We start from the raw sequence: 57470 nt of genomic DNA, 5'->3' as shown, positions 1-57470 counted from the left end.
CTGACTTCGACCTCAACGAAATCGACGAGCCGATCAGCCTTTATTGCCGGCCCTCGGACGATATCCTGCCGCACCCGGCGGCCTGCCTGGTAACCGGCATCACCCCGCAGTTGCTGGCTGAGCAGGGCCTGTGCGAAGCCGAGTTCATGACCCAGGTGCACGCACAACTGGCGCAGCCGGGTACCTGTGGCGCGGGCTACAACACGCTGCGCTTCGACGATGAAGTGACCCGCTACAGTTTGTACCGCAATTTTTTCGACCCCTATGCCCGTGAGTGGCAGGGCGGTAACAGCCGCTGGGACCTGATCGACATCGTGCGCACCGCCTATGCCCTGCGCCCGGATGGCATCCAATGGCCGCAGCAGGACGGGCGCACCAGCCTGCGCCTGGAACTGCTGAGCAAGGCCAATGGCATTGACCACGGGCATGCCCACGAAGCGCTTTCCGACGTGCGGGCAACCATTGCCCTGGCCCGCCTGATTCGGCAGAAACAGCCCAAGTTGTATGACTGGCTGTTCCAGTTGCGCAGCAAGCATAAAGTGATGGAGCAAATTCGTTTGTTGCAGCCCCTGGTGCATATATCCGGGCGTTTTTCTGCGGCGCGTAATTACCTGGGTGTCGTATTGCCACTGGCCTGGCACCCGCGTAATCGCAATGCGCTGATTGTCTGCGACCTGCACCATGAAACCCTACCGTTACTACGGGAAAATGCTGAAGTTCTGCGTCAGCGCTTGTACACCCGTCATGATGAATTGGCCGAAGGTGAATTACCGGTACCGCTCAAATTGGTGCAGATCAATCGCTGCCCGGTACTGGCGCCGCTGTCGGTATTGCGCCCGGCCGATCAACAACGGTTGGGTCTGGACTTGACGTTGTTACAATCGCGCGGTGAACAGTTGGCCAATCAACAGGCGCAATGGCAAGACAAGCTGGAACACATCTATGGCAAGGATGAGTTCGCCCCGAGTGAAGACCCGGAACAGCAGTTGTATGAGGGATTTATCGGTGACCGCGACCGGCGTTTATGCGAGCAAGTTCGTGCGCTGGAACCGGCGCAGTTGAGCCGTGGCCACTGGATGTTCGATGACCCGCGTTTGCCGGAGCTGTTGTTCCGTTATCGGGCTCGTAACTTCCCTGAAACCTTGACCAGCGAAGAGCGGCATCGGTGGTACGGCTTCTGCCAGCAACGCCTGAGCGACCCGCAGTGGGGCGCACCCAATACCCTGGGCGACTTTGAACAGGCGCGCCAGCAAGCCTGGCAGGGGGCCGACGAGGCGGGCCGGCGAGTGCTCGAGGCCTGGCAAGTGCATGCCCGTCAATTGCAGGCACAATTTGCAATTGGCTGATGGTAGGTAAACAAAAACGCCGGCAATGTGCCGGCGTTTTTGTTGTGTGAAGCAAACGGTGTATGCGGACTATCAGTCCAGCAGGGTTGCCCAGCTTTCAACCACATCGCCGCCCCAAGTGGCTTTCCACTCTTTCAGGGTTTTGTGGTTGCCGCCTTTGGTTTCGATCACTTCACCGTTGTGCGGGTTTTTGTATTGCTTGACCTTACGTGCACGCTTGGTGGCGGTAGTCTTGACCGCGCCACGCGGTGCTTTGCTCAGTTTCGACTCTGGGTCGAGCAGGGCAATCACGTCGCGCAGCGACTTGGAGTACTCGCCCATCAGTGTGCGCAGTTTGCCTTCGAACTCCAGTTCTTTCTTCAGCTTGTCATCCTGCGACAGGTTGGCCAGGCGGGCCTGAAGTTCCTTGATGGCTTCTTCGGTAGCGCGGTACTCGTTGATCAGGGACATGGAGTGTTCCTTAATGCGTGTTCAGAAATGTGTGGGGCAATAATAGACAGGCGATACTCGCAAGTAAACATAAGATTGGACCATTAACTGTTAATTAAGCTGTGACAACATTTCTCAACGTGAACAAAATTTTACATAAAGCCCATGTCTGCCAGACGCTGCCCGTGCATCGATTTGGGCCTGCATATGCCATCGTGGCTGCGATCAATACTGCGCTTTTGCTGGCGTGCCGCTAGAATGGGCGCCTTTGCGAAGTTCTGGAGTCTCATTCATGCGCACCTATCGTCTGGTGATCGCCTGCCCCGACCGTGTAGGCATCGTGGCGAAAGTCAGTAATTTCCTGGCCTTGTACAATGGCTGGATCAACGAAGCCAGCCACCACTCCGATGAGCAGAGCGGTTGGTTCTTCATGCGCCATGAAATCCGCGCTGAATCTCTGCCGTTCGGTATCGAAGCTTTCCGTGAGGCGTTTGCGCCAATCGCCGAAGAGTTCTCCATGGCCTGGCGCATTACCGACTCGGCGCAGAAAAAACGCGTGGTACTGATGGCCAGCCGTGAGTCTCACTGCCTGGCAGACTTGCTGCACCGCTGGCACACCGATGAGCTGGACTGCGAGATCCCTTGCGTGATCTCCAACCATAATGATTTGCGCAGCATGGTCGAGTGGCACGGTATTCCGTTCTTCCATGTGCCGGTCGATCCCAAGGACAAGGCCCCGGCCTTCGCCGAGGTGTCGCGCCTGGTGCAGGAGCACGCCGCCGACGTGGTGGTACTGGCCCGCTATATGCAAATCCTGCCGCCGCAACTGTGCCGGGACTATGCAGAGAAGGTCATCAACATTCACCACAGCTTCCTGCCTTCGTTCGTCGGCGCCAAGCCGTACCACCAGGCCGCCCTGCGTGGCGTGAAGCTGATCGGTGCGACCTGCCACTACGTCACCGAAGAGCTGGACGCCGGTCCGATCATCGAGCAGGACGTGGTGCGTGTCAGCCATGCCGACAGCATCGAGGACATGGTCCGCTTTGGCCGTGATGTGGAGAAGATGGTGCTGGCCCGTGGCCTGCGCTATCACCTGGAAGACCGCGTGCTGGTGCATGGCAACAAGACTGTCGTGTTTGACTGAAACAGCAGGTTGCCTGTGGGATTTTTGGGCCGCAAAGCGGCCCCAAAAATCTTGAAAGGATCGCTAATGGCCAAGCAGCGCAATGCCCCAACCGCTTCACCCCCACCCACCCTTGGCGAAGGGTGCCTGGCCCGTTACGACCCCGAAGCCCTGGACGAAACCGACGGCACCGACTTCCCAGGCGCCGCCGAACTCTGGCAACAGCTCAACCCGCCTGCCGCCGCCAGCGCTCCAGCAAAGGACGCGCCAGCAGGCACACGAACACAGGCCCGCCTGCCAGCAGATAAAAGTAGTAAGTAACCCCTCGCCATATCAGGATCGCCGCCGCTGCGGTCGAGCTGCCCACCAAGGGTGTCAGCAAGGTGGCCGAAGTCAGCTCGGCGGCCCCGGCCCCGCCAGGCAGCAGGCTGAACTGGCCGGCACTGAGCGACAGCATCTGCACCAGGAAGCTGGGGATCCACGCCAGCTCTACCCCCAGCCCCCGCAACACCAGGAACAGCACGCTGTAGCGCAGCCCCCAGTGGACGCAGGTGAGGGTGAAAACCAGGCTCAAGGTGCGCTTGGGCAGGCGCCAGGTCTGTGCCAGGGCAGCGATGAAGTGCAGCAGTTTGCGCGCCCAGCGGCGTTTGCGCGGCGGCCCCATGCCCAGGCGCTGCAACAGCCTGCCGTTCATGCGCATTACCGTGCGTCGGTAGCGCAACAGCGCGACCACACCGGCCAGCGTTGTGCACAGCAGTAATGCACTGCCAAGCAGCATGCTTTCCTGGCTGCGGCCCAGGCTGTGGAACAGTGCGTAGCCGGCGATCGTCAGCATCGCGCAGAAGAAGAACACCAGGTCGTTCAGCTGGTCCATGGCGAATACCGCAGCGCTGCGCGCCGGGCCGATGCGATTGCGCGCCAGTAGGGCCATCAGGGTCAACGGGCCGCCACTGCCGCCGGGGGTGGTGCAGATGGCGAACTCGGTGGCCATCACCACGCCCAGGCTGCGTGCAGGGCTCAACTGCTTTGCCTGCTCGCCGAGCAACAAGCGCAGGCGCAAGGCGTTGATGAGCCAGCACGACAAAATCATGCCAAGCAATATCAGCATCAGTTGTGGGTCGAACCGGCTTAGCCTTGGCAGCAGCTCGCTACCACCCAGCAGCACGGGCACCAGCGCTGCACCCAGCAATGCCAGCGCCAGCCAGGCCCAGCGGTTCATGCTGGCACCTGGCGCTCCAGCCAGGCAGATTTGGTCAGCGGCTCGCGGCCGTCCTTCAACAGGCTTTCGAGTGTTCGCAGCCAATAGTCACGGGATGAGCGGTGGCGCATGTCCACAGGGTGCAGCCCGAGGCGCAATGTGCTCGCGTCCTGCCAGCGTTGACATTGCCAGTTGCACACTGCGCGGGACAAAGTACGACGCCATGCGCTCCGGGCACTCCAGACCAGGCCTGGCGCATCGATGGCTGTGAAGTCCGGCAAACGGTAAAGGTGTTGCGGTGTGCTGGTGTACTTCAGCGGCAGGCGGCGCAAGGCTTGCCGAGTGCCCTGGCTCATGAGCCAGGCGGGTGCGACAAAGCCTGCTACGGGCCAGCCTTGGTCCTCGAACAGCGCCAGGCCATCCTGCAGCCGGGTAAGCGCGGCGTGCTCATCGAGGCTATAGAACTCACCTTCATGCGTGTAGATGCGCCGCATGAAGTAGTCGATGGGGCTGCGCGGTGCCGGTCCTTCGTCGGCATGGGCGTAACCGTGCAGCGCCAGCTCGTCGCCGTTGGCCAGGCGTTCGTCCAGCACGCGGCAGAACGAGGGTGCCTGGTGCAGCGGATTACGCCGATGGAAGTCAGGGACCACCAGCCATGTCATGGGCACGTTGCCCAGCGCATCCACGGCGTGTACGAACGGCGCATAGTCCGGCCAGGTTTCTGGGGCCACATCATGCAATACCAGCAGGAGGCTGCGTTGCCTGGAGGAGGGCTCAAGCATGGGCACGCACCTGCGGCTGATGGCCGAGCACGGCTTGGTAGTGCTGTAGCAGGCCCGCCACCACCTTATCCCATGAATAATGTTGCTCTACATGACGACGGGCCTGCATGCCGAGCTTGCGGACCCCCGCCTCGAACGCCTCGCGCACTGCCATCGCCATCGCCCGACCCTCGTTGGGCGTGCACAGGCGGCCACACTGCTCGTTGATGATTTCAGTGAACGCACCTGCGCGTACGGCCACCACGGGTGTGGCGCTGGCCATGGCTTCGAGGATGACCAGGCCGAAGGTTTCCTGGTCGCCAGCATGCACCAGCAGGTCGGCACTGGCCATCAGCCGGGCCACCTCTGCAGCAGGGCAGAAGTGGTCGATGACGCTGACGTTGTGCGGCACGCTGGCCGGCATGTTCGAGCCCACCAGCAGCAGGTGGTAGGGGTGGCCGAGTTGCTGCATGCAGTCGAGCAGCACCGGCAGGTTCTTTTCCCGCGAGCCGCGGCCGGCGTAGATCAACAGGCGGCTGGTGTCGGCTATGCCCAGTTCGGCGCGCAGGTGCGGGTCGCGCTGGGCGGGATGGAACGTGGCAAGGTCAACGCCCAGCGGCTGCACGTGTACATCGCGCACGCCCAGGCGGCGCAATTTGTCGGCCATGACCTGGCTGGGCGCCAGTACCCGGTCGAAATTGCCGTACAGCTTGCTGACATAGGCTTCGACATTGGGCGTGAACCAGTTGCCCATGCGGTTGCTCACCAGCAACGGCAAGTCGGAATGGTAGAAACCGATTACCGGCACGTCGAGTTGGCGCCGGGCCTCCAGCGCGGCCCATGCGGTGAGGTAGGGGTCGCCGACTTCTATCAGGTCGGGTTTGAGCGTGCGCAGCGTATTGCACCATGGGGCCAGGCGTACAGGAAAACGATAGCCCTTGCCAAACGGCAAGGGTGGAGCGGGAACCTGGTAGATGCCATCGGCTTGGTGGGCGCTGGCGCCGGGGATCAACAGGCTGTGGCGTACGCCGTGGATGGCGTCGAGACGGTGATGTTTGGCATCAAGATAGGTACGTACGCCACCGCTGGCCGGGGCGTAGAACATGGTGATGTCGGCGATATGCACGATCAGCATCCCTCCGGGATCGTCTTCGGGTCTGTCATCCGGCGGTGGCTTGCCGGCGATGACGCGCCTAAAGGTTGACCTGTGTGAAGGATAGTTTGTTCGATCGGGGTTGGGTGGGGCAGGCTCGTCGAGTGGTGTTGGTTGTTTCGCGGGCTCGCCCGCCCCCACAGGTAGGGCGCAACCCTTCGGGGTTGTGCTGTCCTTGTGGGGGCGGGCGGTGCGGTCTGTATTTAGATGCGGAAGCTGCCCACCAGGTGCTTCAGGCGGCCAGCCTGCTGCTCAAGGTCGGAGCACGCGCGCAGGGTCGCCTGCAGGTTTTCCACGCCTTCCTGGTTGAGCATGTTGATCTCGTTGATGTCCATGTTGATCGCCTCGACCACGGCGGTCTGTTCTTCGGTGGCAGTGGCCACCGATTGGTTCATGCCATCGATCTCGCCAATGCGCACGGTCACGCTGTCCAGCCGCTCACCGGCCTGGTTGGCGATCTGCATGCTGTCCTGGCTGTGGCGCTGGCTCTGGTCCATGGTGTCGACCGACTCGCGGGCACCGACCTGCAGCTCTTCGATCATGGTCTGCACCTGCTGCGCCGATTCCTGGGTGCGGTGCGCCAGGTTGCGCACTTCGTCGGCAACCACGGCAAAACCACGCCCGGCTTCACCGGCGCGGGCTGCTTCGATGGCGGCGTTCAGCGCCAGCAGGTTGGTCTGCTGGGAGATGCTGGTGATCACTTCGAGGATCTGGCCGATATTCACGGTCTTGCTGTTCAGCGTTTCGATGTGCTCGCTGGACGTGACGATCAGGTCGGACAGGCGGTTCATCGCAGCAATGTTGCGCTCGACCACTTGCTGGCCCTCTTCGGCCAGCAGGCGCGCGGAACTGGCGTGCTGCGAGGCTTGAGCGGCATTGCCGGCAATTTCCTGAGCGGCGGCGCCCAACTCGTTGATGGCGGCGGCGACACTGTTGGTGCGGTTGGACTGCTCGTCGGAGTTGGTCATCGATGAATTCGAAGCACTGATGACCCGCAGGGCCACTTCGTTGACCTGCTCGGTGGCCGAAGACACTTCGCGGATGCTGCTGTGAATACGCTCGACGAACCGGTTGAAGGCGTTGCCGAGGATGCCGAATTCGTCGTGGTTGTGGATGCGCAGGCGCTTGGTCAGGTCGCCTTCACCTTCGGCAATGTCTTCCATGGCGCGCGTCATGGTGTGCAGCGGCTGCATCAACACGCGAATCAGCAAACCGAGCAGGCCGATGATGATCACCACCGCCACTACCGTGGCGATCACCGCCGAGGTGCGGAAGGTGCTGAGCATCGAGAAGGCCTTGTCCTTGTCCACCGACAAACCGATGTACCAGTTGGCCGACGGCAAGCCGGTGATCGGGGTGAAGGTCAGCAGGCGGGCCTGGCCATCGCTCTGCACTTCGGTCAGCTCGCCTGTCAGTTTTGGCGTGTGCTGCGGGAACAGGTCTGACAGTGACTTCATCACCAGGTCTTTGTCCGGGTGCACCAGGATCTTGCCCTGGTCGTTGACCAGGAAGGCATAGCCCATGCCGCCGAAGTTCAGCGAGTTGATGATCTGCACCAGGCCGTCCAGGGCCAGGTCGCCACCAACCACGCCAACGCTGCTGGAGACCTTGCTGAGGATACCGATGACCATCTTGTTGGTGGTCATGTCGATGTACGGTTCGGTCAGGGTTGCGCCGCTGGCGCTCATGCCGTCCTTGTACCAGGGACGGGTACGTGGGTCATAGCCGTCGGGCATCTTTGCGTCGGGGCGCACGCTGAAACCGCCGTCGACCTTGCCCAGGTACACGGTAAGGAAGCTGGATATCAGCGCATTCTGGCCCATCAGGGTTTCGGCGTTGGTCGGGTCCTGGGCAATGTTCTGTGCCAGGTTCTCCACCAGTTTGATGCGGCCTTCGAACAGGTTGCGGATGTTGGTCGAAGTGGAGGTGCCCATTTCAGCCAGATAGTTTTCCAGGTCCTCGCGGATCGCATTACGCTGGAGGTAATCGTTGTAGAGGGTGAAAAGGCTGAAGGCAAGTATCACGATCAGTGATGCTGCCAAAAGAATCTTGTGGCTGAAACGAAGGCTTTTGTTCATGGCGTAATCGGTTCCGCTAAGGTTTTATATCAGGCGTTCGCACGAGTGGAGCGGTAGGCAGTGCAACATCCAGAAAAGTCCCTTTTCGGTTGTTCCTCTCTATTAAGGCGAATATCACCCACAGGTATCGGCCGAATTAAGCTAAAGCTTGAGCAGAGGATTAAAGAGATGTCGGAATTTTCGACCATCGTTGTAGGTGCTGGCCCGGATGGCCAGCCTGTCGGGCAAGCAATGCGCCTGGCCAACCGCCACGGTCTGGTGGCGGGCGCAACCGGTACAGGCAAGACCGTGACCCTGCAGCACCTGGCGGAAGTGTTCAGCGACGCCGGGGTGGCGGTGTTCGCCGCTGATGTCAAAGGTGACCTCTGCGGCCTGGGCGCAGCCGGTGCACCCCAGGGCAAGGTGGCCGAGCGCATCGCCGGCATGCCGTGGCTGGGGCATACGCCTCGGGCTTACCCGGTGAGCTTGTGGGACATTGCCGGGCAGTCCGGCCACCCGCTGCGCACCACCCTCAGTGAAATGGGGCCGCTGCTGCTGGGCAACTTGCTGGAGCTGACCGACAGCCAGCAGGCGGCGCTGTATGCAGCCTTCAAGGTGGCTGACCGCGAAGGCCTGCTGCTGCTGGACCTCAAGGACCTCAAGGCTCTGCTTGCGCACCTGAAAGACAACCCGCAACTGCTCGGCGAAGACAGTGCGCTGATGACCACGGCCTCCACTCAGGCCTTGCTGCGCCGGCTCGCAACCCTTGAGCAGCAGGGAGCGGAGGCGCTGTTTGGTGAGCCGGCATTGCAGTTGGAGGACTTGCTGCGCCCGGACCCGGATGGCCGTGGCCGCATCCACTTGCTCGATGCCAGCCGGCTGGTGCACGAAGCACCCAAAGTGTATGCGACGTTCCTGTTGTGGCTGCTGGCCGAGTTGTTCGAGCAGTTGCCCGAGCGCGGCGATGCCGACAAGCCGGTGCTGGCACTGTTCTTCGATGAGGCGCACTTGCTGTTCAACGGCACGCCCAAGGCATTGCAGGACCGTCTTGAGCAAGTGGTGCGGCTCATCCGCTCCAAGGGCGTGGGGGTGTATTTCGTCACCCAGTCGCCAGGAGACTTGCCCGACGCGGTGCTGGCCCAGCTAGGTTTGCGCATACAACATGGTCTGCGGGCGTTTACTGCCAAGGAGCAGAAGGCGCTGCGGGCTGTGGCCGATGGCTTCCGCCCCAATCCTGCGTTCGACACCCTGGCGGTGTTGACTGAGTTGGGGATTGGCGAGGCGCTGGTGGGCACGCTGGAAGAAAAGGGCACGCCGGCCATGGTGCAGCGGGTACTGGTTGCACCGCCGCAGTCACGTATAGGGCCGCTGAGTGCAGTTGAGCGCAGTGCGTTGGTTGCGGCCTCGCCGTTGGCGGGGCGCTATGACAAGCCTGTGGACCGTGAGTCGGCCTATGAGATGCTGACCCAGCGCAAGGGCGAGGCGGTGGAACCGGCGCCGCAACCGAAGGCGGATGAGGAGAGCTTTTCCGACAAGGCCGGTGAGTTCTTGCAGAGTGCGGCGGGGCAGGCGATCAAGTCGGCGGTACGCCAGGCGGCCAACCAGTTGGGGCGGCAGTTGGTACGCGGGTTGATGGGGTCGTTGCTCGGCGGCAAGAAAAAGTGATGACCTGCACCTGGCAGGCGACCTGCTCCTACTAAGTGCAGGAAAATAGCCATAGAAAAGGCGCCCTTGGGCGCCTTTTTCTATTGCGGTGTCCGTCAGCCAATGGCTTTGGACGCCAGCCAGAACAGGCCGGCCGCCAAGCCCATCGAGGCAGGCAGGGTCAGGATCCAGGCCAGCAGGATGGTCTTCACGGTGCCGCCTTGCAGGCCACTTTTGTTGGCGACCATGGTGCCGGCCACACCGGACGACAGCACATGGGTGGTCGATACCGGCAGGGCGAACACGTTGGCCATGCCGATGGCGCAGGCTGCGGTGATCTGTGCCGACATACCTTGGGCGTATGTCATGCCCTGTTTGCCGATCTTCTCGCCAACGGTCAACACCACACGCTTCCAGCCAACCATGGTGCCAAGGCCCAGGGCCAGGGCGACGGCCACGATTACCCAGAATGGGGCGTATTCGGTGGTGGCGGTGAGGTCTTTGCGCAGTTTCTCAAGGTCGGCCTTTTCACGGGCTTCCAGGCCTGGCAGTTTGCCAACCTTCTTCGCCGTGTCATCCAGGCACAGCAGGTAGCGACGCACTTCGACGCGCTTCTCGGCGTCCAGGCTGTGGTAGTCGGTCACGCCTTGCAACGAGGACTGCAGTGCGGCGATGGTCGGTTCGGTCTGCTGTGGGTTGCAGCTGAACTGCTCCGGCAGGTCGCTGGCCTTGGCCTTGCCCAGTGCCAGGAATTCGCCCAGGGTCGCGGCATTGCGCTGGTAGAACTGGCTCATGTGCAGGGTAGCGTCGCGGGTACGCTCGATCTGGTACGTGGTGCTGTTCAGGTCGAGGACGAACTTGGCCGGGACGATACCGATCAGTACCAGCATGATCAGGCCGATGCCTTTCTGGCCGTCGTTGGAGCCGTGCACGAAGCTTACACCCATGGCGGAAACCACCAGGACCAGGCGGTTCCAGAACGGCGGGTGCTTCTTGTCGTCGAGCTTGCGGCGCTGCTCGGGGGTTTTGTGCATCTTCGACAGCGGGCGCCACCATTTCAGGCCGATCAGCACCAGGGCGGCAACGGCGAAGCCGGCCATGGGCGAGACCACCAGCGACATGGCGATGTCGATCGCCTTTTGCCAGTTGACGCCGTCGCCCAGCGGGATGTCGTTGATCAGGGCGTTGGCCAAGCCGACACCGAGAATGGAGCCGATCAGCGTGTGCGAGCTGGAGGCCGGGATGCCGAAGTACCAAGTGCCCAGGTTCCAGGTGATGGCCGCAGCCAGCAGCGAGAAGACCATGGCCAGGCCGTGTCCGGTGTTCACATTGATCAGCAGCTCTACCGGCAGCAGGTGCACGATGGCATAGGCCACCCCAACACCACCGAGCAGAACGCCAAGGAAGTTGAACACGCCGGAGAAGAACACGGCGAGGTGCGGCGGCATGGCTTTGGTATAGATGACAGTAGCTACCGCGTTGGCGGTGTCATGAAAGCCATTGATGAACTCGAAGGCGAGTACGAAGGTCAAGGCGAGCAGCAGGCTCACCAACACCCAGGCATCCAGTCCGCTGAATAAATCGATCATGAAGGTTGTCTGGCGGGTCATAGGGGGGCGGGATTATGCCAGAAAACCTTGGCAATCGATGCACCTGCTGCAGACCGATGGCAATCTTCATGGCGCACGCGAGCCGTGCTTGACGGGGACTATGGGTAGGTGAAAATCGGCTAAAAAGCACAAACGCTGGCGAAAAAAGACATAAAAGCGAAGAAAAATCCGCTTCGCCATTATTCAAACGGCCGTATGAAATTTGTGTAATTCCATTTCATCATCAGCCGGACAGTAAAAATCGACCGCGCCCGGGCTGGCCGGGCGACGACGCGCGGGCGTGGCTCCGAGCCTCAGGGATTGTCGCTGCGCAGTTCCTTTTCCATGCGTTCCAGTTCCTGGCTGAAGGACTGGTCACGCACGCTGGCACGTTTGCGCCAAGGTTTGCGTTCTGGATCCGGTTGTGCGGCGTAAGTGGTGACTTCGCCACCGTAAACATCCTTGTAACGTTCAGCCTGGCGCTCGAGTTCTGCGCGCAGTTCATCTTTCGTCACATGCAGTACCTGAATGAAGAGTAATGACTGTTGTTATGCATGGTGCACATGCACATGCCTTGCTGGCCGCAACGGCTTGATACAGCGGAAGGTTCCATTACCACGGTAGCGTGGGGGCCTGCGTAATCGATTATAGCAATCGATAATTTGCCGAACATCGTTATTTACCAAACCTGACATCAGCTGATGCAAGTACTGGGATGTGTTCGGAATCAGTTTGGACCTTTCGTACAAGTTTGAAAGGCGTCACCGATAAAAGTTCGCTGCATTGCCGGAGCGCGGCTGTAATGAAAAACGGCCTCGCCGGAAGGCGAGGCCGTTGCCTGGGGACTTCTACGGTGGGTACCTGACCAGTCTCTCCAAAGAAGCCACAAGTGGCATGAGAAAGGTATAAGCAAAAGTGTCGGCGGTCAATTGCGATTATCGGCCGTTTGTTCGATAATCGCACGAACCGGCGTTTTTTTTGAGGTGTGCGATGAGTGACGAAACCCTGGGCAACGATTCCGGCAATCCGGAGGCAGCACGACCTGCTTCGGCTGCCATGGCGCCGCCGATCGTGGCCTCCCCGGCCAAGCGCATCCAGGCCTTTACCGGTGATCCGGACTTCATGACCTCCCTGGCGCGTGGCCTGGCCGTGATCCAGGCGTTCCAGGAGCGCAAACGCCACCTGACCATCGCCCAGATCAGCCACCGCACCGAAATCCCCCGCGCAGCGGTGCGCCGTTGCCTGCACACGTTGATCAAGCTCGGTTACGCCACCACAGACGGGCGTACCTATTCGCTGCTGCCCAAAGTGCTGACCCTGGGGCATGCGTACCTGTCGTCGACGCCGCTGGCGATTTCTGCCCAACCCTACCTGGACCGCATCAGCGATCAGTTGCATGAGGCGGCCAACATGGCCACCCTCGAAGGTGACGACATCCTTTATATAGCGCGTTCGGCCACGGTGGAGCGGCTGATTTCGGTCGACCTGTCGGTGGGCGGTCGCTTGCCGGCGTATTGCACGTCGATGGGGCGCATTCTGCTGGCGGCCATGGACGACACCAGCCTGCGTGAGTACCTGGACCGTGCCGACCTGAAGGCGCGCACCAGTCGGACGCTGAATGACCCAGAGTCATTGTTTGCCTGCATCCAGCAGGTACGCGCCCAAGGGTGGTGCGTGGTGGACCAGGAGCTGGAGCAGGGGTTGCGCTCGATTGCAGTGCCGGTTTACGACGCTTCGGGGCAAGTGTTGGCGGCATTGAACGTGAGCACCCATGTTGGCCGGGTGACGCGCAGCGAGCTGGAGCAGCGGTTCTTGCCGATTCTGCTGGCGGCCAGCCGCGACCTTTGCCATCAGTTGTTCGGGTGAGGCCGCAGGGGCCGCAAAGCGGCCCCAAAATAGAACAGGCAAAACCGTTTCTTGTGCGATAAACGCACAGTGTCGTTCCGGGTGAATTGCTTCACCTACGCCCGCTGATTAATGTTTCTCGCAGCGGTCGGCTTGCCGACCGAACAAGAAAAACATAAGAGGCACTTACCCATGAATACTGTCACCTCGCTGCTGCGGCCGCACCCGCACGCAGTACCGTTGTATCCAGGCTGACGCAGCCCCTATTTCCAATCATCGCCCTCTTGCACCGGTTATTCGCGTGCAGTGGCCTTGCTGTGCCCCACATTCTGGATAACAACAATGAACCAAGCACAAACCAACGTCGGCAAAAGCCTCGACGTTCAGTCGTTCATCAATCAGCAGCCGCTGTCCCGCTATCAGTGGCGGGTCGTGCTGTTGTGCTTCCTGATCGTTTTTCTCGATGGCCTGGACACCGCCGCCATGGGTTTCATTGCCCCGGCCCTGTCGCAGGAGTGGGGGATCGATCGCGCCAGCCTCGGCCCGGTGATGAGTGCCGCATTGATCGGGATGGTGTTCGGCGCCTTGGGCTCCGGGCCGCTGGCTGACCGTTTCGGCCGCAAAGGCGTGCTGGTGGGTGCTGTGCTGGTGTTCGGTGGCTTCAGCCTGGCCTCGGCCTATGCCACCAACGTCGACCAACTGCTGGTGTTGCGCTTCCTGACAGGGCTGGGCCTGGGGGCAGGTATGCCCAATGCCACCACGTTGCTGTCCGAATACACCCCTGAACGCCTCAAGTCGTTGCTGGTGACCAGCATGTTCTGCGGTTTCAACCTGGGCATGGCGGGTGGTGGCTTCATCTCCGCCAAGCTGATCCCGGCCTACGGCTGGCACAGCCTGCTGGTGATCGGTGGCGTGTTGCCGTTGCTGCTGGCACTGGTGTTGATGCTCTGGCTGCCGGAGTCGGCGCGGTTCCTGGTAGTACGCAACCGAGGCACCGACAAGGTGCGCAAGACTTTGTCGCCGATTGCGCCGCACGTAGTGGCCGAGGCCGGCAGCTTCAGCGTGCCGGAACAAAAGGCGGTGGCTGCACGCAACGTGTTTGCGGTGATCTTCTCTGGCACCTATGGGCTGGGCACCGTGCTGCTGTGGCTGACCTATTTCATGGGCCTGGTGATCGTCTACCTGCTGACCAGTTGGCTACCCACCCTGATGCGTGACAGCGGCGCGAGCATGGAACAGGCCGCGTTCATCGGCGCGCTGTTCCAGTTCGGTGGCGTGCTCAGTGCAGTTGGCGTGGGTTGGGCCATGGACCGTTTCAACCCACACAAGGTGATCGGCATTTTCTACCTGCTGGCCGGGGTGTTCGCCTACGCCGTGGGGCAGAGCCTGGGCAACATCACCTTGCTGGCCACGCTGGTGCTGATCGCCGGCATGTGCGTGAACGGTGCACAGTCGGCGATGCCATCTTTGGCGGCACGCTTCTACCCCACCCAGGGCCGGGCCACCGGTGTATCGTGGATGCTGGGTATCGGCCGCTTTGGCGCGATTCTGGGGGCCTGGAGCGGCGCGACGCTGCTGGGCCTGGGCTGGAACTTCGAGCAAGTGCTGACCGCACTGTTGGTGCCGGCGGCGCTGGCGGCCGTGGGTGTGATCGTGAAGGGCCTGGTGAGTCACGCGGACGCGACGTGATCAGCGGTGGGCCGCTATGCGGCCCATTCGCAGCAACGGCTCGATGCTTAGGCAAGCAACAAATGGTTCGATAATCGCACATATAGTCGATTATCGAATTGAAAGCTACCTGCCAGTCTCCTTAATCTGGGGCCACCGAAGCACCCTGACCAGGAGCCTCCAAATGCCACGTGCAGACCATTACCGAATCCACCCAAGTCGAGCTGTCCACCCTGTGTGACCTCGAAGCCCGTACCGCCGCAGCCCATGGCCAAGTGGCAGGAGAAAGCCTGATGCACGACGTATTCATCTGTGACGCCATCCGCACCCCGATCGGCCGCTTCGGCGGCGCCCTGGCCAGCGTGCGGGCCGATGACCTGGCCGCCGTGCCGCTGAAGGCGCTGATCGAGCGCAACCCCGGCGTGCAGTGGGACCAGGTGGACGAGGTGTTCTTCGGCTGCGCCAACCAGGCCGGTGAAGACAACCGCAACGTGGCACGCATGGCGCTGCTGCTGGCCGGCCTGCCGGACAGCATCCCCGGCGTCACCCTGAACCGCCTGTGCGCATCGGGCATGGATGCCATCGGCACCGCCTTCCGCGCCATTGCCAGTGGCGAAATGGAGCTGGTGATTGCCGGTGGTGTCGAGTCGATGTCGCGCGCCCCGTTCGTCATGGGCAAAGCCGAAAGCGGTTATTCGCGCAACATGAAGCTGGAAGACACCACCATCGGCTGGCGCTTCATCAACCCACTGATGAAGCACCAGTACGGCGTGGATTCCATGCCGGAGACCGCCGACAACGTGGCCGACGACTATCAGGTTTCGCGTGCTGACCAGGACGCTTTCGCCCTGCGCAGCCAGCAGAAAGCTGCAGCCGCCCAAGCGGCGGGCTACTTCGCCGAAGAGATCGTGCCGGTGCGCATTGCGCACAAGAAGGGCGAAACCATCGTTGAGCGTGACGAGCACCTGCGCCCGGAAACCACGCTGGAAGCGCTGACCAAGCTCAAGCCGGTCAATGGCCCTGACAAGACGGTCACCGCTGGCAACGCCTCGGGTGTGAACGATGGTGCGGCGGCGCTGATCCTGGCGTCGGCCGCAGCGGTGAAGAAACACGGCCTGACCCCACGTGCCCGCGTGTTGGGCATGGCCAGTGGCGGCGTTGCGCCACGTGTCATGGGCATTGGCCCGGTGCCGGCGGTGCGCAAGTTGACCGAGCGCCTGGGTGTGGCGGTCAGTGATTTCGATGTGATCGAGCTTAACGAAGCGTTTGCCAGCCAAGGCCTGGCGGTGTTGCGTGAGCTGGGTGTGGCCGACGACGCGCCGCAGGTGAACCCTAACGGCGGCGCGATCGCCCTGGGTCACCCGCTGGGCATGAGCGGTGCGCGCCTGGTGCTGACTGCACTGCATCAGTTGGAGAGGAGTGGTGGGCGCAAGGGCCTGGCAACCATGTGTGTGGGTGTCGGTCAGGGCCTGGCACTGGCCATCGAGCGGGTTTGACCTGTACCGGCCTCTTCGCGGGCAAGCCCGCTCCCACAGGTGGAACCACGCCTCCTACTGTGGGAGCGGGCTTGCCCGCGAAGAGGCCGGACCTGTTAGACACAAGGCCAATTGCCAGCCTGATAGCGGAACGAGTGTGTTACCAGGTATGTCTAGACTTACCTAGGACCCTCCAGGAGTAAAACCGTCATGACCTCAACCTATTACACCGGCGAAGAACGCAGCAAGCGCATCTTCGCCATTGTCGGTGCCTCATCAGGCAACCTGGTGGAATGGTTCGACTTCTACGTCTACGCCTTTTGCGCGATCTACTTCGCCCCGGCCTTCTTCCCCTCCGATGACCCTACCGTGCAGCTGTTGAACACGGCAGGCGTGTTCGCTGCAGGCTTTTTGATGCGCCCCATCGGTGGCTGGATCTTCGGCCGTCTCGCTGACCGCCACGGTCGCAAGAATTCCTTGATGATCTCGGTGCTGATGATGTGTTTCGGCTCCTTGATGATCGCTTGCCTGCCTACCTATGCCAGCATCGGCACCTGGGCCCCGGCGCTGCTGTTGCTGGCCCGCCTGATCCAGGGCCTGTCGGTGGGTGGCGAATACGGCACCACCGCCACCTACATGAGTGAAGTGGCCCTGCGCGGCCAGCGCGGTTTCTTTGCTTCGTTCCAGTACGTCACCCTGATTGGCGGCCAGTTGCTGGCGGTGCTGGTGGTGGTGATCCTGCAACAACTGCTGACTGAAGATGAACTGCGGGCCTGGGGCTGGCGCATCCCATTCGTGGTGGGCGCCATCGCCGCGCTGATCTCGCTGATGCTGCGCCGCTCGCTGCACGAGACCAGCAGCGCCGAAACCCGTAATGACAAGGATGCAGGTTCGATTGGTGGCCTGTTCCGCAACCACGCAGCGGCGTTCATCACGGTGCTGGGTTACACCGCTGGCGGCTCGTTGATCTTCTACACCTTCACCACCTACATGCAGAAGTACCTGGTCAACACTGCAGGCATGACGGCGAAAAACGCCAGCTACGTGATGACCGGTGCGCTGTTCCTGTTCATGGTGCTGCAGCCGTTCTTCGGCATGTTGTCGGACCGCATCGGTCGGCGCAACTCGATGCTGCTGTTCGGCGCTTTGGGTACCCTGTTCACCGTGCCATTGCTGATGGCGCTGAAAACCGTGACCAGCCCGTTCATGGCCTTCGTTCTGATCAGCCTGGCCTTGTGTATCGTCAGTTTCTACACCTCCATCAGCGGCCTGGTGAAGGCCGAGATGTTCCCGCCGCAAGTACGCGCGCTGGGTGTGGGCCTGGCCTATGCGGTGGCCAACGCGGCATTCGGCGGTTCGGCCGAGTACGTGGCCTTGGGCCTGAAAACCCTGGGCATGGAAAACACCTTCTACTGGTACGTGACGGCGATGATGGCGATTGCCTTCCTGTTCAGCCTGCGCCTGCCGAAGCAGGCGGCGTACCTGCACCATGATGATTAAGGACGCTGCATGAGCAACCAACTGTTCGACGCCTACTTCACCGCGCCGGCCATGCGCGAGGTTTTTTCCGACCGTGGCCGGCTGCAGGGCATGCTCGATTTCGAAGCCGCGCTGGCCCATGCCGAGGCCGCTGCCGGGCTGGTCCCGCACAGCGCTGTGGCGGCCATCGAGGCGGCGTGCCAGGCCGAGCGCTATGACGTTGGCGCGCTGGCCAATGCCATCGCCACCGCTGGTAACTCGGCGATCCCGCTGGTGAAGGCGTTGGGCAAGGTGATTGCCACGGGCGTGCCTGAAGCCGAGCGCTATGTGCACCTGGGGGCTACCAGCCAGGACGCGATGGACACCGGTCTTGTGTTGCAGTTGCGCGATGCCCTCGATTTGATCGAGGCCGACCTTGGCAAACTGGCCGACACCCTGTCGCAGCAGGCCTTGAAGCATGCCGATACGCCATTGGTGGGCCGCACCTGGCTGCAGCACGCCACCCCTGTGACCCTGGGCATGAAACTGGCCGGTGTGTTGGGCGCCTTGACCCGCCACCGTCAGCGCCTGCGGGAACTTCGTCCGCGCCTGCTGGTGCTGCAGTTCGGCGGTGCCTCGGGCAGCCTGGCGGCACTGGGCAGCAAGGCGATGCCGGTGGCTGAAGCGCTGGCCGAGCAACTCAAGCTGACCCTGCCCGAGCAACCCTGGCACACCCAGCGCGACCGCCTGGTGGAATTTGCCTCGGTACTGGGCCTGGTTGCCGGCAGCCTGGGCAAGTTCGGCCGCGATATCAGCCTGCTGATGCAAACCGAGGCGGGGGAGGTGTTCGAACCTTCCGCACCAGGCAAGGGCGGTTCTTCGACCATGCCGCACAAGCGCAACCCGGTCGGTGCCGCGGTGTTGATCGGTGCTGCCACTCGCGTGCCGGGCCTGCTGTCGACGCTGTTCGCCGCCATGCCCCAGGAGCACGAGCGCAGCCTCGGCCTGTGGCACGCCGAATGGGAAACCCTGCCGGATATCTGCTGCCTGGTCTCTGGCGCCCTGCGCCAGGCCCAGGTGATTGCCGAGGGCATGGAGGTGGATGCCGTGCGCATGCGCCACAACCTCGATCTGACCCAAGGCCTGGTGCTGGCCGAAGCGGTGAGCATCGTCCTCGCCCAACGCCTGGGCCGTGACCGTGCTCACCACCTGTTGGAACAATGCTGCCAGCGCGCGGTGGCTGAACAGCGCCACCTGCGTGCTGTGCTGGGTGACGAGCCGCAGGTCAGCGCCGAGCTGTCTGGCGAAGAACTCGATCGCCTGCTCGACCCTGCCCATTACCTGGGCCAGGCCCGCGTCTGGGTGGCGCGCGCCGTATCCGAACATCAACATTTCACTGCCTGAAGGAGACTGCTGTGGCGCATTTGCAACTGGCCGATGGCGTTTTGAACTACCACATCGATGGCCCGGACAACGCCCCGGTGCTGGTATTGTCCAACTCGCTGGGTACCGACCTGGGCATGTGGGACACCCAGATTCCGCTGTGGAGCCAGCACTTCCGTGTGCTGCGCTACGACACCCGTGGCCATGGCGCATCGCTGGTCACCGAAGGCCCTTACAGCATCGAACAGCTGGGCCTTGACGTGCTGGCCCTGCTCGATGGCCTGGACATCCAGAAAGCGCACTTCGTCGGCCTGTCGATGGGGGGGCTGATCGGCCAGTGGCTGGGCATCAACGCCGGCGAGCGCCTGCACAGCCTGACCCTGTGCAACACCGCCGCCAAGATCGCCAATGACGAGGTGTGGAACACCCGTATCGACACCGTGCTCAAAGGTGGCCAGCAGGCCATGGTCGATCTGCGCGATGGTTCCATCGCCCGTTGGTTCACCCCAGGCTTTGCCCAGGCCCAGCCAGAGCAAGCCCAGCGCATTTGCCAGATGCTGGCGCAAACCAGCCCGCAGGGCTATGCCGGTAACTGCGCAGCAGTGCGTGACGCCGATTACCGTGAGCAACTGGGCCGCATCCAGGTGCCTGCACTGATCGTTGCCGGCACCGAAGACGTGGTCACCACCCCTGAACATGGCCGCTTCATGCAGGCCGGTATCCAAGGTGCCGAGTACGTCGACTTCCCGGCAGCGCACCTGTCCAACGTCGAAATTGGCGAGGCGTTCAGCCGCCGCGTGCTCGACTTCCTGCTGGCTCACTGAGGGCAACGCCATGGATGAAAAACAACGTTACGACGCCGGCATGCAAGTGCGCCGAGCGGTGCTTGGCGATGCCCATGTGGACCGCAGCCTGGAGAAGCTCAACGACTTCAACGGCGAATTCCAGGAAATGATCACCCGCCACGCCTGGGGTGATATCTGGACCCGCCCAGGCCTGCCGCGCCATACCCGTAGCCTGATCACCATCGCCATGCTGATCGGCATGAACCGCAACGACGAGCTGAAGCTGCACCTGCGGGCGGCGGCCAACAACGGCGTGACCCGCGACGAGATCAAGGAAGTGCTGATGCAGAGCGCGATTTACTGCGGCATTCCGGCAGCCAATGCCACCTTCCACATGGCTGAGTCGGTGTGGGACGAGCTGGGTGTAGAGTCGCGTAGCTGAGTGCTACGCGGTCGCTCCTACACAGACCGCATCACAACAGGGCCTGCGTTGTTTTCTACGGCCTGTTTCAGGGCCGGGCACAGGCCCAGCATGAACGCGGCTTCTGCCACCACGAACAGCGGCCCGATGATCAAGCCGCTGACATCGTCGACGAAGGCCGGTTTGCGGCCTTCATAGTAGTGGCCGACGAACTGGATGATCCAACCCACCACGAATGCCCCTAGCCCGGCGCTGAGCCACAGTGCAGTCGTTTGCACTGCCAGCACCTGCCCGACCCACAGACATAGCCCCAGCAATGCACCCATCACCAGGCCGAAGCGCAGGTCCAGGCGCAGGTAGAACCATACCGATGCCGCCGCTGCCAGCAGGGCAGGGGAAAGCCACATGCCGGCAAATTCCCAGCCTGGGCGTGAAAGCAGGATGGTGACCGCCAGCACGATCAAAGGGATACCGATGAAGTGAGTGATGATGTTGCGTGGGTCGCGATGGTAGCTGGCGTACTGGCTCAGGTGGTCGACGAGGGTTTTCATTGTTATGCCTCCCTGGTTTGCCTGATCGGGGTGTATTGCCTGTACCCGCGAAGAGGCCGGTACAGGCAACCGATATAGCTCAGGATAGCCTGCGGCTACCACCATCATCAGCTCAGCGAATGGCAGCAGCCCGTACAGGCGTATCCAGCCCCACCAGTGTCTCGATCATCGCCCGCGCCGCTGGCGACAGACGGTAGCCACTGCGGCTGACCACGCCACAGCGAACGCTCAACACTTCCAGCGCCGGCGGCAGGTTGCGCCAGTGCAGGCGCACCAGGCTTCCGTTGGCCAGGTCATCGGCCACGGCCTCTTCACTGGCAGTGCCGATAGCATCGCTGGCCTGCACCACGCTGCGCAGTATGGCCAGGTGCTCGGTTTGCAGGTGCGGCGTGAAGTCGCTTCGCCCACTGAGGTTGGCCAGGCGTTTGCGTACACCGGGGTCAAGCAAAGCGCTGGCCAGCGGGTAGCTGAACAGGTCGTTGGTCGACAGGCTGTCCTTGGCCAGCAACGGGTGGCCAGGGCGGCAGAAGAAAAGGCCGGGGCGGGGTGACAAGGCTTCGGTGTGGAAGTTGGGGTCGGCTTCGAACGGGCGGATATCGTCGACGAAAAACTCGATCTGTTCACGGCGCAGGGCCTGACCCAGGCGTTCGGTATTGTCCACCAGCAGCGAGGTGCGGATGCCTGGGTGGCGTTCGATGAAGTGGCGCAAGGCATCGGGCACCAGGCGCACGGCCAGCGCCGGGCCACTGCCGAAGTGCAGTTCGCCGGCGTCGAGCTTGGTCATTTGCAGCACTTCGTTGCTCAACTGCGCAGCCCCCTGTACCAGGCGCCGGGCATGTTGCAGCACCACAAGGCCTTCTGGGGTGGGCGGCAGGGCTTTGCTGGCGCGGTCGACCAGTGGGCAGCCGAACGTGTGTTCCAGGCCCTGGATGGCGCGGCTGAAGGCGGGTTGGGTGATGCCCATGGCCTCGGCGGCCCGAACGAAACTGCGGTATTCGGTGAGGGCAATGAAGTAGCGCAGCTGGCGGAGGTCCATGTCACGGCTCTGGGGCGGGGATCAGGGCTCTATTCAAGCGGTTACAGCTTATATCGTCAAAGAAGCTTTAAGGATTTGTTTATTTCTTTTGGTTATTTTGTTGTATCTCTGGCCTCTTCGCGAGTTCCTCGCGAAGAGGCCAGCAGATTCAAAGCAGATTCAGCGGGTAACTCACGATCAGGCGGTTCTCATCGAACGCATTGGTGCTGAAGTCCCGGCGCATGGTGGAGTTGCGCCATTTCACCGACAGGTCCTTTAAGCTGCCCGACTGCACCACATAGGCCAGCTCGGTTTCCCGTGCCCATTCCTTGCCATCGTCCACGTTGCCAACGGTCACGTTGTCACCCTTGATGTAGCGGTTCATCAGGGTCAGGCCGGGTACGCCGACGGTGGCGAAGTTGAAGTCATGGCGAACCTGCCAGGAGCGCTCCTTGGCATTGTCGAAGCTCGAGTTGTAGCTGTCGTTGGCCAGGGTGCCGCCACTGGTGCCATTGACCCGCATCCAGGCATCGTCGCCGCTCACCTTCTGCAGCCCGACATAGAAGGTGTGGCCTTGGTAGCGCGCCGAAAGCAGGGCGGAAGCGGTGCGGTTGTCCAGCTTGCCGGCACGTTCGCCGCCGTCTTCCTTGCCGATGAAGTAGCCCAGGTTGGCGCCCAGGGTCCAGTCGCCCAGCGGCTGGCTGTGCGTCAGGTTGAGGTACTGCTGGCGGTAGATGTCCTTGAGCTGGGCGTCCCACAGGCCAATCATGGTGCGCTTGTCGTTGAAGGTGTACTCACCGCCGCCGAAGTTGAATCGGTCGGAGGTGAACGCGGCTTTGCCGTTCAGCGACATGTCTTCCATGCTGGCGTCATTGCGCGGGCTGTTGCCGCGGAACTGGCCGGCGTACAGGGTCAGGCCGGCGATTTCCTTGGAGGTCAGCTGGCCACCGCGGAAGGTTTGCGGCAGCGAACGGCCATCGTCCGAGCGCAGGATCGGTAGTACCGGCATCCATTCGCCGACTTTCAGTTCGGTTTCGGACAGCTTGGCTTTCAGTGCTACACCCAACCGGCCAAAGTCATCGGCAGGGCGGCCGTCGTCATGCACGGGCAGCAGGTGAGTGTTGGTGGTGCCTTTGCCACCGTCGAGCTTGACCGAATACAGGCCCAGGACGTCCACGCCGAAACCGACGGTGCCCTGGGTAAACCCGGAACGGGCGTCGAGGATGAAGCTTTGCGTCCATTCCTCGGCCTTGCCCTGCGGATGGGCCGGGTCGACGAAGTTGCGGTTGATGTAGAAGTTGCGCAGGTTGAGGGTGGCCTTGGCATCCTCCATGAATCCACCTTCGTTGGCGGCGAACACGGGGAGGGCGCAGGACATGGCCAACAGGCCGGGCAGCAGCTGGCGTGCGGGTTGCAAAGTGCTCATCTGTCGTGGATCTCTTGTTTTTATGGGGCGAGCCGGTGCACTGCTGGATCGAGCCGGCAGGTGCGGGTCTTTAGTGATGAACTTGGGCAACGTTGCGTGGGGGGATGGTGCGGGGTTGGGCGGGGGTGAGGCAATTCGCCGCAAACGGAACGGGGCGATAATCGAACGGAATGTTCCGGTTGGTTAATTCTTTCTGTACCGACGAATAAAAAGCCCACCGTGAAGGTGGGCTTGACGTTGCTGCGAACTCAATCAGCCTTTCGGTGCATCCACCGATGCCTGCTGGTTGGCCTGCCCGGTCTGCTCGTACCAGCCACCGCCGAGCGCCTTGTACAGGTTGACCTCGCTGGTCAGCTGCGAAAGACGGTCGCCGATCAGTGCCTGTTGGGCGCTGAACAGGTTGCGCTGGGCGTCGAGGAAGGTCAGGTTGCTGTCGATCCCGATGCGATAACGGCGTTCGGCCAGGCGGTAGTAATCCTGGTTCGCCTGCACCAGGTCGCGCTGGGCCTGCAGCTGCTCTTCGAAGGTCTTGCGCGCCGCCAGGCCATCGGAGACTTCCTGGAAGGCGGTCTGGATGGTTTTTTCGTACTTGGCGACGTTGATGTCCTTCTGGATCTTCGAATAATCCAGGCTGGCCTTCAGGCTGCCGGCGTTGAAGATCGGCAGGTTGATCTGCGGCTGGAACAGCCAGGTGCCCTGGCCGCCTGCGAACAGGTGGCCCATGTCGGGGCTCAGGCTGCCCGCGTTGGCGGTCAGGCTGATGCTCGGGAAGAACGCTGCGCGGGCCGCGCCAATGTTGGCATTGGCGGCCTTGAGCAGGTGCTCGGCTTCCTGGATGTCCGGGCGGCGCTGGAGGATATCCGACGGCAGGCCGGCCGGCACTTCGGCCAACTGGTCGGCATTGAGCTCCAGCGGCTTGGCCAGGTCGGCTGGAATGCCGGTGCCCAGCAGCACGGTCAGGCTGTTGACGTCCTGGGCGACCAGGCGCTGATACTGCGAGTACTTGACCCGGGCGCCTTCCACGGCGGTGCGTGCCTGGCTGACGTCGAGTGCAGAAGCGACGCCGACTTCATTGCTGCGACGGGTGAGGTTGTAGCTTTCCTCGTAGGTCTTCAGCGTTTCTTCGGTCAGCTTGAACAGGGCCTGGTCGGCCTGCCAGGTGTAGTAGGCATTGGCCACGCTGGCCACCAGGGCGATTTGCGTGGAACGACGCGCCTGCTCGCTGGACAGATAGGTTTCCAAGGCTTGCTCGGTCAGGCTGCGCACGCGGCCGAACAGGTCCAGCTCGTAGGCGCTGACACCCAGGGTGGCCGAATACTGGCTGGTGATGCCAGATTCACCGGTTTGCGACATGTTCGCCGGGACGCGCTGGCGGCTGCCGCTGCCGGTGGCCGAAACCGCCGGGAACAGGTCGGCACGCTGAATGCGGTACTGCGCGCGGTAGGCGTCCAGGTTCAGCGCCGCGACGCGCAGGTCGCGGTTGTTCACCAGCGAGGTCTGGATCAGCTGTTGCAGCGCCGGATCGTGGAAGAACTGGCGCCAGCCCTGTTCGGCGGCGGCAACATCCGCCGATTGCGTTGGCGAGTACGCAGGGCCTTGCGGCCACTGCGCAGCCACCGGCGCTTCCGGGGTCTGGTAGTCAGGGATCAGCGAGCAGCCGCCAAGAATGAAAGCGGTTACCGCCAGGGACAACAAAGACTTGGTCATTGCCCAGCCTCATAACGTGGAGTTTCAGGGGTGACGTCTTTTTCCGGCTCTTTGCTGCCGAACAGCGACGACACTGCGACGAAGAACAGCGGTACCCAGAAGATAGCCAGTACGGTCGCACTGATCATGCCGCCGATCACACCCGTACCGATGGCGTGCTGGCTGCCGGCGCCGGCGCCGCTGGCGATGGTCAACGGTACCACGCCAAGGATGAACGCCAGCGAGGTCATGATGATCGGGCGCAGACGCATGCGGCACGCCTCGATCGCCGCGTCGTACAGGCTGCGGCCTTGCTCGTGCAGTTCCTTGGCGAACTCGACGATCAGAATGGCGTTTTTCGCCGCCAGGCCGATGGTGGTCAACAGGCCGACCAGGAAGTACACGTCGTTGGACAAGCCGCGCAGACTGGTGGCGATCAGTGCACCGATGATACCCAGCGGTACTACCAGTACCACGGCGATCGGGATCGACCAGCTTTCGTACAGGGCTGCCAGGCACAGGAACACGAACAGTACCGAGAGGGCGAACAGCGCCGGCATCTGCGAACCGGAGAGCTTTTCCTCGTAGGACATGCCGGTCCAGGAGAAGCCTACACCGCTTGGCAGTTCGCCAGCGATACGCTCGACCTCGGCCATGGCTTCACCGGTACTGTAGCCCGGCGCCGGCGCACCGAGGATTTCCATCGCCTCGACGCCGTTGTAACGCGACAGTTTCGGCGAGCCGTAGGTCCATTCGCCTTTGGCGAAGGAGGAGAACGGCACCATCTCGCCTTTGCCGTTGCGCACGTACCACTTCTGCAGGTCTTCAGGGCTCATTCGGGCGTTGGGTTCGCCCTGGATGTACACCTTCTTGACTCGGCCACGGTCGATGAAGTCGTTGACGTAGCTGGCACCCAGGGCAATCGACAGGGTGTTGTTGATGTCGGCAATGGTCACGCCCAGGGCGCTGGCACGCTCGTCATCGATGGTCAACTGATACTGCGGTTCATCGTTCAGGCCGTTAGGGCGCACAGCGCTGAGGATCTTGCTCTGCGCGGCCTTGGCCAGGAACTGGTTGCGCGCTTCCATCAACTTCTCGTGGCCGACACCACCGCGGTCCTGCAGGAACACGTCGAAACCGGTGGCGTTACCCAGTTCGAGTACCGCAGGTGGGGCGAAGGCGAACACCATTGCATCACGGAAGGTGAAGAAGTGCTGCTGGGCACGCTGGGCCAGGGCGAACACGCTGTTCTCCTTGGAACGTTCATCCCAGGGTTTGAGCATGATGAATGCCATGCCCGAACTCTGCCCGCGACCGGCAAAGTTGAAGCCGTTGACGGTGAACACGGACGCTACGGTGTCGGCTTCATCCTTCAACAGATACTCACGCATCTGGTCGACCACCACCTGGGTGCGCTCGGCACTGGAGCCTGCCGGGGTTTGCACCTGGGCGAACAGCACGCCCTGGTCTTCCTCGGGCAGGAACGCGGTTGGGATGCGAGCGAACAGCCAGATCATGCCGACCACGATCAGCGCATAGGCCAGCAGGAACGGCACCTTGTTGCGCAGGATAGTGCCCACGCTGCGCTCGTAGCCGTTCACGCTGCGGTCGAAGTTGCGGTTGAACCAACCGAAGAAGCCGCCTTTGGCAGTGTGGTGCTCGCCCTTCTTCAGCGGCTTGAGCATGGTGGCGCAAAGCGCCGGGGTGAAGATAAGCGCAACCAGCACCGACAGGCCCATGGCCGAGACGATGGTGATGGAGAACTGCCGGTAGATCACACCCGTGGAACCGCCGAAGAACGCCATCGGCAGCAGTACGGCCGACAGTACCAGGGCGATACCCACCAGGGCACCCTGGATCTGTTCCATCGAACGCTTGGTGGCTTCCTTGGGCGGCAAGCCTTCCTCGGACATCACCCGCTCGACGTTTTCCACCACGACGATGGCGTCGTCCACCAGCAAACCGATGGCCAGGACCATGGCGAACATGGTCAGGGTGTTGATGCTGAAGCCCGCGGCGGCAAGGATGCCGAAGGTACCCAGCAACACCACCGGTACGGTCATGGTGGTGATGATGGTAGCGCGGAAGTTCTGCAGGAACAGGTACATCACCAGGAACACCAGGACCACGGCTTCGATCAGGGTGTGGATCACGCCGCTGATCGATTCGGTGACCACCGGAGTGGTGTCATACGGGAATACCGCTTTCACCCCAGGCGGGAAGAACGGTTCCAGGCCTTTGATGGTCTCGCGCAGTGCCTTGGCGGTGTCCAGGGCGTTGGCGCCGGTAGCCAGTTTTACTGCCAGGCCGGAAGCCGGCTTGCCGTTGAACTGAGCGCTGACCGCGTAGTTTTCACCCCCCAGACCTACCTGGGCGACATCACCCAGACGCACCTGCGAACCGTCGTTGTTGACCTTGAGCAGGATCTTCTCGAACTGCTCGGCGGTTTGCAGGCGGGTCTTGCCGATGATGGTGGCGTTCAGCTGGGTGCCCGGCATGGCCGGCAGGCCGCCGAGCTGGCCGGAGGACACCTGCACGTTCTGCGCGGCCACGGCGGTCTTGACGTCGACCGGGGTCAGCTGGAATTTGTTCAGCTTGGCCGGGTCGAGCCAGATACGCATGGCGTACTGTGCGCCGAACACCTGGAAGTCACCCACACCCGCTGTACGCGAGATCGGGTCCTGCATGTTGGAGACGATGTAGTTGGCCAAGTCATCCTTGGTCATGCTGCCGTCTTCGGACACCAGGCCGATCACCAGCAGGAAGTTCTTCACAGCCTTGGTGACGCGGATACCTTGCTGCTGCACTTCTTGTGGCAGCAGTGGGGTGGCCAGGTTCAGCTTGTTCTGTACCTGAACCTGGGCGGTGTCAGGGTTGGTGCCCTGTTCGAAGGTGGCGGTAATGGTCATGCTGCCGTCGGAGTTACTTTCCGACGACACATAACGCAGGTTGTCGATACCGTTGAGCTGCTGCTCGATCACCTGCACCACGGTGTCCTGCACGGTTTGCGCCGAGGCGCCCGGGTAGGTCACGGCGATGGCGATGGCCGGCGGTGCGATGCTGGGGTACTGGTTGATCGGCAACTTCAGGATCGACAAGGCCCCGACCAGCATGATCACCAAGGCGATCACCCAGGCGAAGATCGGGCGATCGATAAAGAACTTCGACATGGTTTACTCCGCTTTGGCGTCTGCTTTTGCCGCGTTGGCCTGATCAGGGCTGGCCGGCTTCTGGACGTTGGTGGCTTCGCTGACCTTCACCTCGACACCTGGGCGCACGTACTGCAGCCCTTCGGTAATCAGGCGGTCACCTGGGTTGAGGCCTTCTTCGATCAGCCAGTCGCTGCCCAGGGTACGGTTGGCCTTCAACTGACGCAGTTCGACCTTGTTTTCCTGGTTGACCACCAGTGCGGTCGGCGCGCCTTTCAGGTCGCGGGTCACGCCTTGTTGCGGCGCCAGGATGGCGTTGGCGTTGACCCCGGCCTTCAGCCGCGCATGCACGAACATGCCTGGCAGCAGGGTGTGGTCAGGGTTGGGGAACAGGGCGCGCAGGGTGACCGAGCCGGTGGTTTCGTCGACCGCGACTTCGGAGAACTCCAGGCGACCTTCCTGCTTGAACAGGCTGCCGTCTTCCAGCACCAGCTGAACCGAGGCGGCGTTGTCGCCGGCCTTCTGCAACTGGCCGCTCTCCAGGTCACGGCGCAGCTTGAGCAGCTCGGCGGTGGACTGGGTAACGTCGACGTAGATCGGGTCGAGTTGCTGGATGGTGGCCATGGCGTTGGTCTGGCCGTTGCTCACCAGTGCACCTTCGGTGAACGAAGAACGACCGATACGGCCGCTGATCGGTGCCAGAACCTTGGTGTAGCGCAGGTCGATCTGGGCGCTCTTGAGCGAAGCCTCGGCCTGCAATCGTTTGGCATTGGCGTCGTCGTATTCCTGTTTGGAGACGGCTTGCTCGTCAATCAGCTGCTTGTAGCGCTCGGCCAGCGAGCGGGTAGCCTGCAGGTTGGCCTGGGCATTGGCCAGGGTGGCTTCGTACACGGCAGGGTCGATCTGGTACAGCTGCTGGCCTTCCTTGACGTCGCTGCCTTCCTTGAACAGGCGCTTGAGGATGATGCCGTTGACCTGCGGGCGCACCTCGGCGACGCGGTAGGCAGTGGTACGCCCCGGCAATTCCGAGGTCAGGGTGAAGGCTTGGGGCTGGATGGTCACGACGCCGACCTGAGGAGCCTGCGCCGCTGGCGCTGCTTCTTCTTTCTTGCAGCCACTGAGCAGGGTTGCCAGGGCGACGGCGGAAACCAGAGCGGTAACGGCTGGCTTGAATTGCATGAGGATCCTCGGGTCGCAGGAGCAGGGAGACGCTCAAGAGTAATGGAAGAGACTTGATCTGGAAAAATTGCTATCCGGTGGATAAATAGCTTGCTAAGGAATATACTTACATTCATGGTTGTTTGTAAATACCGCTGGGTTGTACTTGGGTACTGCCACAGCCCTTGATTAGCTCATCCGTGAGGCCCCCTGCAGAGGTGCCACCGGAGCGTTCCCCGCACGCGCTGCGCGTTCGGGCCAGATGAGGTTGTACTGCCATGGTCCGTCGAACCAAAGAAGAAGCCCAGGAAACCCGCGCCCAGATCATCGAGGCGGCGGAAAAGGCCTTCTACAAGCGCGGGGTTGCGCGAACCACACTGGCTGACATCGCCGAGCTCGCGGGTGTGACGCGCGGGGCTATCTACTGGCACTTCAACAACAAGGCCGAGTTGGTGCAGGCGTTGCTCGACAGCCTGCACGAGACCCATGACCATTTGGCGCGGGCGAGCGAAAGCGAGGACGAACTCGATCCGCTTGGCTGCATGCGCAAGCTGCTGTTGCAAGTGTTCAACGAGCTGGTGCTCGATGCCCGAACCCGGCGTATCAATGAAATCCTGCATCACAAGTGCGAGTTCACCGATGACATGTGTGAAATTCGCCAGCAGCGCCAGGGTGCGGTGCTGGATTGCCACAAGGGCATCACCCTGGCGTTGGCCAATGCCGTACGCCGGGGCCAGTTGCCTGGCGAGCTGGATGTCGAGCGCGCGGCGGTGGCCATGTTCGCCTATGTCGATGGCCTGATCGGGCGCTGGCTGCTGCTGCCTGACAGTGTCGATCTGTTGGGTGATGTCGAAAAATGGGTCGACACCGGGCTGGATATGCTGCGCTTGAGCCCGGCGTTGCGCAAATGACACTTTGTTAAGGATTGTGAGGGAGTGTTTCCCCTTTGTGTTAAGAGGGGATTAACAGCGTGGCCGCCTTGCAGCCCCTGGGATATTAGTACCCGCGCAGTTGTCTGTCAGGCAACGCCAATGCGGCAAAAAGCCCCAGTACCGCAATCAGCGCGCTGCCCATCAGCAACTGCCGGAATGTCTCCAGCAAGCGTCCCTGTGTCACCAGGTCCACTTCACCGGCCTTCAGGCTCCCCAGCAACGGGTTACCCAGCAATTCGAAACCACCTTGGTGCAGCAGTGCCAGCAACAGGCTGGACATGCACGCCACGCCCATGGCCCCGCCCAGCGAGCGGAACAGGTTGGTGGTGCTGGTGGCCACGCCAATGTCCTTGCTGGCCACCGCGCTTTGCGTGCCCACCAGCGAGGTCGGAAACTGCAGCCCGCAAGCAATGCCGGTCAGCAGCATGAACAGTGCACTGAGCAACGTTGACTGCGGCGGCGTCAGTGCCATGGCGAAAATGGCCACTGGCATCAGCAGCGCACCGGCCAGGATCTGCGGCTTGTAGCGCCCGGTCCGGCTGGTCATGCGCCCGCCTGTAAAGGCCCCCATGGGCAACCCCATGGCCAGTGGCAGCAGGTGCAGGGCAGCGCTGTCGGCACCGGCGCCAGTGATGCCCTGGTAGCGCAAGGGCATGAGCATGGTCAGGGAAATCGACTGGAAGCTGGCGAAGAAGATCACCCCCCAGCAAAGTACCGCCACCCGGTTGCCGAACAGCCCGAGCGGCAGCAGCGGCTCTGGGCAGCGGCGTTCGTGGGCGATGAACAACGCCAGGCCGAGTAGGGCGCAGGCGAACAGCGCCAGCACGGCCGGGTCGGCCCAGGCCTGGCCCTGGCCGACCAAGGTGATCCCCAGCAGCAGGCTGCCAAGGCCGAGGATCAACAGCACGGCGCCAAGGTAGTCGACCTGGGCCTCGCGACGCTGCACCGGCATGCCGGCGAGGGCGCGGCGTATGGCCCACAAGGCGACCAGCCCCAGCGGCAGGTTGATCCAGAATACCCAGCGCCACGACAAGTACTCGGTCAGCCAGCCGCCCAGCACTGGCCCGGCGACGCTGGCCACGGCGTACATGCTGCTGAAATAGCCCTGGTAGCGGCCGCGTTCACGCGGCGGTACGAAGTCGCCGATGATCGCCTGGCTCACCGAGACCATACCGCCCGCGCCAATGCCCTGGAGTACCCGGGCCAGCACCAACTGCTGCATGTCCTGGGCCACGGCACAGGCAATCGAGGCCAGGGTGAACAAGCTGATCCCGGTGAGGATCATCCGGCGCCGGCCGTAAAGGTCGCCCAGCTTGCCGTAGATTGGTACGGCCACGGTCATTGCCACCATGTACCCGGAGATCACCCAGGCCAGCAGGCCGACGTCGTTGAACTGGGCCGAGATGGCCGGCAGCGAGACGGCGACGATGGTCTGGTCCAGTGCGCCGAGGAAGATGGCCAGCATCAGGGCGGTGAGCACGTTGCGCAGGGTGGTGGGGGGCAGGGCAGCAGTCACGGGAATACCTTGTCTTGTCTATGCAAGCCTCTTTGTGGGCAAGCCCACTCCCATAGAGGCCCACGAATTGTAACCTGAGTTAGGTAGCTTCCTATGTACTATCTGCATCCCCTATGCCGAATCGGCATTGGCGCATTCATCCAGTGCTGCATGGCCGCGTGATATCGTTGGTATGCCACAGGGGCTGAAATCCGGGGCTTGCACCAGGTTGGTGCAACATTCTGCCGCAGGTTTTTCAGGCCGCTGTCTCCCACACCTTTTATTCCTCTGCCTGCATGTCGAGCATGACCGCCCAGATGGCGACGGTTGGAACAGGTCAGGTAGACCCGATTACAGGGGTCGGTAGTTACCGTTCAAATTTCAACTTAATTGCGGAGTGATCATGCCCAAGGCTTCCCATCAAGATCTGCGTTTTGCCTTCCGCGAGCTGCTCGCTTCAGGTTCCTGTTTCCACACGGCATCGGTGTTCGACCCGATGTCGGCACGCATTGCCGCAGACCTGGGCTTCGAGGTCGGTATCCTCGGTGGTTCCGTTGCATCCTTGCAGGTGCTGGCCGCACCGGACTTCGCCCTGATCACCCTCAGCGAGTTCGTCGAGCAGGCCACCCGTATCGGTCGGGTCGCGCAACTGCCGGTGCTGGCCGACGCTGACCACGGCTATGGCAATGCGCTGAACGTGATGCGCACGGTGATCGAACTGGAGCGCGCCGGTGTGGCCGCACTGACCATCGAAGACACGCTGCTGCCAGCCCAGTTCGGGCGCAAGTCCACCGACCTGATCCCGGTCGAAGAGGGCGTTGGCAAGATCCGTGCGGCCCTGGAGGCGCGGGTCGATTCGTCGCTGTCGATCATTGCCCGTACCAACGCTGGGGTACTCAGCACCGAAGAAATCATTGTGCGTACCCAGAGCTACCAGAAGGCCGGTGCCGATGCTATCTGCATGGTGGGGGTTAAGGACTTCGAACAGCTCGAGCAGATTGCCGAGCACTTGACTGTGCCGCTGATGCTGGTCACCTATGGCAACCCGAACCTGCGCGACGACGAGCGCCTGGCGCGCTTGGGCGTGCGCATTGTGGTCGATGGTCACGCGGCCTACTTTGCCGCGATCAAGGCCACCTACGATTGCTTGCGGCTGCAGCGTGGCCAGCAGAACAAGTCGGAAAACCTCAGTGCCACCGAACTCTCGCACACCTACACCCAGCCTGAGGATTACATCCGCTGGGCCAAGGAATACATGAGCGTCGAAGAGTGACCGGCAGGGCGCCGTCGACTCAACGGACGGCGCTCAAGGTTGCGGTGTGGGGCACGCAATGTGCCCGCTCGCAGCTGTTGGCGGCGCTAGGCTGGCTGCGCAGCAGCTCGACGCGCCAGCAGGCCGAGCCATACAGCCCTGCGACTGCGGTCAGGGCCATGACAACGGCGACTCTTCTTGATTTGATACCCATGGTGCTCACCTCCCATTACAGCGATAGGGGTGTACAGCATTAGTATAGATCCTGGTCCCACTCCGGCTCGTCCTTGAACCGCAGCACTAGAAAATCCAGCATGCTCCGCAAGGTTGCCGGCATGTGTTTGCGCGACGTGTACACCGCATTCAGGTTCAATTCACGCGGCCTCGCCTCGGGCAGCAGGCGCATCAGTTCGCCTCGGCGCAGGGCCTCGGCTGCCTGATAGGTCGGCAGCATGGCGATACCCGCGCCAGCCAGTGCTGCCTTCTGCAGGGTCATCGCCTCGTTGGCGCTGATGTTCCCCGCCACCGGCACGGCGACGTGCTGCCCGGCCACCTCGAAATGCCACAGGCTGTGGCCGAAGTAGGCGTGGGTCAGGCAGTTGTGTCGGCTCAGTTCCTCGACCCGTTGTGGCGTGCCGTGCTCGTGCAGGTAGGCCGGTGCCGCGCACACCACCGAGCGGCACACGCTCAGGCGCCGGGCGATCAGGTTGGGGTCCAGGTCGTTGCTGGTACGAATGGCCAGGTCGATGCGCTCGTCCACCAGGTTGACGGTGCGGTCGAGCATTTGCAGTTCCACCTTCACTCCAGGGTAACGCTGCACGTAGGCTGCTACGGCGTCTACCAACTGTGCTTGGCCGAATGAGGTACTGACGCTGATACGCAGTGCACCCTTTGGTGCGTCTTCCGGTTGCTGCACGGCGGCCTGCAGGTCGCCGGCCAGGTCCAGCAGTTGCCGGCAGCGGGGCAGGGTTTCCTGGCCGGCGGCCGTGAGGCTGAGCTTGCGCGTGGTGCGCTGCATCAGCCGCGCGCCAACCCAGTCCTCCAGCTCGGCCAGATAGCGCGATACTACCGGTCGCGACAATTGCAGATGATCCGCTGCCGCCGACTGGCTGCCCAGGTCGACGACGGTTACGAATACGCGCATGGCGTTCAGACGGTCCATGATTTGCCCGATTTCAGAAACAAACTATGTTCGAGCATCGCATTTTTTGTGACGGATTGGGCAACTAAGCTGTTGGGCATTGTTCAGCTGAAGGCGTTGCTCATGTCCCTGTTCTCTCCTTTGCGTGGCCTGCTGCTGGCCTGCGTTACCCTGGCCGGCCCGGTGCTGGCTGCCGAGCCCTTGCAGCTGGAGGTCTACAACCCCGGGCACGAAGCGATATTCCCGATCAGCTCGGTGATCGTCAGTGGCCAACATGACGCCGTGCTGGTCGATGCCCAGTTCGGCAAAGCCCAGGCCGAGCAGTTGGTACAGCGCTTGCGAGCCGGTGGCAAGCACCTGACCAGCATCTACATCAGCCATGGCGACCCGGATTACTATTTCGGCCTGGATACCCTGACCCAGGCTTTCCCCGACGCCAAGGTGCTGGCTTCAGCCGCGACCGTTGCGCATATTCGCCAGACCATGGACGCCAAGCTGGCGTACTGGGGGCCGCAGATGGGGGCGGACAAGCCCGCGCGGCTGGTGCTGCCGCAAGTGCTCGAAGGCAACCGCCTGATGCTGGAAGGGCAGGCCTTGGACGTGGTTGGCCTTGACGGCCCACAGCCAGACCGCAGCTTTGTCTGGATCCCGTCGATCAAGGCGGTGGTCGGTGGGGTAGTGGTGTCCGAGCATATTCATGTGTGGATGGCCGATACCCAAACAGCCAAGTCGCATGCCGATTGGCTCGCCACCCTGGCGCGGATCGAAGCGCTGGCGCCGCGCACAGTCGTCCCGGGCCATTATCTGGGGGACAGCAGCCGTTCATTGCAAGCTGTGCGTTTCACTGCGAACTACATTCGTGATTTCGATGCCGAAACCGTCAAAGCAAAAGATGCTGGCGCCTTGATCGAGGCCATGAAGCATCGTTACCCAGGCCTGGCCGATGAAGGCTCCCTGGAGCTTGGGGCCAAGGTCGCCAAGGGCGAGATGAAGTGGTAATTCCGTTCAACTGATGGAGAGTTTCCCATGAGCAAGATTGCAATCATCGGTGCCACTGGCCGCGCTGGCAGCCAGTTGCTGGAAGAGGCCCTGCGCCGTGGCCATAGTGTGCTGGCCATTGCCCGCGACCCTTCCCGTTTGCAGGGGCGTGACGGGGTGACCGTCAAAGCGCTGGATGCCAAGGATAGCGCGGCCCTGCAAGCGGCTGTCGAGGGTGTGGACGCGGTGTTGAGCGCGGCGCATTTTTCGACCATCGAGCCGCACGCGATCATCGAGCCTGTCAAGCGCGCCGGGGTCAAGCGGTTGCTGGTGGTGGGGGGGGCCGGCAGCCTGTTGTTGCCGTCGGGGCACCGGGTGATCGACAGCCCGGACTTCCCGGAAGCCTACAAGGCCGAGGCCACTGCCGGGGTGCGTTTTCTGGAGGCGTTGCAGCGCGAGCCAAACCTGGACTGGACCTTTCTCTCGCCGTCGGCGGAGTTCGTTGAAGGTGAACGTAGCGGGCGCTACACGTTGGGTAAGGATCACCTGCTGATCGGTGCGGACGGCAAGAGCTGGATCACCTTTGCCGATTATGCGATTGCCATGCTCGACGAGCTGGAAAAGCCTGCGCATTCACGGCAGCGCTTCACAGTCGGTTACTGAGTCGCCTGCTTCGTGGGCACGCACGCTCCCACAGGTATTGCACAAATTCCAAGCCCTGTGCTGTACCTGTGGGAGCGTGCGTGCCCGTGTATGGGCCCTCACTGGCTAGCCTGGCGCTGCAGCCAATCCAGCAACTCCACTAAACCCGGTGGCAAGCTTCTGGCCTGGCTTACCAGGTAATAACCTTTACCCGTCAGCACCTTCAGCGCAAACGGCATGCACAGCCGCCCCCCGCGCAAGTCATCGCCAATCAGCGACCAATCACCGATAGCCACGCCAGTCCCCTGCGAGGCCATGGCCATTGCCATGTCCAGCGTCTCGAAATGCTGCTTGGGCCCATGACTGGCCAGCGTCACACCTGCTGCCTGCAACCACAACCGCCAATCATGCTCATCTCGTGACGGGTGCAGCAGCATGTGCCGCGCCAGGTCTTCCACCTGCTGCAAGGGCAGCGGCCCTTGAAGCAGTGACGGTGCGCATACCGGTGTCAGTTGCTCATCGAACAACTTGCGCACGTGCAGCCCGTGGTTCGGTGCATCGCCATAGACCACCGCGGCGTCAAAGCCCTCGCGGCGAAAATCCACCCCATGCTGCACGGTGGTGGTGAGTTCGACCGGTATGTCCGGGCGCAGGGCTTGCCATTCCATCAGGCGTGGCAGTAGCCAGCGCATCACGCAGGTCGGCGCCTTGAGCTGCAAGGTCGTGCTGTGCTCGCCCACCTCGCGCACGCCTTGATCGATCAGCGCGAACACCTGCTGCACCCGAGGCAGCCAGTCCTGGCCTTCACGGGTCAGGCTCAAACCGCGGGCCTCACGCTTGAACAGCGCATAACCCAGGTGTTCTTCGAGGGCTGCGATCTGCCGGCTGACGGCGCCCTGGGTGATGTGCAACTGTTGCCCTGCACGGGTGAAATTGCAGTGCTGGGCAGTGACCAGAAAGGTGTACAGGGCAGGCAGAGGCGGGAGGCGTTTCATTGCAGTAAGCCATGATCACAGGACATGGCTAGTATGTGTTTTTTTACATTGTGGGGATAGCCGTGGCTTGGGTCCAATAAGGGCATAACCCAACAAGATTCATGGTGAACCCCAATGGCAACCTGCGGTGAAGTACTGGTCAAACTCCTTGAAGGCTATGGCGTGGACCATGTCTTCGGCATTCCCGGTGTACATACCGTGGAGCTCTACCGTGGCCTGGCGGGTTCGTCCATTCGCCACATCACCCCGCGTCACGAGCAGGGGGCCGGGTTCATGGCTGACGGCTATGCGCGCACCCGTGGCAAACCCGGGGTGTGCTTCATCATCACCGGCCCTGGCATGACCAACATCACCACGGCCATGGGCCAGGCCTATGCCGATTCGATTCCGATGCTGGTAATTTCCAGCGTGCAGACCCGCGACCAGTTGGGCGGTGGCCGTGGCAAGCTGCATGAGCTGCCCAACCAGGCCGCGCTGGTAGCGGGTGTGGCTGCGTTTTCCCACACCTTGATGAGTGCCGCAGACTTGCCGCAGGTGCTGGCCCGAGCATTTGCCGTGTTCGACAGTGCCCGGCCGCGCCCGGTGCACATCGAGATACCGCTCGATGTACTGGTCGAACCGGCTGACTTCCTGTTGCCGGGCCGCCCGGTACGTGGCAGCCGGGCAGGAGCGGCTCCGCAGGCGGTGGCGCAGATGGCTGAGCGCCTGGCCAGTGCACGTCGGCCGCTGATTCTTGCCGGTGGCGGGGCATTGGCTGCGGGGGCTGCGCTGGCACGCCTGGCTGAACACCTTCAGGCCCCGGTGGCGCTGACCATCAATGCCAAAGGCTTGCTGCCGGCCAGCCACCCGTTGCAGATCGGTTCGACCCAGTCGCTGCCGGCCACACGTGAGTTGGTGGCCGAGGCCGACGTGGTGCTGGCGATTGGCACCGAACTTGCCGAAACCGATTACGACGTGACCTTCAAGGGCGGTTTCGAGATCCCGGGCAGCCTGCTGCGCATCGATATCGACCCGGACCAGACGGTGCGCAACTACCTGCCGGAGCTGGCGCTGGTCGCCGATGCCGAGCTGGCCGCCGAAGCGTTGTTCGGTGCCTTGCAGGCCCAGCCGCAACCGGTGCACGAAAGCACTTGGGGTGTGGCCCGCGTGGCCAAGCTGCGCCAGGCTCTGGCAGCAGATTGGGACCAGCCGACCTTGAGCCAGACGCGTTTGCTGAACGCCATTCTCGAACGCCTGCCCAATGCCATTCTGGTGGGCGATTCCACCCAACCGGTGTACACCGGCAACCTGACCCTGGACATGCACCAGCCGCGTCGCTGGTTCAATGCCTCGACCGGTTACGGCACCCTGGGTTATGCACTGCCTGCGGCCATGGGCGCCTGGTTGGGCAGTGCCGAACAGGCCGACCAACGTGCGCCAGCGGTGTGCTTGATTGGTGATGGCGGCTTGCAGTTCACCCTGCCGGAGCTGGCCAGTGCGGTGGAGGCGCAGGTGCCGCTGGTCGTGCTGTTGTGGAATAACCAGGGGTACGAGGAGATCAAGAAGTACATGGTCAACCGGGCGATCGAGCCGGTAGGCGTGGATATCCATACCCCGGACTTCATCGGTGTGGCGCGGGCGTTGGGCGCGGCGGCGGAGCATGTGACGGATGTGGTGCAGCTGCAGGCAGCACTGGGGCTGGCGTTGGAGCGCAAGGGGCCGACCTTGATCCAGGTTGACCAGAACCAGTGGCAAGAAACAGTGCTGCGATGATGTAGCGCTTAACCTGTTACGGCCACTTCGCGGGGTTACCCGCGAAGTGGCCAGTACAGGATCAGCCCGACTTTAGCCAGCAGTAGCCCGCAACCTGGCCACATCCCGAATCGGTGGCGCGCCGTAAAGCCGGCTGTATTCACGGCTGAACTGCGACGGGCTTTCATACCCCACCCTATAGGCCGCCACCGCCGCCTCGAGCCCGTCGTTCAGCATGAGCCGCCGGGCCTCCTGCAGGCGCAACTGCTTCTGATACTGCAACGGGCTCATCGACGTCACGGCCTTGAAGCGGTGGTGCAAGGTCGAGGTGCTGAGGTTGACCTCACGGGCCAGGTCCTCGATACGCAGCGGTTGCTGGTAGTTGTTGTTAAGCCAGGTTATGGCTTGGCAAACCCGGTGGGTCTGGCTGTTGGCCAACGCGATTTCATACAGCCGGCAACCCTGCGGCCCACGCAGCAAACGGTAGAGAATCTCGCGGCGGAACAGCGGTGCCAACATCGCGATATCACGCGGTGTGTCCAGCAGGCGGATCAGCCGTAGCAGGGCGTCAAGCAACGCCGCATCAGTCCTTTCCACGTACAAGCCACGGCCCGAAGGTCTATTGGGTACCAGCATCGGTCCGCTCTCGGCGATCAGCTGGCTGATTTCGGCCGGGTCCAGGTCCATGCGCAGGCCCAGGCTGGGGTTCTGCGGGCTGGCATCGAGCTTCACGCCGCTTAGCGGCAAGGTCACCGAGACCACCATGTAATGCAGTGGGTCGTAGGCGTACTGCTCGTCGCCGAGAAACAGGCTTTTGCTGCCTTGGGCAAGGATGCACAGGGCGGGTTGCGCAAGGGTCGGCACCGAGCGCACGTTCTCGGTGTAGCGCACCAGGTACAGGTCATCGATGGCCGAGGCCGGGCCGTGGGGCTCGCCGGCGTGGCGGGTAATCAATTCGGCCAGTTCCAGGCGCTGCAGTTCCAGGGTGGGGTCGGTGGACGTGGCGGTGGTCATGATGGCTTTCCTCTACTGACCGACGCAGCATAGGTTTGGGCACAGACGGGCGCTAGTCGAAAGCTGCACGTCGATTGCCTGATCCTGCAGCGCTGCAGGATCAGGCAATCGACGTGCAGTATTGGCCTAACGCGCCGCGCGGGTGAGCCCCTAACCTTGGCAGCCTGGCTTTTCCGTCCGCCCGCTTCAAGGAGATTGTGCAATGACCCTAAAACAACCGGTCACCCATCTTGCTTTCATTCGTGCCAGCAGCGGGCGTTCTGCAGAGCTGGGCGCGCGCCTGCGTGACCTGCTCGAGCCCTCGCTGCGTGCGCCGGGTTGCCTGAGTTTCACCGTGCAGCGTTCGCAGGCTGATGCTGACCTGTGGCTGCTCAGTGGTAGCTGGCAGGACCAGCAGGCGATGAGTGGCTACTTTGCTTCGCCGACGCTGGAGGTGTTTGGTGAGCTGGTGCAGGCGCGTGTGGTCAGTAGCCTGGACTTGCATACCTTCGATTGAGGGTGGATGAGGTAAAGTGACGCACTTGTTCAACCAAGCGGATAGCGACATGGCACGTAGGGAATTTACTCATTTCGAAGCGGTTTCGGCGATGGTGCCGGTGGAGGGGGGTGGCTACAACGCGGCCATCGCGGTCAAGGCCCTGGGCATGGGCGGTGCACCACGCTTTCACAAGGTGCTCGACGGGCAGGTGTTCAAGGGCGCCGTGGCCGCCGACGAAGCGGCCACCGCCGAGCTGCAACGCCTGCAGGGCGTGAGCGAAGAGGGCGAGCTGGTCTGGTGATCAGGCTGGCGGCCGGGCCATCTTGAACAGATTGCCCAGTTCGAAATAGTCCGCCGGGCCACCGCCACGCAGGATCGGCTCGGCGGCAGCGGTATCGTAGATGCCGTTGTTCAACAGGTGCTCGGCAATGTGCACCGCCACGACTTCCCCGAGGATCAGCCAGCTAGGCACCAATGCCTGGTCGGCCCGCTTGAGCTGGACGATCTGGCTGACCTTGCACTCGAAGGCTACCGGGGTTTCGCCCACGCGCGGCACCTTGACGATGCTCGACGGTGCGGCAGTGAGGCCGCTCAGTTCAAATTCGCTCACATCGGCAGCAACTGGCGCGCAGCTCAGGTTCATTTGCTCGGCCAGTGGGCGGGTGGCCAGGTTCCAGACGAATTCACCGGTCTGCTCGATGTTGTTCAGGCTGTCTTTGCGCCCGACGCTGCAGAAACCGATGATCGGCGGGATGTAGTTGAAGGCGTTGAAGAAGCTGTATGGCGCCAGGTTCAGGCGACCGTCGCGGTCTTGAGAGGAGATCCAGCCGATAGGGCGGGGACCGACGATGGCATTGAACGGGTCGTGGGGCAGGCCGTGGCCTTTGGCGGGTTCGTAGTAATACATCTGTGCTGGGCTTGCTGGCCCTACCTCCTGGTGGACAAGGTGCCTAGTGTGCCAAGCCTGAGCTCGCCTGCAAATGATCAAGCCCGGCTAAAGCCGGGCTGGGTGCTCGCATCAGGGATCAGCTGATGCGGTGGGCGTTGGTGCGGTCGAAGCCATCTTCGGCGAAGCGTTGGCCGCCGGTGCGGTCGAAGCCGTCTTCGGCGAAGCGTTGGCCGCCGGTGCGGTCGAAGCCGTCTTCGGCGAAGCGTTGGCCGCCGGTGCGGTCAAAGCCGTCTTCAACGTAACTAGCGGATTGAGTCTGGGCTGCGGCGAAGGTGTGGGCGTTGGTGCGATCGAAGCCATCTTCGGCAAAGGCGCCCGTTGCGAGAACCGAGAGGGCCAGGGTGAGGATCAGTTTGTTTTTCATGGTCGTTGCTCCAGGGGGTCGTGAGTTGTTTGTTTCTATGGGTTAAATGCTACGCCTATTAATTCGATTAAAAAGCGCAAAAAATAGCGGTTAAAAATCTAATAAATAGATATATATGGGTGCGCATACCGTCAATCAGGCAGCAGCCTGGCCCAAGGTACGTCGGTGCTTGCACCAACGTTCTGCCAGCCATTGCAGCTTGATGAGGTGGAATTAATAGGGCGTTAAGAAGGAAAAATCTGAAGCAGATGGCCGATGAACGTATTTTTCATCTATCACCAACCGATTTTTCAGACGCTGCTCAGCACCATCGCCGCACCTAAAACTGGAGCGGCACAACAATGAACAAACTCCCGCAAATCACCTTGGCCTTCTGGGTCATGAAGATCTGCGCTACCACCCTGGGTGAAACAGCAGGCGACTTGCTGTCGATGACCCTGAACATCGGCTATGCACTTAGCTCGCTGCTGCTGATCAGCGTGTTTCTGCTGACGTTGCTGGGCCAGTTGTACTCGCGCCGCTATCACCCGATGCTGTACTGGTTGGTTATTCTCTCCACCAGTACCGCTGGCACCACCATGTCCGATTTCATGGACCGTACCCTGGGGCTGGGTTATGCCACGGGTTCGGCGCTGCTCATCGGCATCCTGTTACTGACCTTCCTGGTCTGGCGTCTGAGTGGCAACCCGCTGGATGTCACCCGTATCAAGAACCGCACGGGCGAGCTGTTCTACTGGGTGGCAATCCTGTTTTCCAACACCCTCGGCACCGCGCTGGGCGATTACCTGGCCGATGACTCGGGGCTGGGCTTTGCCGGTGGCGCACTGTTGATTGGCAGTGCCATTGCATTGGTGGTGGTGGCTCGATATTGGACCCGCATCCCAGGCGTTGTGTTGTTCTGGGTCGCGTTCGTGCTCACCCGGCCGTTTGGCGCCACCTTGGGTGACTTCCTGACCAAGCCGCATGAGAAGGGCGGCCTGGACTTTGGCACGGTCGGCTCTTCGGCAGTGCTGGGCGGGGTGCTGCTGGTGCTGGTGCTGATGGCCAACTGGTACCAGCGCCGTGAACCGCGTCAGGCGTTGGAGGTGTCTTGAATCGGCTCATCAGGGGCTTTGGAGGTATGGCTTGATGTTTGCGGTGTTGCTGAAATCGAGCGCCGCGCGCGGCGCTCGATCTCGAAGGCGATAAACCTGTTTTGACAAGCACTTGGCAGCCGAGATCCTTTATCAGAGCGGGCATAAAAAAGGGGCGCCCCATACAATGGTGCGCCCCTTTCAGTATTACCAGGCCTGCGTCAATCAGTAGTAATTCGCGAGTGTTGCTTGGTGTCCTTCATGGTTGCGTAAACCAGCAGCGAGCAAGCGATGCAGGCGGTAACGTACCAGTAGAAGCCGCTTTCCATGCCGACGCTCTTGAACCACAGGGCCACGTACTCAGCGGTACCGCCGAAGATCGACACGGTCAGCGCATATGGCAGGCCTACGCCCAGTGCGCGAATTTCAGTTGGGAACAGCTCGGCCTTGACCACGGCGTTGATCGAGGTGTAGCCGCTGACGATGATCAAAGCAGCCATGATCAGGAAGAACGCGCCCCACCAGGTTTGGATGGTGTGCAGGGTGCTGAGGATCGGTACGGTGAACAGGGTGCCGAGCACACCGAAGGCGATCAGGATCGGACGTCGGCCGATCTTGTCGGACAGCCCGCCGATCACCGGCTGCAGGCACATGAACAGGAACAGCGTGGCGGCCGAGATGGTGGTCGAGTCGCTGATGCTCATGCCCACGGTGTTGACCAGGTACTTCTGCATGTAGGTGGTGTAGGTGTAGAAGGCCAGGGTGCCGCCCATGGTCAGGCCGACCACTGTCATCAGCTCCTTGGGGTGACGCAGCAGGGTGCGCATCAGGCTTTCCTTGGCCTTTTCCTTCTTGGTGAACGATGCGGTTTCTTCCATGCCGCGACGCAGGTACAGGGCCACTACGGCGCACAGCGCACCGATCACGAACGGCACGCGCCAGCCCCAGGCATACAGCTGCTCGGTGGTCAGGGTCTGCTGCAGGACGATCAATACCGCCAGGGCGATGAGCTGGCCGGAGATCAGGGTCACGTACTGGAAGCTGGAGAAGAAGCCACGGCGTTCCTTGCTGGCCATTTCGCTGAGGTAGGTGGCCGAGGTGCCGTATTCACCACCTACCGACAGGCCCTGCAGCAGGCGTGCGATGACCAGCAGGATAGGCGCGGCGACGCCGATGGTTTCGTAACCCGGGGTCAGGGCGATGACCAACGAGCCTGCGCACATCAGCAGTACCGAAGCCATGAGCGCGGCCTTGCGGCCCTTGCGGTCGGCGTACAGGCCCATCAGCCAGCCGCCGATCGGGCGCATCAGAAAGCCCACGGCGAAGATCGCGGCGGTGTTGAGCAGTTGTGCGGTGGAGTCGCCGGCCGGGAAGAAGGCCTTGGCGAAGTACAGCGAGAACGCGGCGTAGACGTACCAGTCGTACCATTCGACCATGTTGCCGATGGACCCGCTGAAAATCGACTTCAGGCGGCTGGCGGTGGTTTTTTCTGCGGCAGGCGCGGTGGCCGCCCCGGCGGGCAGGGAGGTGGCGTTATCCATCAGGGATACCTTCTCGTTGTTTTTGTGGAGCGCGCCGTGGCGCAGCTTGCACAGGTGATTGCAGAAGGTGTGCCAAATGGGTGCAGGCTGATTCATTTGAGGGCGTAGTCTGCCCAGACCCCGCATGTTAGTGGCCTTGTAGGAGCGGCCTTGCGTCGCGATGGGCTGCAAAGCAGCCCCAAGATCGCCGAGAAGTAAGCGGATGTTTGCTTATTAGTCATTACCAATAAGCGGATTTCCGCTCATTCGCGCCCGACAAAATCCTCACGTACCAACCCATGCCGCTGCATCTTCTCGTTCAGTGTGCGCCGTGGCAGCTGCAACGCCTCCATCACTGCATTGATCGCCCCACCATGCTGGCGCAACGCCGCGCGTAGGCATTGCGCCTCGAACGCTTCCATTTGCTCGCCCAGCGATTGCCCGGCAGGCGCCACCTCGATGTTCGGCGAACCCAAACCCAATGCATGCCGCTCCGCCGCATTGGCCAGTTCACGCACATTGCCCGGCCAGTCATGCGACAGCAGTTGCGCCAGCTGTGCTCCCGACGGCGGCGGCGCGGCACGCCCAAGCTTTTCGCTTGCCGCACGGGCAAAGTGGTCGAACAGCAGCGCGATGTCCTCACGCCGTTCACGCAATGGTGCCAGGCGCAGCTCGGCCACGTTCAAGCGGTAGGCCAGGTCTTCGCGAAAGCGCCCGGCACGGGCTTCGTCGAGCAGGTCGGGCTTGGTCGCGGCAATGATTCGCAAGTCGACGCTGATGCTCTGGTTGGCCCCCAGGCGCTCCACCTTCTGTTCCTGAATCACCCGTAGCAGCTTGGCCTGCTGCGCCAGTGGCATGCTCTCGATTTCGTCAAGGAACACCGTGCCACCGTTGGCGTACTCCAGCTTGCCGATGCGCTTGCCCTGGGCGCCGGTAAAGGCGCCGCTCTCGTGACCGAACAGCTCGGCCTCGAACAGCGACTCTGGGATTGCTGCACAGTTGAGGGCAACGAACGGCTTGTCGGCGCGCGGGCCAAAATCGTGCAGGCAGCGGGCGACACGCTCCTTGCCACTGCCGGTTTCACCACGAATCAGCACATTGACCGGCAGGCTGGCCAGCTCCAGCACTTGCCGGCGCAGTTGCTGCAGGCCTTGGGACATGCCAAGCAGCGTCCCCTCCAGGCGTGACTTGAGGTCGGCCTGCTCGTGCAACCGGCGGTTCTCCAGCACCAGCTGGCGCTTCTCCAGGGCTCGGCGCAGGCTGCCCAGCAAGTGTTGCGGGGTAAAGGGTTTTTCAAGGAAGTCATAGGCCCCGTTGCGCATGGCTTCTACCGCCATGGGCACATCACCGTGGCCGGTGAGCAAAATCACGGGCAGGTCGGGGTCATCCGCCTGCAGGCGTTCGAGCAATTGCAGGCCATCCATGCCCGGCATGCGGACATCGCTGATGATCACCCCGGGAAAGTGCCGCGGCAGGTGTGCCAGGCACTCTTCGGCGCGGGCGAACAACTGCACGCTGAAGCCGGATAGGCTCAGCCATTGCTCGACAGCCGTGCGGATACTGGCTTCATCATCGACGACGATCACCGAATTCAACATACAGGCTCCAGGTCACGGGGCAGGGTAAGGCTCAGGCGCGCGCCGCCGGGCAGGTTTTCGGCCTGTAGCTGGCCACCGGCCTCGTGCACGATGCCATAGGAAATGGCCAGGCCCAGCCCCAGCCCTTCACCCACTGGCTTGGTGGTGAAGAATGGGTCGAAGACCTTGGCCAGGTCGGCTTCGGCAATGCCGCCACCGGAGTCGAGCACGCTAAGGCGCCACAGCTCGCCGTCGGGCTCGATGCGGATTTCCAGGCGTTTGTAGCGCTTGTCGGCCATGGCGTCGAGGGCATTGCGCAGCAGGTTGATCAGTACCTGCTCCAGGCGGATGGCATCGCCACGTACCCAGGCCGGGCGTGCCAGGTACAGGGCCACCTCTACTTCTTCGCTGCGAATGCGCGCTTCGAGCAGGTGCAAGGCCTGGTCGACCACGGTGGCCAGGTCGAGGCGCTCGCGCAGGCCCACCGGGCTGTTGCGGGCGAAGGTTTTCAGGTGGCTGGTAAGCGCTGCCATGCGTGTGAGCATTTGTTCCAGCGGCTCCAGCGCCTGCCGCGCTTCGTCATGGCGGCCATGGTCAAGCAGCAGGCGCAGGGTTTCCAGCTGCATGCGTTGGGTGGTCAGCGGTTGGTTTATTTCGTGGGCCATGGCCGCCGACATCTGCCCGAGCGCGGCCAGTTTGGCGGATTGCACCAGGCCTTCCTGGGCGGTACGCAGCTCGCGCGTGCGCTCCTCGACCTGGCGCTTGAGCTCTTGTCGGCTGCGCTGGCGCAGGCGGGCCAGGCGCAGGCGCTGGCTGACGAACAGCGCAGCGAACACCAGGCTCAGCCAGACGGCGGCGGCGCCGAGGGCGGCATTGCGGCCATCGGCGGCGACCTGCGGTTTGCGCAGCAGGTGCAACGTCCAGTTTTCGCCTTCCAGCGGCAGGCTCTCCCACAAGTACTCGGCGCTGCCCTCCGGGTCTTGCACGCGGCTAAGGGTGCTGTTGGCGGCAAAGCGCGTCAGCACCTGATGTTGCAGCGGCACCAACGGTTGCTTGTCGTACTGGCGGGTTTCGGCCAGTTCGGCCCGGTCGGCGCCACTGAGCGGCTGCAGCTCGCGGTAGCGCCAGCCGTCCTGGTTGGCAATGAAGGTAATGCCGCGGGCGTCGCTGACCAGCAGGGTATCGCTGCCCTGGCGCCATTCGCGTTCCAGCTCGGGGAACTCCAGCTTCACCACCATGGCGCCGAGGAAGCGGCCATGCTCATCGTTGACCGCGCTGGCGAGGAAGTAACCCGGCACGCCACTGGTCACCCCCACAGCGTAGAAGCGGCCGCTGCCTTGGCTGCGGGTTTGCTTGAAATAGGGCCGGAAGCCGTAGTTGGAGCCCACGTAGCTGCTGGGCAGACGCCAGTTGCTGGCAGCAATGGCCAGGCCGGTGCGGTCGAGCAGTTCGAGGGTGGAGGAATTGGCGGCGCCGTTGATGCGTTCGAGCTTGTGGTTCAGGGCGTCCTGTACGTGTTCGGTGACCGGACCGCGCAACGCGGCGATCAGCTCCGGGTCCAGCGCCAGCACGGCGGGCAGGGCGCGGTAGCGGTCGATCAGGGTGTGCAGGGCGTTGGCGTACAGGCCCAACTGCTGGCTGGCACGCTGGGCGTCGTCTTCCATGGCCTGGCGCTTGGCCTGGTGCATGGCCCAGCCGGCACTGAGGGCGGTACCCAGCACGATCAGCAGGGTGATCAGCCCCAGACGCAGGGCGCGAAAGGAAAAGGGCATGGGGGCGGATCCGGATGATTGGGATGTCGGGGCCAGCCCTTTCGCGGGGAAGCCCGCGAAAGGGCCGGTACAGGCGACCTTTCAGTTACAGCAGCTCGAAACTCTGTTGCTGCACCGCCTGGGAATCCAGCCCGACCTGGACATTGAATTCCCCGGGCTCGGCAACCCGCTGTAGCTGGCCATTGTAGAACTTCAGGTCGTCCTCGCTGATGCTGAAGGTCAATGTGCGCGTCTCGCCAGGCTTGAGCATAAGCTTCTGGAAGTTTTTCAGCTCCTTCACCGGGCGGCTCATCGAGGCGGACACATCCTGCAGGTACAGCTGCACCACCGTCTCGCCTGCCACCTTGCCGGTGTTCTTGACCGTTACCTTGGCTTCCAGCGTATCGCCGCGCTTGAGGTCTTTGCTCGACAGCGCCAGGCCCGACAACTCGAAGCTGCTGTAGCTCAGGCCATAGCCGAACGGGTACAGCGGCCCGTTGGGCTCTTCGAAGTACTGCGAGGTGTAGTTGCCCGGCTTGCCCGGCGTGAATGGCCGGCCGATACGGGTGTGGTTGTAGTACATCGGGATTTGCCCGACCGAGCGCGGGAAGGTGATGGCCAGCTTGCCAGAGGGGTTGTAATCGCCAAACAGTACGTCGGCGATGGCATTGCCGCCTTCGGTGCCGGCGAACCAGGTTTCGAGGATCGCGTCGGCCTGCTCGCGTTCCCAGCTGATCGACAGCGGCCGGCCGTTCATCAGCACCAGCACCAGTGGTTTACCGGTTGCCTTGAGGGCCTTGATCAGCTCGCGCTGGCTGGCCGGGATTTCCAGGGTGGTACGGCTCGACGACTCGTGGGACATGCCGCGCGACTCGCCGACCACTGCCACGATCACATCGGACTGCTTGGCCGCTTTGACAGCCTCATCGATCAGCACCGCAGGCGGACGTGGGTCGTCGACGATTTCCGGGGCATCGAAGTTGAGGAAGTTCAGGTAATCGAGAATCGCCTTGTCGCCCGTGACGTTGGAGCCTTTGGCATAGACCAGCTTGGCCTTGCCCTCCATGGCACGGCTCAAGCCTTCGCGAACGGTCACCGAGTGTACGGGTTTTCCGTCGGCGGCCCAGCTGCCCATCATGTCGATCGGGGCATCGGCCAGCGGGCCGACCAAGGCAATGGTGCCGGCTTTTTTCAGTGGCAGGGTCTGGTTGCGGTTTTCCAGCAGCACCAGGCTGCGGCGGGCCACGTCACGCGCGGCTTCGCGGTGCAGGCGGTCGTTGCCGTAATAGTCTTTCAGGTCGGTTTCGGCCTTGCCGATACGCACGTATGGGTCTTTGAACAGGCCCATGTCGTATTTGGCACCCAGCACTTCACGCACCGCCTGGTCCAGCTCGCGCTGGGTCACTTCGCCAGACTTCAGCAAGCCCGGCAGTTCTTCGCCGTACAGGGTGTCGTTCATGCTCATGTCGATGCCGGCCTTGATCGCCAGCTTGGCGGCTTCACGGCCGTCGCGGGCGACGCCGTGGCGGATCAACTCCTGGATTGCACCGTGGTCGCTGATGGTCACGCCCTTGAAGCCCCACTCCTTGCGCAGCAGGTCGTTCATCAGCCAGGTGTTGGAGGTGGCCGGCACGCCATTGATCGAGTTCAGCGCCACCATTACCCCGCCGGCACCCGCATCGAGTGCGGCGCGGTAGGGCGGCAGGTAGTCGTTGTACATTTTCGGCAGGCTCATATCGACTGTGTTGTAGTCGCGCCCGCCTTCCACCGCGCCATACAGGGCGAAGTGCTTGACGATGGCCATGATGCTGTCGGGGTTGGCCGGGCTGCTGCCCTGGAACGAGCGCACCATCACCTGGCCGATTTTCGAGGTCAGGTAGGTGTCTTCGCCGAAGCCTTCACTGGTGCGGCCCCAGCGCGGGTCACGGGCGATATCGACCATCGGTGCGAAGGTCATGTCCAAGGCGTCGGCCGAGGCTTCGATAGCGGCGGTGCGACCGACCTTGGCAACCGCGTCCATGTCCCAGGTGGCAGCCATGCCCAGGCCGATCGGGAAGATGGTGCGTTCGCCGTGGATGGTGTCGTAGGCGAAGAACATCGGGATCTTCAGGCGACTGCGCATGGCGGCGTCTTGCATCGGCCTGTTTTCCGGGGCGGTGCGTGAGTTGAAAGTGCCACCGATGCGGCCGGCGGCGATTTCCTCGCGAATCTTGTCGTGGGGCATTTCCGGACCGATGCTGATCAGGCGCAACTGTCCGATTTTCTCGGCTTCGGTCATCTGGCTGATCAGATGGTCGATGAATGCCTGCTTGTCCTGCAGGGGCGGGGCGGTGGGGGCGGCGAGGGCCGCCTGACTGGCAAGGCCCATGGCCAGGCCCAGCAAAGACAGTTTCATCATCAATTCCGTTGTGGGGCCTCTGCCGTATCCACGGTGATACGTGCGCGACCGAAGTTTTCAGGCGGCTATTGTTGTACGATTTGCAGGCATTTCTTCCAGCGGCGGATTATGCCTGAATATGTCGCTAGCGGATGAAGCCCCGAATGCCGGGACAACAACTATAAGAACGCTCAAGAGACCGACGGCATGACCCCTTTCGATGAGTACCATCAGCGGCAGATTGCCGAAGCCATTGCCCGTGCCGAACGGCGTACCGATGCCGAACTGGTGACGGTGCTGGCCCGCCGTGCCGATGACTACGCCTATTGGCCTTTGTTCTGGGCCGCCGTACTGGCGCTGGCCGTGCCTGGGCTGTTGCACTGGCTGCTGGGCTGGCCTGGCGTGCGAGGCTTGCTGGTGGCCAATGTGTTGCTGTTCGTCGGCCTGTGCCTGCTGCTGCGCAACCCACGCCTGGCCGGCTGGCTGATCCCTCGGGGCCTGCGCCGCTGGCGTGCCTCGCGCCTGGCCCGGCAGCAGTTTCGCGAGCAGAACCTGCAGCGCACTGCAGGCGCCACGGGCGTGCTGATCTTTGTCAGCGAAGCGGAGCGGCATGTGGAGATTTTGGTCGACCGTGGTATCGAGCATTACCTGGATACCACCGCCCGCGCGGCCATCGTGGCCCGCTTTGCCGAGCAGGTGCGCCAGGGCCGGACCTTGCAGGGCTTTGTCGAGTGCATCGAGGCCTGCGGCGAGTTATTGAGCGAGCACGTGCCGCCAACCCATGCCCGTAACGAGTTGCCCAACCGCCTGGTGATTCTCGATTGAGTCGGAAGCCGGCAGCATAGGGTGTAGAATGCGCTTCCCGCTATTCGAGGCACCGTTTCTCCATGTCCGCCAGTACTTCCGCCCCCTGTGCGCCAGATGCGCGCACCCAGTTTCTCGACCTGCTGAACGCCGCCTTACACGGCAACACCCTGGTCAAGCTGGTGCTGGCGCGCCATGTCGGTGCCGACCAGACCTTGCAACGGATCATTGCCAAGCCGCTGCAGGTCAAGGGCCAGCCATGCCTGTCGCTGGTCTACCGCCACCAGACACGCGACATCACCCGCAACCTGCCGCTGGAGCAGGCCCAGGTGCTGGTCGCCGAGCTGCTGCCGGACAGCTTTCGCAATGCCCACCTGTTCGACGCTGACGGCGAAGTGCAGCTGACATTCAGCAAGAAGGGCAAACCGATGCTTCAGCGTCACGGTGCACAAGCACCGCGCGAGGCCGTCGCAGGCAGCGGCCACGACCGCGAGAAAAAGCGCTACCTGGAGCTGTCGCGGCCGTTCCTGCGCGACCTTGGCGTGACCGACGCACAAGGCGCATTGATCCCGTCCATGTCGCGCAAGTGGAAGCAGATCAACAAGTTCATCGAGGTTTTCGACCACGCCCTGGCCAGCGCGCCGGTGCCGGCGCAGCAGGCGCTGCGGGTCGCCGACTTCGGTTCGGGCAAGGGTTACCTGACCTTCGCCATGCATGACTACCTGCGCAACAGCCTGGGCCGCGATGCACAGGTGACTGGCGTGGAGTTGCGCCAGGACATGGTCGACCTGTGCAACGCCGCCGCCTCGCGCCTTGAGCACCCAGGGCTGGAGTTCCAGTGCGGTGACGTGCGCAGCGTAGTGCCTGCGGCCATCGAGGTGATGATCGCCCTGCATGCCTGCGACATCGCCACCGACTACGCCATTCACACCGGCATCCGCTGCAACGCTGCGATCATCATGTGTTCGCCGTGCTGCCACAAACAGATCCGTCCGCAACTGCACAGCCCAGGGTTGCTGCAACCGATGCTGCAGTACGGCCTGCACTTGGGCCAGCAGGCCGAAATGCTCACCGACAGCCTGCGCGCGCTGTACCTGGAAGCCTGCGGCTATGAAACCAAGGTGTTCGAGTTCATCTCGCTGGAGCACACCAACAAGAACAAGATGATTCTTGCGGTGAAGCGGCGGCAGGCGGTGGACAACGGCGCGCTGCTGGAGAAGATCGCCCAGCTCAAGGCGTTCTACGGGGTGCAGGAGCATTGCCTGGAGGCGTTGTTGCGGGCGGATGGGTTGCTCTGACGGCCACCCACCTGCAGGTCTGTGGAGGACGTGTCAGCGTCGAGCAGAGGGTGGCTCGATCGCCAATGTCGCCTGCCCCAGCGGATGCGTACTGGCATCAAAGAAGTGCAGCGTGGTACCCACCAAGTCGGCGAACCGATCCACGAAATGCTGCTTCTGGTTGATCACCGAAGCCTCGCTCAACGGCCGGATAGCAATCGAAAGCTGCTTCGGCCGAGCCAGGCGAATGGCGTCGAGCAGGTGCTGGTCACTGCTGTCCAGATGCTGCCCGAACAGGCATAGCCCCTGGCTTTCCCGTGCCAGCTGCTCCAGGCACCAGCTCAGGTAGTCCGAGTGGCGGATGGCACGCAGTTTCTCGTCGCTGCGGTCTTCGTTGACGAACAGCGGTACTTCACCTGGGATGTTCACGGCAAACCCATCGAGCAGCTCGGCGCTTTCGGCGCTGCGTTGGCGGGTGGTGCCGTCGGGCAGCTTGAGCAGGTGCAGGCCGCCATGCAGGTGCAGCACGCGGGTGCCTTCGCTGCGGGTGCGGCGCACGTCGAAGTAGCCTTGCTCGTCGAACAGTTCGGCGAAGCCCTGCGGGGCGTATTGCACGGCCCACGGCAGCAGCAGGTCGTAGTTGCTGGTGTAGACGCAGCGGTAGCCGCGCAGGGCCTGGTTGAGCGCGGCCAGGGTGGTGGCAGGCATCAGTGGCCAGGGCAGGTGCACGGTACGCACGGCGTGGATCAGCGCTTCCTTGATCGAGTAGTAGCGGTTCAGCGGCGCGGTGGAGTTGATGGCCAGTGCGGCGTTGGCGCGTACTGTGATGTTGAGGGTGCTGAGTACGGGCTCGAACAGCTCCGTGCCCAAGGATTTGAACAATGCCTGGTCGCTGACCGCCAGGCCTTTCTTGCGGCCGGCGCGTTGCGCTTCCTCGAACAGCGAGAAGTAGCCGAACGGTTTCCACACTGCGCGGCTGGCGCCGTTGCCCAGCAGCAGGGCGTCGCAGGGGTGGCGGGCGGCGAGTGCTGGCCAGGAGGTGAGGGTGGCGTCGAGTGCAGGCATGCTGGGGTCCGTTGGGTGGAGCGGGGAACGGGGCGACTTTAGCATGTCGAGCGAGGTTCTCGAGAGCCGCTGTCCAGTTCCCGTCAGCGCTGTTCAGCTGTTTGCACACTTCGATTTCTGTTGCGCCAAACCCGATACGCCCGAATGCCTGCCCGCACCGAGCCGAACAGCAGTTTGTCTTCCATCTCCCGCGCCATCCCCGAGCGCACCAGCATGCGCAGGAAGGTACCCCGCGCGCGCGCGATGGCGAAGAAAATGCCCTGGGCGGCCAAGGTGTCGCGCACTTCGCGCAGGGCGGCGATGCCGCTGACATCGATGCTGGTGACGGCTTCGGCATCGAACAGCACGGCCTTTGGCTGGTTTTGGCTTTGCACGGCTTCTAGCAGGCGCATCTTGAAGTAGTCGGCGTTGAAGAACAGGATGGCGTCGTCGAAGCGGTACACCACCAGGCCAGGCACGGTGCGCGCGTCCTTGAATTTGCGGATGTCGACCTGGCCTTCGGTGCCCGGCAGCCAGCCCAGCACGGCATCGGTGGGCTGATAGATGCTGTAGAGCAGGCGCAGGATCGCCAGGGTCACGGCAAACACGATGCCGGGCAGCACGCCCAGGCCCAGCACTCCCGCCGTGGTCAGCAGGCACAGCCAGAACTCGAAGCGGCTTAGGCGTCGGATACGCCCCAGCGACTTGATGTCGATCAGCCCCCAGCCGGCCATCAGCAGCACGGCGCCCAGCGCCGCTTGCGGGATCCACGCCATGGGCGCGGTGAAGAACAGCAGGATCAGGGCAATCACCAGTGCAGCGATGATGCCCACCAGCTGGCTTTTGCCACCGACCATGTCGTTGACCGCCGTGCGCGAGTCGGCGCCGCTGATGGCAAAGCCCTGGGAAATACCGGCCGCCAGGTTACTCACACCCAGGGCGACGAATTCGTGGTTGGCATTGATCGCATAGCCATGCCGGGCGGCAAAGCTGCGTGCAGTGAGCATGGCGCTGCAGAAACTGACGGTTGCGATACCCAAGGCATCGCGCAGCAGGCTTTTCATTTCCGCCAGGTTGCTGTGCGGCCAGGCCAGTTTCGGGATGCCGGCAGGCACCGGACCGAGGATGGCAACGCCAAGGCGGTCAAGGCCGAACAGGCCGACCAGCAGCATGAACAGCGCCACCACCGTGAGGGCTGCAGGCAGGCGCGGGTAGCGACGTGGCAGCCAGATCAGCAAGCCCAGGGCGGCCAGGCCGATGATCAATGTTACCCAGTGGATTTCGCCCAGGCGCTGGAAGAAGTTGATCAGGCTGAGGATGAAGCCGTCGCCCTCGATCTTGAACCCCACTACCTTGGACAACTGGCCGGCGATCAGGCTGAGGCCGATACCGTTGAGGTACCCGATCAGGATTGGCCGCGAGAAGAAGCTGGCGATGAAACCGGCCCGCGCCAAGCCTGCGGCGATCAACATCACCCCGACCAGCACCGTGACGATAACTGACAGCTCGGCAATCCGCTGCGGGTCGCCCATGGCCAGCGGCGCCACGGCGCCGGCAATCATCGCGCAGGTAGCGGCGTCGGGGCCGACCATCAATTGGCGTGAGCTGCCGATCAGCGCGTAGACCATCATCGGCAGCACACAGGCGTAAAGGCCATATTGCGGTGGCAGGCCGACGATCTGTGCGTAGGCGATGGCAATGGGGATCTGGATCGCGGCTACCGACAGGCCAGCTTGCATGTCGGCGTGGAACCATTCGCGACGGTAGTGCAGCAGGTTGGCAAGGCCTGGTAACCAGCGGGAGAGAAACATGCGTTGTCCTTTCGAAGTGTTTCACCAATCCATTGAGCATATCCGCCAAAAGCCGTTTCGCTTGCACGCGCATGCGCCCGCTGCGCATTGAAGCGGATCGGCGGGTAAATGGCCATGGGCCAGATCAAAGCAGAGGGGGAGAAACGAAAAAAGGAGCCATGGCTCCTTTTGACTGCGATGACGTTGCTGGAACGCCATGCGGGAATGCGATGTGGAGCGGGTAGAGGGAATCGAACCCTCAACTAAAGCTTGGGAAGCTTTCGTTTTGCCACTAAACTATACCCGCATCTGAGCTCGACTTTTTACCAGAACCCTCAACGAATTAGAAGCCCAAGTTATAAAAAAGCTTGTCGGCGCCCCATGGCTTGCGGGTGTCAGCTACAGGACGCCGAGCTGCTCAGATGGCCAATGCATGCTGCCCCTGTTGAACAGGCTGGTAACGTTGACGGGGTTCACGCACGGCTGGCTTGAGGAACCCCAGCATCACACTGCGGGTATCCTCGCAGGCGACCTTGTTTTCCATATCCAGGAAGTGGCCCGCATCGCGGATCACGCTGAACTGGCTTCTGCCCACGTGTTTGCTGAACTGCCGTGCATCTTCCACCGTGGTGTATTCGTCGCGTTCGCCGTTGATGAACAGTACCGGGATGTTGATATTGCGCGCGCCATCCAGTGCGCGTTCCAGGTCGTGATGCAGCACCTGGTTGATGTGGAAGTGCATCTGCGCGTACTCGTGGCTGTCCAGGCTGCTGACGTGGCGGTAGTTGAAGCGCTTGAACAGTGACGGCAGGTGCTTGCCGATGGTGTCGTTGACCAGGTTGCCGACCTGATAGCGGTCGCAAGCGGCCAGGTACTGGCAGCCACGGTCCAGGTAGTCGCGCATCGGCTCGTTGATCACGGGCGAGAACGAACTCACCACGGCCTTCTTCACGTACCGCGGCTGGTGCGCCAGCGCCAGCAGCGTACTTGCACCTCCCCACGAGAAGGACATCACGTGGTCGGCCTGGAAGTGCTCGATCAGCTCCAGGAGGATATGCGCCTCGGTCTCCTTGCTGATCAGCCGTTCCTGACGGTTGTGTGGTTTGGACTTGCCGGCATACGGCTGGTCGAACAGTACTACGTTGAACTGCGGGTGCAGGTTACGTACCGTTTGGGCGAACGAGGCCGTGGTGGCCAGCGAGCCGTTGATCAGGATGATCGTATTCTCGGCCGCATCCGCGCGATAGAACTCCGTGTAAACCCGATACTGACCTTGGATATCAAGTACAGCGATTTCTGGCCTCATGTCATCGACTCCTGGCGCAAAAAGGGTATTCGCGTCACCTAGGGTGCACGTTCTTTATGACAGGTAGGCATTTGCCTGAAGAGAAACCGGGGGCCCTGTGTCGATCCTTGGCACGTGCGTCGACGGTATTGTTTTTGGCGGGCAATTCGCCGTGCCCCAAGGCATCGAGGCCTTGGGTGGCCGGCAAAAAGGTGTCTTCGACTGCGGGCGTGACTTGGTAGTCACATGCAGACTGACGATTTGGATTCAAGCAGTGGGTCGCGGATCGCGCAAGTGCCGTTCGGGGAGAAATGTGACTTTTGTCGCTGAGCGGTCGTATGACGACTCCGCGCCGTCTGTTCCGGCCTCTTCGCGGGTAAACCCGCTCCCACAGGTATTGCACTGTACCCAATGACAGTGGACCTCCTGTGGGAGCAACTGTCTTCTTGTGGAAGCTGGCCTTGCTGGCGATGGGGCGCGTAGCGCCCTTGGCCCGGCTCTGCCGGGCATCGCCAGCATGGCTGACTCTTACGGATGGGCCACCTGCTCCTGCCAAGGTGTTCCGGCCTTTAGCATCGCATTCAGCCGTATGATCAAGACCCGCATGCACGCCACTATCGCCACCTTCGCGCATTTCCCCTCGGCCCGCAAAGCCGCATAGCGGGCTCCGAAGTCTTGGTTGTATCGGATGACGATCCAGCAGGCCATGTACAGCGCTCGCCTGACACGTGACCGGCCACCCCAGATCTCGCGCTTGCCCGCGTGTTTGCCGCTGTCTTGGTTGAACGGTGCAACACCCACCAGTGCCGCGATTTCCTTACGGTCCACCTGGCCCAACTCCGGCAGCAGAGCCACCAGCTTGGTTGCCGTGACCAAGCCAATGCCTTTGACCTCCAAGAGGCGTGGGACACGGTCGTCATTGAGCTTCACGGCCTGTTCAGCGATCTCGAGTTCGAGCGCTTTGATTTCACCTTTCAGGTAAACAATGTGGCGCTCCAGACGGAAGCAGACGCTGGTTGACTGGGCCTGCTTCAGCCGACGTTTGTCATCGTCACGTTGCTGGACGAAGCGATCCCGCTGCATCAGCAACTCGCGCAGCAAGGCCCGTTCAGGCGTCATTACCGTATACCGTTGAGGCGGCAGCACTTCGGCGAAGTGAGCCAGCACCGCAGCGTCGATGGGGTCGGTCTTGGCTTGTTTACCCATGGATTTGGCAAAGGCCCGGACGCGGCTGGGGTTTATCCGGTACGCCGGAAGACCAGCGTCATGTAGAGCCCGCAGGACGTTGCATTCGTAACCGCCGGTCGCTTCAAGGATGATTGCTGAAACCTGATACTCGCCGAGTTTTTCGACAAGCTGACTGAATCCGTTCAGGTCATTGGAAACATTGAAGTTCAAACCTTCGGGGCGGATGTGCACGGCAAGTGTGGTGCTGGAAACATCGATGCCGACAGAGGAAAACATGGCCAAACCCTCTTAGACTCAAGGAGTGAGAGCGCTTTGGCTTGGCCCACGCTTGTGGTTCGAGATTTGGCCCTCATCCAACTGTTCGGGCTCTCGCCAAAGTGGAACGGTGAATGGCAGCTTGTGCTCCCACACGTGCTCGAGGCACCTCGGGCTATCAACTTGCCATTCACCGCTCTCACCTTAGATTCTATTCCCTCCTCAAGACACAAGCGGG

At 62.3% G+C, this 57470-nt stretch carries 47 protein-coding genes, 1 tRNA gene and 2 pseudogenes (1 of these 50 running past the window's edge); 20 read left to right on the top strand and 30 right to left on the bottom strand.

Going from position 1 to position 57470, the window contains the following annotated elements:
• Positions 1-1346, top strand: partial view of an exodeoxyribonuclease I gene (gene sbcB / locus DM807_RS10215; RefSeq protein ID WP_179027344.1) — the 3' portion only. The gene continues 88 nt to the left of window position 1, outside the view; 1346 of the gene's 1434 nt are visible here — the last part of the coding sequence; its start codon lies off the left edge, out of view; its stop codon occupies positions 1344-1346.
• Positions 1347-1418: 72 nt separating this feature from the next.
• Here sbcB and mvaT read toward each other — a convergent pair whose 3' ends face one another.
• Positions 1419-1796 carry a histone-like nucleoid-structuring protein MvaT gene (gene mvaT, locus DM807_RS10210; protein WP_012273998.1) on the bottom strand — a complete coding sequence of 126 codons (378 nt, stop codon included), beginning with the start codon at positions 1794-1796 and terminating at the stop codon, positions 1419-1421.
• A gap of 271 nt (positions 1797-2067) precedes the next feature.
• Here mvaT and purU point away from each other — a divergent pair, with 271 nt between their 5' ends.
• Positions 2068-2919, top strand: a complete 852-nt coding sequence (gene purU / locus DM807_RS10205) for a formyltetrahydrofolate deformylase (protein WP_012273997.1) — start codon at positions 2068-2070, stop codon at positions 2917-2919.
• A 205-nt stretch (positions 2920-3124) separates the two neighbouring features.
• On the opposite strand, the gene gpgF is transcribed toward purU, so the two are convergent.
• From gpgF to DM807_RS28095, 5 genes and pseudogenes are all read right to left on the bottom strand, one after another.
• Positions 3125-4117, bottom strand: a complete 993-nt coding sequence (gene gpgF, locus DM807_RS10200) for a glucosaminyl phosphatidylglycerol flippase (RefSeq protein ID WP_060514019.1) — start codon at positions 4115-4117, stop codon at positions 3125-3127.
• Positions 4114-4878: an N-acetylglucosaminyl phosphatidylglycerol deacetylase gene (gpgD, locus tag DM807_RS10195; protein WP_060494705.1), complete on the bottom strand. Its 765-nt coding sequence runs from the start codon at positions 4876-4878 to the stop codon at positions 4114-4116. Before gpgD ends, gpgF begins: the two co-directional genes overlap by 4 nt.
• Positions 4871-5992 carry an N-acetylglucosaminyl phosphatidylglycerol synthase gene (gene gpgS, locus DM807_RS10190; RefSeq protein WP_012273994.1) on the bottom strand — a complete coding sequence of 374 codons (1122 nt, stop codon included), beginning with the start codon at positions 5990-5992 and terminating at the stop codon, positions 4871-4873. The genes gpgD and gpgS overlap by 8 nt, the downstream gene beginning before the upstream one ends.
• Positions 5993-6213: 221 nt before the next feature.
• A pseudogene (locus tag DM807_RS28100) lies at positions 6214-6810 on the bottom strand (methyl-accepting chemotaxis protein); the annotation flags it as partial.
• 261 nt (positions 6811-7071) lie between these two features.
• Positions 7072-8088, bottom strand: a pseudogene (locus tag DM807_RS28095) (cache domain-containing protein); the annotation flags it as partial.
• Positions 8089-8256: 168 nt separating this feature from the next.
• Here DM807_RS28095 and DM807_RS10180 point away from each other — a divergent pair.
• Entirely contained in the window at positions 8257-9732 is a 1476-nt protein-coding gene (locus DM807_RS10180) for a helicase HerA-like domain-containing protein (protein ID WP_060494382.1), read from the top strand.
• 95 nt (positions 9733-9827) lie between these two features.
• On the opposite strand, the gene DM807_RS10175 is transcribed toward DM807_RS10180, so the two are convergent.
• Positions 9828-11300, bottom strand: coding sequence for an inorganic phosphate transporter (locus DM807_RS10175; protein ID WP_041166780.1), 1473 nt, complete (start codon positions 11298-11300; stop codon positions 9828-9830).
• Positions 11301-11614: 314 nt separating this feature from the next.
• Positions 11615-11815: a hypothetical protein gene (locus DM807_RS10170; protein WP_012273990.1), complete on the bottom strand. Its 201-nt coding sequence runs from the start codon at positions 11813-11815 to the stop codon at positions 11615-11617.
• Positions 11816-12290: 475 nt separating this feature from the next.
• Between DM807_RS10170 and pcaR the strand changes: the two genes are divergently transcribed.
• From pcaR to pcaC, 7 genes are all read left to right on the top strand, one after another.
• A complete protein-coding gene (gene pcaR / locus DM807_RS10165) occupies positions 12291-13166 on the top strand; it encodes a pca regulon transcriptional regulator PcaR (RefSeq protein ID WP_012273989.1) in 876 nt (291 codons plus the stop codon).
• A gap of 321 nt (positions 13167-13487) precedes the next feature.
• Complete coding sequence (gene pcaK / locus DM807_RS10160; protein ID WP_012273988.1) at positions 13488-14834, top strand: 4-hydroxybenzoate transporter PcaK; 1347 nt, start codon at positions 13488-13490, stop codon at positions 14832-14834.
• 269 nt (positions 14835-15103) lie between these two features.
• Positions 15104-16309 carry a 3-oxoadipyl-CoA thiolase gene (gene pcaF / locus DM807_RS10155; RefSeq protein WP_171577222.1) on the top strand — a complete coding sequence of 402 codons (1206 nt, stop codon included), beginning with the start codon at positions 15104-15106 and terminating at the stop codon, positions 16307-16309.
• Between the two features lie 189 nt (positions 16310-16498).
• The gene (locus DM807_RS10150) at positions 16499-17788 is read left to right on the top strand and encodes an MFS family transporter (RefSeq protein WP_012273986.1); all 1290 of its coding nucleotides are present in this window, start codon (positions 16499-16501) and stop codon (positions 17786-17788) included.
• Between the two features lie 9 nt (positions 17789-17797).
• The gene (locus DM807_RS10145) at positions 17798-19150 is read left to right on the top strand and encodes a 3-carboxy-cis,cis-muconate cycloisomerase (protein ID WP_060494381.1); all 1353 of its coding nucleotides are present in this window, start codon (positions 17798-17800) and stop codon (positions 19148-19150) included.
• Positions 19151-19161: 11 nt separating this feature from the next.
• On the top strand, positions 19162-19953 hold the full coding sequence (pcaD, locus tag DM807_RS10140; protein WP_179027343.1) for a 3-oxoadipate enol-lactonase: 792 nt from the start codon (positions 19162-19164) through the stop codon (positions 19951-19953).
• Between the two features lie 10 nt (positions 19954-19963).
• Complete coding sequence (pcaC, locus tag DM807_RS10135; RefSeq protein WP_012273983.1) at positions 19964-20356, top strand: 4-carboxymuconolactone decarboxylase; 393 nt, start codon at positions 19964-19966, stop codon at positions 20354-20356.
• Between the two features lie 17 nt (positions 20357-20373).
• Here pcaC and DM807_RS10130 read toward each other — a convergent pair whose 3' ends face one another.
• The 6 genes from DM807_RS10130 to ttgA form a co-directional block, all read right to left on the bottom strand.
• Positions 20374-20886 (bottom strand): Mpo1 family 2-hydroxy fatty acid dioxygenase, encoded by a 513-nt coding sequence (locus DM807_RS10130; protein ID WP_060494380.1) that lies wholly within the window; start codon positions 20884-20886, stop codon positions 20374-20376.
• Positions 20887-20998: 112 nt separating this feature from the next.
• A complete protein-coding gene (locus tag DM807_RS10125; protein WP_060514022.1) occupies positions 20999-21922 on the bottom strand; it encodes a LysR family transcriptional regulator in 924 nt (307 codons plus the stop codon).
• 148 nt (positions 21923-22070) lie between these two features.
• Complete coding sequence (locus DM807_RS10120) at positions 22071-23327, bottom strand: OprD family porin (RefSeq protein ID WP_179027342.1); 1257 nt, start codon at positions 23325-23327, stop codon at positions 22071-22073.
• A 252-nt stretch (positions 23328-23579) separates the two neighbouring features.
• Positions 23580-25034, bottom strand: coding sequence for an AdeC/AdeK/OprM family multidrug efflux complex outer membrane factor (locus DM807_RS10115; RefSeq protein ID WP_012273979.1), 1455 nt, complete (start codon positions 25032-25034; stop codon positions 23580-23582).
• Complete coding sequence (ttgB, locus tag DM807_RS10110) at positions 25031-28183, bottom strand: multidrug efflux RND transporter permease subunit TtgB (RefSeq protein ID WP_012273978.1); 3153 nt, start codon at positions 28181-28183, stop codon at positions 25031-25033. The genes DM807_RS10115 and ttgB overlap by 4 nt, the downstream gene beginning before the upstream one ends.
• A 3-nt stretch (positions 28184-28186) precedes the next feature.
• Positions 28187-29341, bottom strand: coding sequence for a toluene efflux RND transporter periplasmic adaptor subunit TtgA (ttgA, locus tag DM807_RS10105; protein WP_012273977.1), 1155 nt, complete (start codon positions 29339-29341; stop codon positions 28187-28189).
• Between the two features lie 257 nt (positions 29342-29598).
• On the opposite strand from ttgA, the gene ttgR reads away from it, so the two are divergent.
• On the top strand, positions 29599-30231 hold the full coding sequence (gene ttgR, locus DM807_RS10100; protein ID WP_012273976.1) for an efflux transport transcriptional regulator TtgR: 633 nt from the start codon (positions 29599-29601) through the stop codon (positions 30229-30231).
• 85 nt (positions 30232-30316) lie between these two features.
• Here ttgR and DM807_RS10095 read toward each other — a convergent pair whose 3' ends face one another.
• Positions 30317-31768, bottom strand: coding sequence for a DHA2 family efflux MFS transporter permease subunit (locus DM807_RS10095; protein WP_179027341.1), 1452 nt, complete (start codon positions 31766-31768; stop codon positions 30317-30319).
• 382 nt (positions 31769-32150) lie between these two features.
• Between DM807_RS10095 and DM807_RS10090 the strand changes: the two genes are divergently transcribed.
• Positions 32151-33020 carry an isocitrate lyase/PEP mutase family protein gene (locus DM807_RS10090; protein WP_012273974.1) on the top strand — a complete coding sequence of 290 codons (870 nt, stop codon included), beginning with the start codon at positions 32151-32153 and terminating at the stop codon, positions 33018-33020.
• A 19-nt stretch (positions 33021-33039) separates the two neighbouring features.
• Here the strand turns inward: DM807_RS10090 and DM807_RS10085 are convergent, their stop codons facing one another.
• On the bottom strand, positions 33040-33180 hold the full coding sequence (locus tag DM807_RS10085; RefSeq protein WP_012273973.1) for a hypothetical protein: 141 nt from the start codon (positions 33178-33180) through the stop codon (positions 33040-33042).
• Positions 33181-33252: 72 nt separating this feature from the next.
• Positions 33253-34161: a LysR family transcriptional regulator gene (locus DM807_RS10080; protein WP_179027340.1), complete on the bottom strand. Its 909-nt coding sequence runs from the start codon at positions 34159-34161 to the stop codon at positions 33253-33255.
• Between the two features lie 102 nt (positions 34162-34263).
• Here DM807_RS10080 and DM807_RS10075 point away from each other — a divergent pair, with 102 nt between their 5' ends.
• Positions 34264-35139, top strand: a complete 876-nt coding sequence (locus DM807_RS10075; protein WP_069942722.1) for an MBL fold metallo-hydrolase — start codon at positions 34264-34266, stop codon at positions 35137-35139.
• A 27-nt stretch (positions 35140-35166) separates the two neighbouring features.
• On the top strand, positions 35167-35781 hold the full coding sequence (locus DM807_RS10070) for an NAD(P)-dependent oxidoreductase (protein WP_012273970.1): 615 nt from the start codon (positions 35167-35169) through the stop codon (positions 35779-35781).
• Positions 35782-35879: 98 nt separating this feature from the next.
• Here DM807_RS10070 and DM807_RS10065 read toward each other — a convergent pair whose 3' ends face one another.
• Complete coding sequence (locus tag DM807_RS10065; RefSeq protein ID WP_179027339.1) at positions 35880-36755, bottom strand: LysR substrate-binding domain-containing protein; 876 nt, start codon at positions 36753-36755, stop codon at positions 35880-35882.
• 114 nt (positions 36756-36869) lie between these two features.
• On the opposite strand from DM807_RS10065, the gene DM807_RS10060 reads away from it, so the two are divergent.
• Complete coding sequence (locus DM807_RS10060; RefSeq protein WP_179027338.1) at positions 36870-38507, top strand: 5-guanidino-2-oxopentanoate decarboxylase; 1638 nt, start codon at positions 36870-36872, stop codon at positions 38505-38507.
• 72 nt (positions 38508-38579) lie between these two features.
• Here DM807_RS10060 and DM807_RS10055 read toward each other — a convergent pair whose 3' ends face one another.
• Entirely contained in the window at positions 38580-39500 is a 921-nt protein-coding gene (locus DM807_RS10055; RefSeq protein WP_060514028.1) for an AraC family transcriptional regulator, read from the bottom strand.
• Positions 39501-39702: 202 nt separating this feature from the next.
• Here DM807_RS10055 and DM807_RS10050 point away from each other — a divergent pair, with 202 nt between their 5' ends.
• Positions 39703-39996 carry a putative quinol monooxygenase gene (locus DM807_RS10050; protein ID WP_012273966.1) on the top strand — a complete coding sequence of 98 codons (294 nt, stop codon included), beginning with the start codon at positions 39703-39705 and terminating at the stop codon, positions 39994-39996.
• 16 nt (positions 39997-40012) lie between these two features.
• Entirely contained in the window at positions 40013-40279 is a 267-nt protein-coding gene (locus DM807_RS10045; RefSeq protein ID WP_012273965.1) for a hypothetical protein, read from the top strand.
• Here DM807_RS10045 and DM807_RS10040 read toward each other — a convergent pair whose 3' ends face one another.
• Complete coding sequence (locus DM807_RS10040; RefSeq protein ID WP_012273964.1) at positions 40280-40885, bottom strand: flavin reductase family protein; 606 nt, start codon at positions 40883-40885, stop codon at positions 40280-40282. It abuts the gene before it with no gap.
• A gap of 118 nt (positions 40886-41003) precedes the next feature.
• Positions 41004-41291, bottom strand: a complete 288-nt coding sequence (locus DM807_RS10035) for a hypothetical protein (RefSeq protein ID WP_012273963.1) — start codon at positions 41289-41291, stop codon at positions 41004-41006.
• A 341-nt stretch (positions 41292-41632) separates the two neighbouring features.
• On the opposite strand from DM807_RS10035, the gene DM807_RS10030 reads away from it, so the two are divergent.
• Positions 41633-42385, top strand: coding sequence for a COG4705 family protein (locus tag DM807_RS10030; RefSeq protein ID WP_012273962.1), 753 nt, complete (start codon positions 41633-41635; stop codon positions 42383-42385).
• A 200-nt stretch (positions 42386-42585) separates the two neighbouring features.
• On the opposite strand, the gene DM807_RS10025 is transcribed toward DM807_RS10030, so the two are convergent.
• From DM807_RS10025 to bglX, 4 genes are all read right to left on the bottom strand, one after another.
• Positions 42586-43905, bottom strand: a complete 1320-nt coding sequence (locus DM807_RS10025; protein ID WP_012273961.1) for an MFS transporter — start codon at positions 43903-43905, stop codon at positions 42586-42588.
• A gap of 242 nt (positions 43906-44147) precedes the next feature.
• Positions 44148-45482: a sigma-54-dependent transcriptional regulator gene (locus tag DM807_RS10020; protein ID WP_012273960.1), complete on the bottom strand. Its 1335-nt coding sequence runs from the start codon at positions 45480-45482 to the stop codon at positions 44148-44150.
• Positions 45476-47233 carry a sensor histidine kinase gene (locus DM807_RS10015; RefSeq protein WP_179027337.1) on the bottom strand — a complete coding sequence of 586 codons (1758 nt, stop codon included), beginning with the start codon at positions 47231-47233 and terminating at the stop codon, positions 45476-45478. Before DM807_RS10015 ends, DM807_RS10020 begins: the two co-directional genes overlap by 7 nt.
• A gap of 85 nt (positions 47234-47318) precedes the next feature.
• Positions 47319-49610 (bottom strand): beta-glucosidase BglX, encoded by a 2292-nt coding sequence (gene bglX, locus DM807_RS10010; protein ID WP_060514029.1) that lies wholly within the window; start codon positions 49608-49610, stop codon positions 47319-47321.
• Between the two features lie 186 nt (positions 49611-49796).
• Between bglX and DM807_RS10005 the strand changes: the two genes are divergently transcribed.
• Both DM807_RS10005 and DM807_RS10000 read left to right on the top strand, forming a co-directional pair.
• Positions 49797-50414, top strand: coding sequence for a TPM domain-containing protein (locus DM807_RS10005; protein WP_012273957.1), 618 nt, complete (start codon positions 49797-49799; stop codon positions 50412-50414).
• 62 nt (positions 50415-50476) lie between these two features.
• Complete coding sequence (locus DM807_RS10000) at positions 50477-51691, top strand: class I SAM-dependent methyltransferase (protein ID WP_179027336.1); 1215 nt, start codon at positions 50477-50479, stop codon at positions 51689-51691.
• 33 nt (positions 51692-51724) lie between these two features.
• On the opposite strand, the gene DM807_RS09995 is transcribed toward DM807_RS10000, so the two are convergent.
• The 5 genes from DM807_RS09995 to DM807_RS09975 all read right to left on the bottom strand — a co-directional run bounded on the left by DM807_RS09995 (position 51725) and on the right by DM807_RS09975 (position 57253).
• Positions 51725-52735: a DUF4917 family protein gene (locus tag DM807_RS09995; RefSeq protein ID WP_179027335.1), complete on the bottom strand. Its 1011-nt coding sequence runs from the start codon at positions 52733-52735 to the stop codon at positions 51725-51727.
• An 83-nt stretch (positions 52736-52818) separates the two neighbouring features.
• On the bottom strand, positions 52819-54525 hold the full coding sequence (locus DM807_RS09990) for a SulP family inorganic anion transporter (protein WP_060494229.1): 1707 nt from the start codon (positions 54523-54525) through the stop codon (positions 52819-52821).
• Between the two features lie 212 nt (positions 54526-54737).
• Positions 54738-54811: transfer RNA gene (locus tag DM807_RS09985), tRNA-Gly, on the bottom strand.
• Positions 54812-54922: 111 nt separating this feature from the next.
• Entirely contained in the window at positions 54923-55810 is an 888-nt protein-coding gene (gene phaG, locus DM807_RS09980) for a (R)-3-hydroxydecanoyl-ACP:CoA transacylase (protein ID WP_012273953.1), read from the bottom strand.
• A 507-nt stretch (positions 55811-56317) separates the two neighbouring features.
• Positions 56318-57253 carry an IS110 family transposase gene (locus DM807_RS09975; RefSeq protein ID WP_179026968.1) on the bottom strand — a complete coding sequence of 312 codons (936 nt, stop codon included), beginning with the start codon at positions 57251-57253 and terminating at the stop codon, positions 56318-56320.
• Positions 57254-57470: the final 217 nt, after the last annotated feature.

Origin of the sequence: Pseudomonas hunanensis (assembly GCF_013393325.1) — a bacterium.
Taxonomy (GTDB): domain Bacteria; phylum Pseudomonadota; class Gammaproteobacteria; order Pseudomonadales; family Pseudomonadaceae; genus Aquipseudomonas; species Aquipseudomonas putida_P.
Note: the sequence above shows the minus strand (reverse complement) of the source record. Positions and strands in the feature narration are given on the sequence as shown.

Excerpts from the sequence above, each read along its gene's own strand:
- bglX (WP_060514029.1), bottom strand. The coding sequence starts at position 49,610 with ATGATGAAACTGTCTTTGCTGGGCCTGGCCATGGGCCTTGCCAGTCAG.
- DM807_RS10025 (WP_012273961.1), bottom strand. The coding sequence starts at position 43,905 with ATGGATAACGCCACCTCCCTGCCCGCCGGGGCGGCCACCGCGCCTGCC.
- gpgD (WP_060494705.1), bottom strand. The coding sequence starts at position 4,878 with ATGCTTGAGCCCTCCTCCAGGCAACGCAGCCTCCTGCTGGTATTGCAT.
- DM807_RS09975 (WP_179026968.1), bottom strand. The coding sequence starts at position 57,253 with ATGTTTTCCTCTGTCGGCATCGATGTTTCCAGCACCACACTTGCCGTG.
- DM807_RS10125 (WP_060514022.1), bottom strand. The coding sequence starts at position 21,922 with ATGGACCTCCGCCAGCTGCGCTACTTCATTGCCCTCACCGAATACCGC.
- ttgA (WP_012273977.1), bottom strand. The coding sequence starts at position 29,341 with ATGCAATTCAAGCCAGCCGTTACCGCTCTGGTTTCCGCCGTCGCCCTG.
- pcaR (WP_012273989.1), top strand. The coding sequence starts at position 12,291 with ATGAGTGACGAAACCCTGGGCAACGATTCCGGCAATCCGGAGGCAGCA.
- DM807_RS10075 (WP_069942722.1), top strand. The coding sequence starts at position 34,264 with ATGTCCCTGTTCTCTCCTTTGCGTGGCCTGCTGCTGGCCTGCGTTACC.
- DM807_RS10130 (WP_060494380.1), bottom strand. The coding sequence starts at position 20,886 with ATGAAAACCCTCGTCGACCACCTGAGCCAGTACGCCAGCTACCATCGC.
- pcaC (WP_012273983.1), top strand. The coding sequence starts at position 19,964 with ATGGATGAAAAACAACGTTACGACGCCGGCATGCAAGTGCGCCGAGCG.
- DM807_RS10180 (WP_060494382.1), top strand. The coding sequence starts at position 8,257 with ATGTCGGAATTTTCGACCATCGTTGTAGGTGCTGGCCCGGATGGCCAG.
- DM807_RS10005 (WP_012273957.1), top strand. The coding sequence starts at position 49,797 with ATGACCCCTTTCGATGAGTACCATCAGCGGCAGATTGCCGAAGCCATT.
- DM807_RS10020 (WP_012273960.1), bottom strand. The coding sequence starts at position 45,482 with ATGTTGAATTCGGTGATCGTCGTCGATGATGAAGCCAGTATCCGCACG.
- DM807_RS10030 (WP_012273962.1), top strand. The coding sequence starts at position 41,633 with ATGAACAAACTCCCGCAAATCACCTTGGCCTTCTGGGTCATGAAGATC.
- gpgF (WP_060514019.1), bottom strand. The coding sequence starts at position 4,117 with ATGAACCGCTGGGCCTGGCTGGCGCTGGCATTGCTGGGTGCAGCGCTG.
- DM807_RS10015 (WP_179027337.1), bottom strand. The coding sequence starts at position 47,233 with ATGCCCTTTTCCTTTCGCGCCCTGCGTCTGGGGCTGATCACCCTGCTG.
- DM807_RS10070 (WP_012273970.1), top strand. The coding sequence starts at position 35,167 with ATGAGCAAGATTGCAATCATCGGTGCCACTGGCCGCGCTGGCAGCCAG.
- DM807_RS10120 (WP_179027342.1), bottom strand. The coding sequence starts at position 23,327 with ATGAGCACTTTGCAACCCGCACGCCAGCTGCTGCCCGGCCTGTTGGCC.
- DM807_RS10050 (WP_012273966.1), top strand. The coding sequence starts at position 39,703 with ATGACCCTAAAACAACCGGTCACCCATCTTGCTTTCATTCGTGCCAGC.
- DM807_RS10115 (WP_012273979.1), bottom strand. The coding sequence starts at position 25,034 with ATGACCAAGTCTTTGTTGTCCCTGGCGGTAACCGCTTTCATTCTTGGC.
- DM807_RS10145 (WP_060494381.1), top strand. The coding sequence starts at position 17,798 with ATGAGCAACCAACTGTTCGACGCCTACTTCACCGCGCCGGCCATGCGC.
- DM807_RS10065 (WP_179027339.1), bottom strand. The coding sequence starts at position 36,755 with ATGAAACGCCTCCCGCCTCTGCCTGCCCTGTACACCTTTCTGGTCACT.
- gpgS (WP_012273994.1), bottom strand. The coding sequence starts at position 5,992 with ATGCTGATCGTGCATATCGCCGACATCACCATGTTCTACGCCCCGGCC.
- purU (WP_012273997.1), top strand. The coding sequence starts at position 2,068 with ATGCGCACCTATCGTCTGGTGATCGCCTGCCCCGACCGTGTAGGCATC.
- DM807_RS10085 (WP_012273973.1), bottom strand. The coding sequence starts at position 33,180 with ATGGCCCTGACCGCAGTCGCAGGGCTGTATGGCTCGGCCTGCTGGCGC.
- DM807_RS10055 (WP_060514028.1), bottom strand. The coding sequence starts at position 39,500 with ATGACCACCGCCACGTCCACCGACCCCACCCTGGAACTGCAGCGCCTG.
- DM807_RS10035 (WP_012273963.1), bottom strand. The coding sequence starts at position 41,291 with ATGAAAAACAAACTGATCCTCACCCTGGCCCTCTCGGTTCTCGCAACG.
- ttgR (WP_012273976.1), top strand. The coding sequence starts at position 29,599 with ATGGTCCGTCGAACCAAAGAAGAAGCCCAGGAAACCCGCGCCCAGATC.
- DM807_RS10090 (WP_012273974.1), top strand. The coding sequence starts at position 32,151 with ATGCCCAAGGCTTCCCATCAAGATCTGCGTTTTGCCTTCCGCGAGCTG.
- DM807_RS09995 (WP_179027335.1), bottom strand. The coding sequence starts at position 52,735 with ATGCCTGCACTCGACGCCACCCTCACCTCCTGGCCAGCACTCGCCGCC.
- DM807_RS09990 (WP_060494229.1), bottom strand. The coding sequence starts at position 54,525 with ATGTTTCTCTCCCGCTGGTTACCAGGCCTTGCCAACCTGCTGCACTAC.
- mvaT (WP_012273998.1), bottom strand. The coding sequence starts at position 1,796 with ATGTCCCTGATCAACGAGTACCGCGCTACCGAAGAAGCCATCAAGGAA.
- DM807_RS10040 (WP_012273964.1), bottom strand. The coding sequence starts at position 40,885 with ATGTATTACTACGAACCCGCCAAAGGCCACGGCCTGCCCCACGACCCG.
- phaG (WP_012273953.1), bottom strand. The coding sequence starts at position 55,810 with ATGAGGCCAGAAATCGCTGTACTTGATATCCAAGGTCAGTATCGGGTT.
- DM807_RS10150 (WP_012273986.1), top strand. The coding sequence starts at position 16,499 with ATGACCTCAACCTATTACACCGGCGAAGAACGCAGCAAGCGCATCTTC.
- pcaK (WP_012273988.1), top strand. The coding sequence starts at position 13,488 with ATGAACCAAGCACAAACCAACGTCGGCAAAAGCCTCGACGTTCAGTCG.
- DM807_RS10175 (WP_041166780.1), bottom strand. The coding sequence starts at position 11,300 with ATGATCGATTTATTCAGCGGACTGGATGCCTGGGTGTTGGTGAGCCTG.
- DM807_RS10060 (WP_179027338.1), top strand. The coding sequence starts at position 36,870 with ATGGCAACCTGCGGTGAAGTACTGGTCAAACTCCTTGAAGGCTATGGC.
- ttgB (WP_012273978.1), bottom strand. The coding sequence starts at position 28,183 with ATGTCGAAGTTCTTTATCGATCGCCCGATCTTCGCCTGGGTGATCGCC.
- DM807_RS10000 (WP_179027336.1), top strand. The coding sequence starts at position 50,477 with ATGTCCGCCAGTACTTCCGCCCCCTGTGCGCCAGATGCGCGCACCCAG.
- DM807_RS10080 (WP_179027340.1), bottom strand. The coding sequence starts at position 34,161 with ATGGACCGTCTGAACGCCATGCGCGTATTCGTAACCGTCGTCGACCTG.